This is a genomic window from Flavobacterium notoginsengisoli, assembly GCF_014207905.1.
GTDB lineage: Bacteria > Bacteroidota > Bacteroidia > Flavobacteriales > Flavobacteriaceae > Flavobacterium > Flavobacterium notoginsengisoli_A.
The window spans coordinates 230686-288356 of record NZ_JACHLB010000002.1 but is presented as its reverse complement, the minus strand read 5'-3'; the positions used below and the strand labels follow the sequence as shown (position 1 = coordinate 288356).

The following is a 57671-nucleotide window of genomic DNA, read 5'->3' as shown; positions in this document are numbered from 1 at the left end:
TTTACTTAAAAACCACCTATATTCGTTTGTATAAATATTTTTTATACGAAATTCAAGCTGATACGCATTTCCGTTTTCAACACTGTAATACCAAAATTCCTTAACCAAATCCACATCATTCGGATGCACGACAGGAACCCAACTAGAATCGCCAAATATATCTTCGTTTAAACCGGTATATTCGTACCAACGGCTATTATAATAATCTATAAAACCATCCGGTCTTGCTGTCCAAATAATTTGAGGAACAAGATCTGCGAGCTGACGAAATTTCTCCTCACTTTCTTTAATTACTTCTTGAAGTTCTTTTTGCGAAGTAATATCACTTGCTGTACCAAACCATTCTACTATTTTATCATTTTCATCTAAAATCGGAACTACTCTCGAAAAAACCCAACCGATAGAACCATCTGGATTTGTTACTCTATGTTCCATCTCAAAGATGCTTTTATCAATTATAGATTGAGAAATAAGATTAACCGCTCTTTGCAAGTCGTTAGCATGGATAAATTTATCTAGCCAATTGACAACTGGTTCTTTGGAGTTAGATAGCGCTCCCGCTCCTTCCAAATCATGCATAATCATCCAATCAGAATCCATACGGTAAACCAAATCAGAAGATGCATTTACCAAAGCTCTGAAACGGTTTTCACTTTCTTCCATTTTTTGGCGTGCAACAACTTGTTCTGTAACTTCAACAGCTACCTGAATCATTCCTGTTATCTGTCCTTCTTCAAGAAGCGGACGATATGCCAAATTATAATAGTAGTTTTTTAATTCTCCTGTACGATTGTGCGGAACCAAAACTTCGCTTTGATCAAACGGAATTCCTTTATTGTAGACGTTGAGAACTTGTTCCCAAACATATTGCCCTTCTAATTCTGGCAGTACATCAATTAATCGCATACCGATAATTTCTTCTCCGCGGCCAATCATCTGTAGCATATGATTGTTAATCTGTTCAATAACTAAATCATCACCTTTAAGAATTAAAGTTGGCGCTGGAGTCTGATGAATCATTTTACGAAAACGGCTTTCGCTTAATTGCAATTTCCCTTCGGCTTGTTTGATCTCCGTTATGTCTCGTGTTGTTCCTGCAATAGCTTCAACATCTCCTTTTTCGTTAAAAACAGGCGCAAAAATATAATCGTAAATACGGCGCCCTAATTCTGCATGCGGAAAAGATACCGTTCCTCTAATTGATTTTTTGGTAGAAACCACTTCGTCAATTTCTCTTTCGTGCATTTCGGCGTGCCATTCTTCATAACCATTTTCTCTTAACCCTTTGCCAATTGCATCTTCTGCAGATTTACCCCACATGTTTAATAACGCTTTATTGGCATAAGTAAAAATATAATCGAGATCAAATACATACACCAAATCTGGAGTTGTATTTATAATAGAATCATAAAGTCTTTTTTGTTTTTCGGCAACTGTCAGGGCATTATTCAAAGCCGTTTCAGCTTGTTTTTTTTCTGTGATGTCTTCTGTTGTAAGTACCAGCAAATCATCTTGTTTGACAGCAGTATAGAGAAACCACTTTTTTGTTTCATCAATTTCATGCCATTGTTCATAATGGAAAGAAGTGCCTGTTTCTACGGTTTCAATAAGTTTCTCCAAAATATCTTTTTTGATCCATGGAAAAACTTCGCTGTATTTTTTGTTTTTATAATTAGCATCTTTAACCCAACTAATCATAGCGGAGTTTAGCAGTAATATAGAAAAATCTTGTATGCTGTTTTTACTATTGTATAAAGGCTTTAAAACTGCAATACCATTAGGTGCAGCATTAAAGACAGTTTCAAAAAGATTTAGATTATTTAGTAGCTCCATTGGTATTTCAACATATAAGAAAAGCTGTTTTACTTTTTAAAATTTTAATTATTAATTACTTGTATGCGAAGAATACATTCAATTAAAACAAAAACAATTTTTAATGCTGTCCAAAATATTTAATATCAAAAAATATTAGAATGTTAAATAGCTTACTCAAATATAGAGAAAAAGCCTTTCAATTGTTTTTTTATTTTATGGAATCTCGTAATTGCTTTTCGTTTATAGAATTAAAAAAGCCAAATCTAATTAGATTTAGCTTTTTTCAATTTTTATAATTCTTTAAAATTACTTCTTATTTACAGCATCTTTCTTGACCTCGATTGTGTCAATTGCTACTTCGTCGATAGTGTCCCCCATAAGTGTATCTACTTCTGGTCCAACTGTATCAATTGTATTTTGAATAGAATCATATGTAGAATCAGCTGGTTTATTTTCGTTTTTTTTACAAGAAAATGCTAATCCAGCTAAAAGAAATAAGAATATAATCTTAGTATTTAATAGCCTTTTCATAAATATTTATTTTTAATTGATATTTGTTATTAATATTCATAAAAATAAAACATCATGAGATAATTCAATTACAGAATTTTGACTGGCATTTATAGAAATCAAACCTTATAAATTGCTTTTAAAATACTATTTATGTCCTATTTATTCTTTTTCGGCACTTTTTGTTCTGGTCTCAAACTATCTTTTTGAACACCTGTAGAAGTGGTATAAGTTGCACCGTCTTGCGAACTTTCTCCGGGTCCGCTTCCAGTTCCTGCCGAGCTTTCGGAACCGTTTTTTTGTGTGGTTTCAATATTGGTAGAAATATGTTCTTCGCTTTTTAAACTATCTGTTTTTTCTTCAGCTTTATTTAATTTGCTATCCATAGGTGAGATAACTGTCTCTATTTCGTCACTATATCCGTCCTGATTGTTTTTACAGGAGAAAAATAATCCTGAAAGAAAAATTAAAATCAGAATTAGGATTCCTTTTATTGCCTTCATAATAATTCGTTTTTCGATTACTAAAATTTATTTGAATTTCATTTAAGCTAAGTAACTATTTATAAAACGGTTAGGCTTATAGCTTTTTTACTATTTCTTACATAAAACAATACTGGCAATCCTATAAAAATTAGGAATAAAAACTATAAAGCCGTTTCAAATCAAGTTGTTATAATAAAAAAGGGAAGATTCCGTAGAATCTTCCCTTTTAAGATTATTATTCTGTGTAAAATTTAGAATTAAAAAGTAACCAGTTTTACTCCTAAAGTAAACCATCTTGAAGGCAATGGCACTGCTCCAACTTCATAATAAGTCGCATTAAATATATTTTGAGCATCTAAAAAGATCGTAAATTTATGAATGTTCTGACTTACTCTAAAATCATTTACCCAATAAGAAGGTCCCGTAATTCTTTCGTTAAAACGTGTTGCAAATAAGATAGAAAAGTCTTTAAACTGATAATCGATCGTATTTGTAATCTGATGTTTTAGAGAAGAAATGGCATATTTTGAATAGATTTCTGTACGAGCGCTTTTAAATTCTGAATCTAAATAAGTGTATCCTAAAAGAATATTCAATCTTGAATCTTTAGAGAAATCGAATCTATAAGTTCCTCGTAAATTAAATCCGTTTGTATTTAAATCTCCTGTGTTCTGACTTTGCCAAGGCACCGTTGTCGCGTTACGCATCCAGTCGATATAATTGTCAATTTTTCTGTAGAAATAATTAGCATTTAAGCTCAAAGCTTTTTTATTGTATTTAAATCCAATTTCGCTTTGGAAAGCATTTTCTGAATCTAAATCAGCATTTCCGATGTTTCCTGTTTGTTTCAAATACAAATCTGTAAACGATGGAATTCTTTGGCTTGTTCCAACATTTCCTATAATTTTAAAGGCATCTGTAATAGCATAACTTGCATCAATTCCTGGGTAAACCTGCCATTTATAATCAGAATTATAGTTCAGATAAGTTCCTAAATTAATGTCTAATTTTTCGAAGAAACTTGTTCTGTATTCTGCATATACACCAACATTATCGCGGTCATGATCTCCAATATTCGAAGAATGGATATTTTCATTTCTAAATTCAGCTCCAAAACCAATTTCACCTTTAGACAATTTTACAGTTGAATTTAATTCTGCTGCAATTGAATTGGTATAATGCTGACTTCTTCCAACTGCCAAATTAGAATTTCCAAGGTAACGATAATCATCGTAATTATATCTATAAGTCACTCTCGGCATAATTTTCCAACTATCTGTAATCGAATGTTTCGATTGAATATTAGCGAAAGTAGTTTGCACAATTTCAGTAGAATTTCTATCGCCAGGCGCTGCATAAAATCCGTTCGCACCAAATCCGTTATTGATGTAACCAGCAGAACCTAAAATTTCGTTAGAATCATTGATTTGTACATTTCCTTGATAGAAAATTTTATTGTTTTCGAATGCTGTATTGTAACGGTATCCGTTGCTTTTATCGTGTGAAGCAAAAATCAAATGCTGTTGTTTTTCTTTACCCAAAACAGCTCCTGCCTGAACGCCCATTCCATAAAAGGTATCGCCAGTATCTTGCGTATCTTTTTCAAAATTAGAACCTGCATAAGTGCTAACTAAAAATCCAGAATCAGTTGGTTTTTTGGTGATAATATTAATTGCTCCAGTCAAACTGTTAATTCCGTAGATTCTTGCAGCCGGTCCACGTACGATTTCAATTCTTTCAATAACTTCAACCGGAAGAGGCAAATTCAACATATTATGCGCTGTTTGAGAATCGATTACTTTTGCGCCGTTTAAAAGAACAACAGTTTGCTCAAAACTTCCTCCATCGACACTAATATCCGCTTGAGTTCCAAACGGACCTCTTTGTCTAATATCTACTCCATTTGCATATTGTAAAACTTCTTGAAGCGTTCTTCCTGGCAGTTTTTTTATGGTTTCGCTAGAAATAACATATACATTTCTATTTTGTTTTGAAATTGGCGTATTAAAACGACCTTCATTAATTACAACCTCGTCCATTTGGTTTATGGAATCCTTTTTGGTTTGTGCGTAAAAATTGGTACAAATTACTGTAAAGACAGCAAAATAGATTTTTTTCATTTTGGTTTACTATTTTTTTTGGCAAAAGTACTACCTTGCCGTACTAACAAAGTATACCAGTTTTATAATTATGGATAGTCCGGTTGAAATTCCTTTTAGAAGTTTTATTCATTTAAAACCAGAACAAAATACCGCAATTTATCTGCAGATTGTTTTTGAGTTTATAAAAGCCATCCAAACAGGATTTCTTCCAGAAGGAACAAAGCTTCCTGGTACACGAATATTGTGCAAAGTTTTAGATGTTAATCGAAATACGCTAATTAAAGCATTTCAGGATTTAGAAGCCCAAGGTTGGATTGAAACGCTTCCTAATAAAGGAACTTTTATTTTATCGCAACAAAAAAGCAAAGCAGATTTTCCGCTTTCCAAAGAGCAAAATACATCCCAAATTAATACTGGTTTTACCTTTCAAAAATCTACTATTCTAGAAAATCCAATCGAAACTAGCAATTTGCCCTATCAATTTAATGATGGAATGCCCGATTGGAGATTGGTTCAGACCGATGTTTTGGCAAGATTATATGTTTCGAAACTTAAAAGAAGAAAAAGTTCTAAAACCTACGAACAGATTCAGCTTCGTTCGCATTCGAATTTTAAAACTCATTTTTCTAATTATCTGAATCTGACCCGCGGAATTCGTATTTCGACTTCAAATTTACTCACAACCAGCAGTCACGAAATAAGTTTATATCTGGCTACAAAAGTGCTTATTAATCCAGGTGATAAAGTTGCTGTAGCTTCTCCGGGTTATTATATGTCAAATATGACTTTAACCAATACGGGAGCACAAATTATTCCTATTCAAGCACATGAAGATGGAATTGATACCAAACAGCTGAAAGAAATCTGCGAAACTTCAGAAATCAGAGTGTTGTATCTTACTTCCAATTATCATTATCCAACAACCAATTCGCTTAGCGCTAAAAAAAGAATGGAGGTTCTAGAATTAGCCAATCAATTCGGATTTATTATTCTGGAAGATGATTACGATTTTGATTTTCATTATGATAACAATCCCGTTTTGCCATTAGCCGCTTTTGATTCGAATCAGAAAGTGGTTTATATCGGATCTTTTGGGAAATCGCTTCCGTCGGGATTCAGTTATGGTTTTGTAGCCGCTCCATCTGAATTTATCAAAGAATTAGAAAAACATCAAAACATACTCGAACCTAGTATTGATGTCTTAAAAGAACAAGTTTTAACCGAATGGATTACAGAAGGCGAAGTGCATCGTCTTTCTAAAAAAAATAAAAAAATCTACAAAGAACGCCGCGATTACTTTGCCTCGCTTTTGAATGAAAAATTAAAAGACAAAATTAAATTTAAAACACCTCCTCGCGGATTAGCAATTTGGGTAGAATGGCTGGATAATTTCAATCTTATTCAATTTCAGAAAGAATGTGCTGCACATGATTTATTTCTGCCAAAAACCATTTTGTATCAAACCAAAAATCTAACTGCAACACGTCTAGGTTTTGGACATTTAGAAAAAGAAGAAATGGAAAAAGCCGTTGACATTTTAAGTAAATGTTTAGAAATCATTACGCTAAATCATTAATAAAACAGATAAAAATTGCATTTTTAATAAAGAGAGATATTGGGCAACAAATTATACACAAAATCTTAACTTTCTTATAATTCTATAACTAAAAAATATTTAATTATAAGTATTATATTACATTTTTATAGTAACTTTGATAGGATTAAAAATATTTTGTAATGGACCCATATCTAGTAGTACAATTAGTTTTAATTTCAATAGGAGCAACATCGGCTATGACTTGGTTTAGTTATTTTGTCTCCAAAAAATTTCTAAAATTATACAAAGAGCCCGTTCTTTTGTGTACTGTGTTTACAGAATTAGAAGTCGATCTCTCACCAGGTTCTAAACGGAAACTGGGATGGCTGTTTCATTATCTAATTGGATTCTTGTTTGTTGTAGGATATCATGTAGTATGGGTAAGGAATATACTATCAATTTCACTGCTAAGTGCTCTCATTTTGGGAATTATCAGCGGTGTAATAGGTATAATCAGCTGGATGTTTCTATTTAAAATAACCCATTATCAGACCCCAATTGATTATTTGGGTTTTTATATTCAGTTATTCTTTGCCCATATTATTTTTGCTCTTGTAGCAACTCTACTTTATTTTATTACGATGCTTCTTGTAATTATCACAAAAGAGTATATCACCTAACAAAAAAGCAGGGATAATTTCCCTGCTTTTTTTATATAGAATAATCAAATTTTACCAGCCTTTAACTGCTCCGCCCTTAAACTCGCGGATAGCAGCTTGCTCAACCTCTGGAGATTGAAACGCTTGCAGAAATTGTTTTACTTTTTCTTCATTTTTATTGTCTTCTCGGCTCACAACCAAATTCACATAAGGAGATTCTTTATCTTCAACAAATAAAGCGTCACGAGAAGGCACTAATCCAGCCTGAGAAGCAAATGTATTATTGATAATCGCGATCGAAACATTTTGATCATCTAAAGCTCTCGGTAACTGAGGCGCTTCTAATTCTAATATTTTTAAGTTTTTAGGATTACTCACTATATCCGTTACTTTTGGCAATAAACCTACTCCATTTTTCAATTTCAATAAACCATTTTTCTGTAAAAGCAATAGAGAACGTCCTCCGTTTGTTGGATCATTTGGAATAATAATCGTGCTTTCGTTTTTCAATTCAGAAAGGTTTTTTATTTTTTTAGAATAAGCAGCAATTGGGTAAACAAATGTTTTTCCGATAATTGCCAATTTATAGCCTCGCTGTTTCGATTGTTCCTCCATGTAAGGTTTGTGCTGAAAAGCATTTGCATCGATATCACCTTGACTTAAAGCTTCGTTCGGAATTACATAATCGTTGAATGATACCAATTCTACTTCTAATCCGAATTTTTCTTTAGCCACTTTTTTAGCTGCTTCTGCTACTTTTAATTCTGGACCAGCAGCCACTCCAACTTTAATAAAATGTGGATCATTTTTTTTATCATTTCCACAGTTTGATAAAACAAGTGCCAAAGCCAAAACTCCAGCAGTTTTTAAAATATTTCGTTTCATTTTTGTAATTGTAAATTGTTAATTATAAATTGTTAATTGATGATTATCTATGATCGAATCGTTTTGATAATTTGTCACCTGCGAATTGAATCAGGAATACCAAAACAACCAGTAAACCTAAAACAGAATTCATCGTAACGGCATCATAACCAATATATCCGTATTGATAACCTACTTGCCCTAATCCGCCAGCTCCAACGGCACCGCCCATTGCAGAATAACCTACAAGCGTAATTAAAGTAATCGAAGCCGCATTTATTAAAGAAGGCAACGCTTCTGGAAGCAAAACTTTATACACAATCTGAAAAGGAGTTGCGCCCAAAGCTCTCGCTGCTTCTATTAAACCCGATGGAAGGCTTAATAAACTATTTTCTACCAAACGAGCAATAAAAGGCGCTGCACCAATACTTAACGGTACTAAAGCCGCACTAACGCCAATTGAAGTTCCAACTAGAGCACGAGTAAACGGAATCATCCAAACGATTAAAATAATGAATGGAATAGAACGAAAAACGTTTACCAAAACCGATAAAATTCGGTTTAAAACTGGCTGTTCTAAAATTTGATTTTTACGAGTCAGAAAAAGTAAAATTCCTGTTGGCAAGCCTAGTAAAAAACCAAAAAAGCCCGATACAAAAGTCATCACAATGGTTTCCCATGTTCCTTTTAACAATAAATCTATAAGAGAATCAGACATAACCTATAATTTCTGTTTTAATATGTTTTGAATTAAAATATTGAATTGCAGCATCATAATTTTCGCGTTTTCCCGAAAGTTCAATCAGCATTACACCAAAATTTACTTCGCCCGCCTGATCCATTTGTGCACTTACAATTTTGAAATCAGTATCAAAAAGTCTAGAAACTTCTGAAATAACAGGTTCGTTAACCGATTTCCCAGTCATTTCCAATTTCAATAATGGATTCAGATTTCCATTATCATTGTTCTGTAATCTTTCTTGATAAACAGACGGAATTTCAATGTGTAAAGAAGAAGAAATAAATTCTCTCGTCAATTCTTGTTTCGGATCTGCGAAAATGTCGCCAACACTTCCCTGTTCAATCAATTTTCCGTGGCTGATAACAGCAACTTCATCACAAATCGATTTTACGACTTCCATTTGGTGCGTTATCAATAAAACAGTGATATTTAATCGCTTGTTAATGTCTTTCAGTAAATTCAAAATCGAACGTGTAGTTGCTGGATCTAAAGCGCTTGTCGCTTCATCACACAATAAAACTTTCGGATTATTTGCCAAAGTTCTCGCAATTGCCACTCTTTGTTTTTGACCTCCAGAAAGACTTGCTGGATAATCGTTTGCTTTTTCAGCCAAACCAACCAATTGCAATAATTCTAAAACTCTCGTTTTAATTTCAGCTTTTGGAGTTCCAGCCAATTCTAAAGGAAAAGCAACATTTTCGAATACCGTTCTCGAAGAAAGTAAATTGAAATGCTGAAAAATCATCCCGATTTGTCTTCTTTCTATCGCCAATTCTGCATTTGATAATTGCATCAAGGCTTTTCCATCTACAATAATTTCTCCTGAAGTTGGTCTTTCCAACAAATTCACACAGCGGATTAAAGTACTTTTTCCTGCACCCGAAGTTCCGATTACACCAAAAACTTTTCCTTGCGGAACTCGCAGCGAGACATCAGACAAAGCCGTAACAATTCTGTCTTTCTGATGAAAAGTTTTGGTTACATTTTTTAATTCAATCATTTCGTAATCAAGATTAAAACAAAAAGCCTTTCAAATATTCATGAAAGGCTTTTTGAGATAAATAATATAGTTTTATATAGAAGCCAGATCAATGAATTGCATTACAACAACACAGCACATTATAGCGCTGTTATAATAATTCTTCATATTCTGGTCGTTTTTCCTCATTGCGGTTGCAAATTTAAGCAGTTATTTTCAATTTTAATGCAAAAATCATTAAAACTTTTATTTTCCTATCAATCTAATAGACTACTATATCGTTTGCAACTTAATTTAATCATTCTTAGCATCCAATAAAATAGCTAATTGAATGCAAGGCAAATCAGAACGATTACTCCATGCGTGGTTTGTCCCACGCTGAATTACAATGTCTCCAGCTTTCAACAAAGTTTCTTCTTCATCAACAATCAGATAAATTTCTCCAGAAATAATAATGATATAATCCAAAGTATCAGTCTGATGCATTAAAGGATGCAGCTGTCCTTCTGTCGCGACAATTCCTAAATCTTTATCTGGTGGAATTTGTACATAACGGAAATAACTTCCATTTTTTGGCGTGTTTGGAAAAGCAGTATTTTCTATTCTATTTTCTTCGAATTTTGCGGGCGTACTATCTGTTGACCAAATATCTGAAATAATCAATCCTGGGAAATGCTCTGAAACATTGCTTACTATTGCATCTTGTTCTATAATTGATTTTCCATTTTTAATTCCTGTAACTATTCTTCTAGGTATTGTTTTCATTCTTTATTAATCTGCATAATTAATTTTTTCCCATACGTTTTATTTTCACGCAATAACCAAAGCGCTTTAACGACCGTTCTTGTATTTAATTCTCCAATTATCGAAACATTAGGTGGCGTAATGATTTTACTTTCTAATAAATGTCCTAACTCGGTTAAGCCATTTTTATAATAATCATATCGTTTTTCAAGACCATAAGCATAATTGGAAATGTTGTGTATGGTAGCACCTCGCGAAAAAAGAATATTTCGCGATTCTGGAGTCGAAAAATTCGTTACGTCTATGTATGTTCCGTTTATTTTTAAAAGTTTAGCAGCAACTTCCGCAATTTTATTTCCGACTAAATCTACTGCAATGTCAAATTTTTTATTTCCATTTAATGAAAGTGCAGCTTCGTATATTTCTTCTTTTTTATAATTAATGATTTGTTGCGGTTTTACGCCAAGATTAATTAAAGAAGCTATACTTTCCTCATTTCCAGCAGTGACTAAAAAGTTTAAAAATCCTTTACTGATCAAGAGTTTTACAAAAAAATTTCCAACTCCACCAGCTGCTCCAGTTATCAATATCGAATCTGTTAGAGAAGCTTTCATTCGTTTAAATGATTGCAGAGCCGTTAATCCAGCGGATGGAATTGCGGCGGCTTCTTCAAAAGAAATGTTTTTTGGTTTCTTTACCACAATTTCTTCTGGAATACATATATATTCGGCATAAGTTCCGTTAGATCCCATACTTCCTGAACCACAAAAAACTGCATCGCCAATTTTAAAATCTCTCACATTTACTCCAATTTTTGTAATAATGCCTGAAAATTCTCTTCCTAAAATAGGCGAATGCAAAAGCTTTCTTTCTGAACCATTTTCTGTCATTTGATAATCAATTGGATTAAAACCAGAAGCTACAATCTGAACCTGAACTTGATTTGGTTCTGGTTGTGGAGTTGCAATTGTTTCCATCTGAAATTGACGGTTTTCCTGTAATAGAATTGCTTTCATTTTTAAATATAAGTTTCTTAATCCAACTCAAACCATTCGTTTACTTCTCTTTCGATAGTATCTTTAATTCTCGGATTTTCAAATTCATTTGTTGCTGGATTGTATTCGTAATCTTTTTGCCATTTTTTATAATGCAAAGCCACTTGCTGAATGGCATTACAAATAAATAAAAGCTCTTCGTCTGTTGTAATCGGATGAAGCGACAAACGAACCCAACCCGGTTTATTGGTTTGATTTTTCTCTAATAATTCATTCGTAATAGCTTTAGAACGCTTTTCATCAATATTGAACAAATAATGAGCATAGGTACTTGCGCAAGACCAGCCACCGCGAGTCTGAATTCCGAAACGATCATTTAAAAGTCTTACGATTAGATTGTAATGAATATCTTCGATTACAAAAGAAACACAGCCAATTCGCTTACTTTTTAAATCTCCCAAAATAGACAATCCTTGTATTTTTTGAAGTTTAGAAAAGCAAAGATCCAAAAGCTCTTTTTCTCTTTTAGCAATCTGCTCCACTCCCATTTTTTCTTTTAATTCTAAAGCCAAAGCAGTTCGAATTACTTGCAAAAATCCTGGTGTTCCTCCATCCTCTCTCACTTCTATAACATCGCTGTAACAATAATTCCCTAGTGGATTAGTCCATTTTACATTTCCTCCGCCAGGATTATCGGGAAAATCAGATTGGTATAATTTTTCGTTGAAAACCAAAACACCACAAGTTCCGGGTCCGCCCAAAAATTTATGCGGAGAAAAGAAAATGGCGTCTAGTTGTTGTTCTGGATCTTCTGGATGCATATCAATTTTGACATAAGGTGCTGAAGCCGCAAAATCTACAAAACACAATCCGCCATTTTGATGCATAATTTTAGCCAATTCGTGATAAGGCGTAATAATTCCAGTTACGTTCGAACACGCGGTAAAAGAACCAATTTTTAGGTTTCTATTACCGTATTTTTTTATTTCTTTGGCAAGAGATTTTGGGTCTACTAAATTATCTTCATCAGGTTGAAGAATAACTACATCTGCGTTAGTTTCGTACCAAGGAACTTGATTCGAATGGTGTTCCATATGTGTGATGAAAACTACTGGTCTGTCGTTTTCATTTTCGTATGTTTTTCTTAAACCAATAATACGCTGTAACTTAGATAAAGCGGCAGTCATTCCGCTTCCAGTTGTTACCAGAACATCTGATTCATTGGCATTAACCGACTTTTTAATACTATCTCTGGCGTATTGATATGCGTATGTAGAAGTTTTTCCAGTCTGACTAGAAAGTGAATGCGTATTGGCAATCATCGGACCTATTTTATTTAGCATAATATCTTCAATCGGCGTGTATAATCTTCCGCTTGCAACCCAATCTGCGTAAATCAAATTTTGTTCTCCATAAACCGATTCGAAAATATGATCTATTCCTACTGTGTTTTCTCTAAATTTAGAAAAGTAACACTCAGATTCTGTTGTTTTTGTTGTTGGCTCAATAGCATTCATTTCCCTAGCATTTTTTAAATTAACGAATTGTATTATTGGTTGAATTCTTTAAAAATTCAAAACTTTGAACTTAGTTGTTGCTTACTTTTTTATCCAAAAGTGATTTAAGTGTTGCTTGCAATTCTTCTCCATGCAGATTTCTTGCCACAATTATTCCTTTAGAATCTACCAGATAATTGGCAGGAATTGCTCTTACGCCATATAATTTTGCAACGGCGCTATTCCAGAAAAGCAGATCTGAAACGTGTGTCCAAGTCAAATGATCATCTTGAATTCCTTTGATCCAGTTTTCTTTCTTTTTGTCTAAAGAAATAGCGATTATGTTAAATCCTTTATCGTGAAATTCTTTGTAAGCTGCCACAATATTCGGATTCTCTCTTCGGCACGGACCGCACCAAGAAGCCCAGAAATCTACTAAAGTGTAGCCTTTTAAATTTTCGTAAAAACGAATTGCTTTTCCTTCAGGATCATTTGCGGTAAAATCGGGAGCTTTTTTTCCAACCGCTAGTCCGTCTAGAACAATTGCTAAGTCTTTTAATTCTTTCACGTAAGTGGTACTTTGAAGGCTTTTATCCAATAAAGCTATATTTTGCGTAATCTGTTCTGGAGTTAAACGATAAGACCAGTTTCTGTATAAAACATAAGCAGATACAATAGATTTTGGGTTTTCTGTAATGAATTTACTGATTTCTACGTCTTTTGTCTTTTTGTATGTTTCAAACAAATCTTGTGTTGCAGAACCTTCAACAACAGAATTGGTGTAATACTTTTTTGGACTTAATTTGACTGTAATCGGTCCTTTTTCAAGGAAAATATACAATGGAGAATCTGCGGTGTTTACGCTCAATCCGTATAATTCTGGAGTTTTGACTTTGGTTTTAAAACTAAAACTTCCGTCTTTTACTTTTACCGAATCAATTGTGGTAAACATTTTATTGTGAAACTTTTGCAGGTAAACATATTGTGCAACGGTGTCAACAACAGTTCCTTTTAATTGTAAATTATTTTCTTGCGCCTGCGTTTGACTTACAGCAAGAAACAAAGCTAAACCGAATAGTATTTTTTTCATTTTATTTTTAGTTTTAAGATTATGTAAAAGAATATCTGGCCAATGTCTGAACCATCAGCTAATAGTGATTAAAAAGGAATTTTAAGAGAGGAATTAATGCTTTCGCATTCGGAAAACAGCAAGACTATTTTCTTCAAACATCAAATTCAAAAGCTCATAACCAGCGTATAAAATAGATTCTGTTTTCATTTTAAAAAAATAAAGATTTTTAATATTGACAACTTATTCAGATTTTGAGCAAATCTTTTTCTTATCTGTCCCGTAAAGCGGGAAGGATTTAGCACCTTATTCGGCAACAGGTTGCTAAGACTTCATTGGGCCTATTCCCTCAGTCTTTCTGGATAAGTATCATTTTATAATTTTTCTGCATTACAAATATATACTAATTCTACCAAATTAGTCAAGTTTAGATTGCTTTTTTTTATTATTATTTTTAAAAAATCTTTAAAACAAATTATAAACCTTTAAAAACAAGATGTTTAAAACAAAAAAAAGGTTGCTTTTAAACTAAGCTTAAAGTCTCAATTTTAGACAAATCATTATTGAATTTCACGAAAGAAGCAGGAAATCCTTGTTTAATTTTTCCGATTTTATCTTGCAGCCCGATAGCTGCAGCTACTCTTGTTGTTGCCATTTTGATAGCTTCATCTGCTGGAACATGAAGATTATTAAAAGCATTCTGAACCGCTTCTTCCATAGATATTGTTGCACCTGCAAGATTGCCGTCTTCATTTCTGTAGAAACCATTTTCTAGATGCGCATCAAAATTATCCCATTTAAAATTGGCAACTTTTCTGCCTAGAAATGTCGCATCGCTAATTAGAAAGAATTTATCTTGTTTTAATTTGTAAGCCACTTTTGCCGCAGCATAATCGCAATGAACGCCATCTAAAATAACGGGAGCGTAAACTTCGTCATTTTCAAAAACAGCCCCCACTAGACCGGGTTCACGATGACCAAATTGTGTCATTGCATTAAACAAATGCGTTACTAGATTTATTCCTTTAGAAAAATAAAATTGTGCTTCTTTATGTGTTATGGTCGAATGTCCGATTGAAATTGTTATTCCGCTATTGATCAGCATTTGCAATTGTTCTTCTGTAAAACATTCTGGAGCAATTGTAATGACTTTAATAACATCTTTTCCTTTACTGATAATTTCTTCAAGCTCGTCATTTGTTGGCTTTCTAACCTGATCGATACTATGCGCGCCACGTCTCGCCGGATTTAAAAATGGTCCTTCTAAATGCATTCCGATTACACCATTATTGTGTTTTTTCATGTAATTGCGAACGGCTTCGATTCCTTCTAAAATGGTTTCTTTTGAAGACGAAATCAAACATGGCAAAACGTGTGTTGTACCATATTTCATACTGGCATCGTAAATATCCTGAATTGTTTCTTCGTTTGGAGTTTGGCTGAAATAGTACTTTTCTCCCCCATTTATCTGAATATCTATAAATCCAGCTGATAGATGATTTCCTTCCAAATCTATTGTTTCAATATCGTTTGGAATTTCCTTTTGAACTGAAATAATGGTTCCGTTTTCAACAATTACAACTCCGTTTTCAATTATTTCTTCTCCTGTATGTATGACTGCATTTACAATTGCTTGTTTCATGTTTTTTATATCTATTTCTTTTTTCAAATTTAAAAAGAAGTTGCATTAATTTCTAAATAAAAAAAGCTTCAGAAAATTTCTGAAGCTTTTTTAAAATTAAATTCTGAAAATTAATATAGTACAGTCATCGCAAACTGCATATTTTAGGTCTTAATCTGGATTTGCCAAGATTTTATACAATTCGGCATTTGAAAGATAAAATTGATTTTCTAAGCTGATTTGAGACAATTTTGCACTTACCAAATTATTCTCTCTAGAATTGATTAAGAAAATAGAACTTTCGCCAAAAGAGAATAGTTTTTCTTCTGAATTCAGCATCGTCATATAATCTTTTACCAAATTATCAATTACCACTTTTTGTCTTCTTAAAGAGGCAATTTCAGTCTGCTGCGCTTTGATTTTGTTTTTCAATTCTAATCTTTGCTGACCAATATCAAACTGCATATCTTGAATTTTCAATTTAGCCATTTTCAAGTTTCCGCGTTCTTTTCTCAAGAAAATCGGAAAACTAAAATCGATATTGAACTTATAATCATCTGAATTAAAAGTATTCCAATAATTAGGGTCTGAAATGTAATTATAACCGACATTCACTTTTGGCAACAATGAATTAGCTTTCAGCTGACGATTTACTTCCAAAATAGACAATTTGGTTTCCATAGATTGAATTTTCGGATGCGCATCTAAAGACTCGACATCAACCATCATAGCGTCTGTACGCAAAGTTTCTTCGATTGTCTGACCTAAATTCTGCTCTGGTTTTACTAATTCGCCCAATTCTACAGGAACATTTTCAATCCATAAAAAATTAGCTAGTTTAAGCTTTGCTTTAGCCAATTTTAGATTTCCATTTTCAACATTCAATTCTCTATTTCTAACGGTAATTTTAGCCTCTACACTATCAATGGCTGGAGCATCTCCCGATTCGATTAGTTTTTTAACACCAAGAAAACGAGTACTCGCAAATCCTAGATAATTTTTATACAATTCTGCTTCGTTGTAGCTTTTTCTCCATTCAAAATAAGCTTCACTAGCTTGATACAAAACTTCTATAGCTCTTAACTTACGCTGCGCATCACTTAGTTTCACATTAAGCTTTCCTTCTCTTACATCGGCCATTCGCTGATTAATAAACATTCCCTGCCCTAGTGCCACACTAATTCCAAGAGAAGCTAAACCTGCTTCTGGCGTACGATTTTGTGGGTTATAATATTGTCCGTCAGTATCGTCAAAACCAGCTTTTACCTCAATTCCGTACCAAGTCGGAATTTTAAAACTGCTGTTTAATAACGAATAATATTCTGTGCCTTTAAATTCTTTCTTATTGTAATCTACTTCAATTTTAGGATCAAATCCGCCACGCGCTGCCATTAACTTGGCTTGTGCATTGGTCACTTCAAGATTTGCTTGTTTTACCAGCGGATGATATTTTTTTACATATCCCAAATACTCGATAAAAGTTAACTCTTCTTCACTGAAGTTTTGACTTTGCATCGTAGAAAAGCAGAGTAGCATTAAGAAAGAAAGCAATTTTACAAGATTTCTCATTTTACTTTTTCTCCTTTCCTTTTGCTTCTTTTTCTCCTGAGTTATAATAATTTGGAGGGAAACCATTTAAGTTTCGCCAAATCTCGTACCATACCGAAACGGTTTCTAGCAAGGCAATACTTTGCGCTCCTGCACCAATGCTCAATTCTTTTGGCCAATGACGATCTTCTCCGTCAGGCGAAACCAAAATTCTGTATTTTCCGTTCGGACTTATAAAGTTTTCTATCGCTACCACTTTTCCTCCGTAAGTTCCGTAAGACAAACCAGGCCATCCAGAAAATACAATTCTAGGCCATCCGTCAAACCAAACACGAACTTTTGCACCGCGATGTACCAATGGTAAATCTATTGGATCTACATAAGTTTCTACCGCAATATCATATTTAGAAGGCATAATGCTCACAACCGAAGTTCCTTCTTTAATAGTTTCTCCAATACCTGCCAATAAAGCACGGTTGATGTAACCGCTTTGTGGCGCTGTAATGTAATACAAACCATTTCTAAGTCTGTAATTCGTATACTGATTTTCTAGTTTATTAACCTGAGCTTCAGTATCATATTGTGTACTTAAAGCGGTGAATTTATCACTTCTAGATTTTGAAATTTTCTCTGTGTATTCAGCCGTAATTCTATTGATTTCAACTTTTGCGTTAATCAACTCATTTCTGCTGCTCAATAATTTATTTTCTTGTGTGATGATATATGCTTCAGATTCTTGCAGTTTTAATCTCTTCTGCTCAACATCTGTCATCGGTTTTAATCCTTCTTTATTTAAAGCTGTAGAACGATCAAATTGTGTTTTTGCAATTCGCAATTGTGTTCTAACGGCAACCAAATCCATACTATCGCTTTTTATTTTCAGTTGAGCTTGACGAATTTTATTTTGTGCCTGCTGTAATTTCAACTGTCTTTCTGTATTCAAAGATTGCGCTTGAACATCAAGAGAATTTACTTTATCGCTATACGATTCTGCCGCCATTTTTTTAGCATCAACCTGTTGTTTGGTGTTTCCAACCAAATTAGGATCTAAGTAATCTTCTTTAATCTCTGAAATAAAAAGAATTGTATCTCCTTTATTTACATAATCTCCCTCTTTTACAAACCATTTTTCTATTCGACCTGCAATAGCATTATGAACAGTTTGAGGTCTTTGATCGGGCTTTAAAGTTGTTACAGAACCACTTCCTGAGATATTTTGTGTCCACGGCAGAAAAAGACAGCAAACACAGAAAATCAGAAATCCGATTATAACTTTATTTAAAATTCTATAATGGGGTCTTCGAGCAACACTTGTAATCGATTTGTATTTGCCCGGAGTTATAAGTACGTTATTATCTTTAGATATATTGAGCATGATTAAATCTTTATGTCGTTAATAATTTTTCCGTCATCAATCGTGATCATACGGCTGCATTTGCTTTTCCAAATATCATTTTTAGAAGTAACAATTACAGTCCAGTCATTCTCTTCGGAAAGTAAAAAATCAACAATTTTATTCGAAGTCAATTCATCCATTTTATCAACAGGATCTTCTAAGAATAAAATATTTGGTTTGCCCACAATACTTCTTGCCAAAAGAATTTTCTGTACATCAGAAGCAGAAAGTTCACGTCCTCCCGGATGAATCTGATTTTCCAATCCATTCTCGAAAGTTTTAATGTATGGTGTAAGACCAACATTATCTAAAGCCCATTTTAAATCGTCGCTATTTAGTTCTTCATTTCCAAAAACAATATTCTCACGAATTGTTCCCGCAAACAAGGTATCGCCTTGCAGATAAGTTCCAGACTGCGCTCTGTATGTATCTTCGCTCAAACGATTCATATAGTTGTCCGTCACATACATCGCACCGCTTTCTGGTTCTAAAACTCCTGAAAGCAATCTCAATAATGTACTTTTTCCAGCACCGTTTGTTCCTGTAAGAATGATTTTTTCGCCTTGAGAAATTTTCAAGTTAATATTCTTAAGCGATTTTTTATTGTGTTCTGGATAATTGTAATTGATGCTTTCTGTTTCAATATTGATTCCTTTTTCTGTTTTGTCTGAAGTTTCAGGAATACATGAAATTTCCATGTCTGTAACTTGTCCAATTTTTTCAACAGAAGTCAAAACGTCGTAGAAAGATTCTAATCCGAAAATGATTTTTTCTACCGAGTTGATCAATAATACAATTACGATTTCAGCTGCTACGAACTGCCCTATGTTCATTTGGTGGTGAATTACCAGAAAACCACCGATCGATAATAAGGCAGCAGTAACAATTACTTTAAAAATAGTAAGCTGAATATATTGTTTTTTCATTACCTGAAAGTGTTTTTCACGGTAATTTACGTACTTGCTAACATAGCCGTCATTTCTGTCTAAAGCATATTCAAAAGCTCCTTTTCTACGGAAACTTTCTCTGTTTCTTGCAATTTCCTGAAGCCATGCTGCTACTTTATATTTAAATTTCGATTCATTAAGACTGGTTTCTAAACCGTCTTTGTATGAAAATTTAAAAATAACCCATAGAATAACAATGAAAAGTAGTCCGATAACCATAAAGAAAGAATGGTATAAGACTAATAAAATAATACCCAAACCAACTTGAAGAAATGCTGTACAGAAATCCAAAAGCAATTTTGCTGTTCCTTTCTGTACCATCAAAGTATCAAAAAAGCGGTTTGCTTTTTCTGGAGCGTATTCAGAATACATTTCTTTAAATTTAATTAAAGGCATTCTGTAAGCAAATTCAAAGGAAGAACGAACGAAAATTCTCTGTTGTAGATTTTCTACAATTCGTAGCTGTAAAATCGTCAACACGCCGCCAAAACCAACTCCAACTGTAACCAAAATTACCAGAATGATCCAAGAAACGCTTAGCTGTCCACTTTGAATGAAATTAATAATAGCCTGAATTCCTAAAGGCAGTGATAGGTTTACTAAACCCGCAAATGCAGCGTAGAAGATAATTTGATATACATCGCGCTTATCGAGCTGCAGTAAGTTATAAAAACGTTTGAATGGTGTCATGAATTTAAGTATAAATACAAGATTATTACATAGAATAAATATACGGCAAAAACCGCATTTAGGATAAAGAATTTTGTTCTAATCCTTAAAAAACAAGTATTTATGAAATTGCCCGAGGAGGCGGTATATCTATCTTACCATGAAAACCAAATGAAAAGATTGTATTATCAATATATTTTTTACCTTCAGATTCTATTAAAAAATAAAAACTAGGCAGTAATGATTCTGATGAAATCAAATATTCCATTAAGGGAATTCCTTTTGCTAATTTGGCTGTTTTGGTGTCTTTGGTTTTGTAGTCATCCAGTTCTTCTGGAATTCCATCACATTTGAAGATTTTTTTTAGAAAATTACAAGTAATCCCTTTTACAGTATAGGTTTCGGCATTATCGCTAATAATTCGAGCCATACTATTTGATATATTAAGACTGCTGATTAGAAAATAGCCAACTAGCAACACCTGAAGGCATTTACAAAAAAAGCTATTTTTAATTCGATTCAACATACTCTAAAAGGCGAAAATTTAAATAAAACCACTGAAATTCAATTTAAAACTCCAGTGATTTAGGGCAATTATCTTGATTTTTCTAAGCGCGCAATTTAGACCTAAATATTTTCTCGAACATTAGAATAACATTAGAATTTGGGTATTTGCAAAACTTTAAAAATAAATTAACAAGGTATTCTTACACTTCCTTTTTATCGTAATTATGTAACGACAACACGAAAATTCTATAACTATCTCACCGATTTACATTCTACTTTTGAATTCGATAATTATAAGCATAAAAACAATAAAAGTGTTACTAGAAGTATTACCAATACAAGAAACTCCATTTATAAACGAATTAATACAAAATCAAGATATGACTTACGCACAGAATGATTTGACCCGATTTTTGGATGCTCAGAATAAATTGTATTTAACTGCTTTTTCTGAAATTAAAAAAGGTAAAAAAGAAACGCATTGGATGTGGTTTATATTTCCGCAAATTAAAGGTTTAGGAAAAAGTACGCTTTCTGATTATTATGCTGTTGCCGATTTGAAAGAAGCGACGGAGTTTTTAAATCATCCTATTTTATCGAAACATTTAATTGAAATTTCGAAATTGATGCTGACTCTAAACAAAAAATCTGCTGAAGGAATTTTAGGAGAATTAGGCGCTAAAAAACTACATTCTTCTATGAGTTTATTTGTTCAGGTAGAAAATGCACATCCTGTTTTTCAGCAAGTTTTAGATACTTTTTTCTTCGGACATTTGGATCAAATGACTTTAAACTTTACTCAAAAAAATACTGTAAATCTGCCAGTTGCAGTACTTTCTTAATATTCTTAGGGCTCTAAAAAAAGCGGTTATTTCAAAAATGAAATAACCGCTTTTTATTTTTATATATTTTCTGCAATCATTCCGTAGGATTTTTTGATGTAACAAATGCCAAAATGATTTAAAATCAAACGTTCCTCTGGAACGTTGAATAATCACAATAATCTTTTTTTTCTACCGACGAAATGTTCCTATGGAACATAAATAAATGCGGAATAAAAACTTTTATATTAAACAAATAAACGCTTTTTTACTTCTATACATTTTCCGCAATCATTCCGTAGGAATGTTTGGTCGGTAGAAAAAAATAACGGCCAATCGCATGACGTTCCATAGGAACGTTTGATATAACGAATGTCAAAATGATTATAATCAAACGTTCCTACGGAACGTTGAATAATCACAATAATCTTTTTTTTTCTACCGACGAAATGTTCCTATGGAGCATAAATTTGAATAAAAAAGGCTGTCTCAAAATTTGAAACAGCCTTTCCATCAACAATAATAAATATAAAATAAAGGTAAAAACTCTAATTATGAACTTTTTTCAAAATTGGAAACTCCTTTTTGAAGCCAATTCAAATATTCTTTAATATCAGGATTATAAGCCGACGTTTCGTTCAATGTTTCTCCATTATGATTAACCAAAACGTAAAAAGGCTGCGCATTGGTTTTATATGTTATCGTTTGAAATTCACTCCATTTTTGACCAATGTATTTTAGTTTTTTTCCTGTCAATTTTGATGTAATTTGTTCTTTTGGATTCAATTCTCTTTTATCGTCTACATAAAGTGAAATTAAAACCAAATCGCCTTTTAATATCTTCTGAATTTTTTCGTCTGACCAGACATTGTCTTCCATTTTTCGGCAATTCACGCAGGCGTGACCTGTAAAATCGATCATAACAGGTTTTCCTATTTTCTTAGCATATTGCATTCCTAAATCGTAATCTGTAAAAGCCATAATATTATGCGGTCCGAGTTCTGCGCCTTCTGGAAGATTTTGCGCCATTTCTTTAGAAGAAGAATTATTTAAACCATTTGGAAGTTCGCTATAATGCATTGGCGGCGGAAAACCACTAATCATTTTCAACGGCGCGCCCCAAATTCCTGGAATCAGATAAATGGTAAAAGCTAGAACTACAACGCCAAGTCCTAATCTTGGAACACTAATATTCGAAACTGGACTATCATGCGGTAATTGAATTTTTCCAAATAAATAAAAAGTCAGCGTTCCGAAAATGGCAATCCAAATGGCAAGAAATGCTTCTCTTTCGAGCCAATGCAATTGTAAAACCAAATCGGCATTCGATAGAAATTTAAAAGCCAAAGCCATTTCTAAAAATCCTAAAAACACTTTAACCGAATTGAGCCAACCTCCCGATTTTGGCAACGAATTAAGCCAGCCCGGAAAAGCTGCAAACAAAGTAAATGGCAAAGCCAATGCTAGTGAAAAACCAAACATTCCGACAAAAGGCGCAATTCCTCCGCGAGAAGCGGCTTCGACTAATAACGTTCCAACAATTGGTCCCGTACACGAGAACGATACAATTGCAAGCGCCAAAGCCATAAATAATATTCCTACAATTCCGCCTTTATCTGCCTGAGAATCGACTTTGTTTGCCCATGCATTTGGAAGCATAATTTCGAAAGCTCCTAAAAACGAAAAAGCAAAAATCATTAGTAAAACAAAAAAGATCAAGTTAAACCAAACATTTGTAGAAAGCGCATTTAGAGAATCTGCTCCAAAAGCCCAAGTTACAATTGCACCCAGAAAAATATAAATGGCAATAATGGCAATTCCGTAAAAAATGGCTTTTCTAATTCCTTGCGATTTGCTTTTGCTTTGTTTGGTAAAAAAACTCACCGTCATCGGAATCATCGGAAAAACGCAAGGCGTTAACAAAGCTGCAAAACCTGAAAAAAAAGATAATAGAAAAATTGTCCATAAGCTTCTTGATTTCTCTTTAGGTACAACTTTTTTAATGTTTGGCTTTACAAATTTAGCTGTTGCTTCTTCTGACTTCGAAACAACTGAATCTGATTTTTCTTCGACAACTAAATCTGGAACCGCTTCACTTTTATGCTCGTTTTGCACTTTGTTTTTTTCTTCAGAAGCAAAAGGTTTTACGGTAAATTCCAGTTCGTCAAAAGTTGGTGGCAAGCAATTTTCATCATTGCAAACCATATATTCCACTTCGGCTTTTATTTTAAAAAGTTTTAGAGAACTAATTTTAATTCGCTGTTTAAAAGTGGTTTCTTTTTCAAAAAACTTGATTTGCATTTTGAAGACAGGATCGTTAACCATTTTGCCTTTCTCTTCTTTTACTGCTCCAAAAAACTCACATTCAGAACTTTTCACAAAAGAAAAACGAGTCGGAATTGGTCCGCCGTCGAGCACGCTCTGACTGTACAGATGCCAGCCAGGTTCTATAATGGCTTTTGCCTGCAATTCGTATTCATTTTCAGAAATATTCTCGACATGGGTTACCCATTTTATCGGATTGTAGATTTGAGCTTTAACGAATATGGAAAACAACAGGAAGAAGCCCAATAAAAATATATTTTTTTTCATGGGTCATAATTTTTAAAAGAGGGTTGAATAGCTGAAACAACCCTCTATGAAATCCGCTATACAAATTACATTGCTTACTAATTCAAAATATTATTTGATAGGGAAATACAAATTAAACTCTAATAAAAATGGGTTAGATTATTTCTTCGGTTTGAAGACAATTTCATAAGTTTCTGCTTTGCTTAAGAATAAGTTTGCAAAATCTTGAATGTCTTTTGCCGTAACAGATTTTACAATGTCTTCATAATTTTTAGGATCGTCCATATTATAATTTTCCTTAATGTATCTGTTAAGTAACTCAATAGAATATCTATTGAAGTTTTTTCTATCAGCTTTTGATTTGAAATAGTTCGTTCTGGTTTTTTCTATATCTTCTGAAACAATTTCACCCTTTTTAATTTTATCCATTTCCTGATAAAGAACCGGAAGTAATTGATCTACGCGATTTGCATCACAATCAAATGAAATTTCAAGTCTAAATGCTGGAATAGGCTCTTTTGCCGCTAAAGCACTTACAAATGCACCATAAGTTCCCCCTTCCTTTTCACGAAGGCTTTCTGTATATCTCAATTTTAAAATATCGTTCAAAAAGTAAATTAAAATCTTATTTCTCTGAGAATAGGCAATCTCTTTTGAATAGTAGCTCACTTTTACAGTACTTTTTGGCGTTTCCATTTCAATAAAAATCTCTTTTTTGATTTTATTCGAAACTCGTTTAGGTTCTTTATATTTAGAACTTTCTTTACGTTTAACACCTTCTATGCTAGCAATATATTTTTCAAGTAAAGGTTTTAAAATCTCAGGCGTTACATCTCCAACTATTTCAAATTCAAAATTCGAAATATCAGAAAATCGATCCTCGTAGATTGCCTTCATTTTATCAGGAGACAATTCTTCAATATATTTTGGTGAAAGTGAATGTATTTGCGGATTGTCTTTTCCATAAACAGCTACAGATAAACTATCCATCATTTTAAAATTGATATCTTTTTCTCTATTTTTTAAAGAGTTTAGATATCCCTGTTTCATCAATAAAAATTGCTCTTTGTCAAATCTCGGATGCTTAAAATTTAAATAAACCAATTGCATCATCGTTTCAATATCTTTTACATTGCCAGAAGCAACTAAAAATTCGGTCTTAGATGAAATTCCTGTGTTACAGCTAACTAATTTTCCTTTCAAAATTTTATTTAAATCAGTTTGCGTAAATGATCCAAGACCTGACTTCATAGCAAATTCTGTACAACGCTGAGCAGAAGGTATATCTTGTTTATTATACAAAGAAGTACCGCCATCACTTTCGGCCTGAAGATTTACTGTCTTTTTATTTTTATCGGCAAATTTATAATGCACTTTTGCGCCATTACTTAAGATATATGTAGTCGCACCAATTTCTTTTATCTCCTTTTCAGAAACAATTTTACCTGGTTTTAAATTTACGCCGTCCATAAGCGATTTGGTCACAAAAGTATCTACGTAAGGCTGCAATGAAGCATCGTTTTCTGCTTTTTGAATAATATCAAAAGCTTTTTCTTGCGTTAAATTTTCTTCGCTTTCGACACCCGTTACTGCAACAACACGATTTTGCTGCGAATACAATTTGCTAATTTGCTCTTGAAGAATTGCAGTATCAATATTCTTTAAAATACTTTTTGCCATTTCAAATTCTGCCGCAGGGTCTGCTATTATTTCATGGTTCAAATAATCAGATTTTACCATTCCTATTACTTGTTGATGCGAAATTTCATTTACTTTATCTAAATAATTCTCATATCTCGAAGTAGTTTCAGTCACGGCTCTTTCAATTTCTCCTTTAGAAAAACCAAATTTATACGCTCGAACCCATTCATTCATTACCAAAGCAAAAGCTTCGGCTTGTTTTTCTGGTTTTGGAGAAACATTTAAAATCCAAATATCATTTAAACGAGAATAACTTTGATAACCGATTTGTGCTCCTTTAAATGGACATTCTTGTTTCTGCGTCAATTCAGCCAAACGATTATTCAAAATAGAAAACGCAATACTTCTTTGAGTAGATTTTTCTAATTCTGCAAAGGTATTGGTTACTTTTTCAGCATTATGGCGAATCATAAAACTGATATTTGAACTTGAAATTTCTTTATCTAAAGCCAATTTAAAAGTTGGTTCCGTTCTTTCTGGAATCGCAATTTCAAAACGCTTTTTCGGATTTACTGGCGTCGGAATATCTGCAAAAAGTTTTTTGATTTTCGCTTCAATTTCATCAGCATTAATATCTCCAACAATCGCGATTGCCTGCAAATCTGGACGGTACCAATCTTTATAAAAATCCTTTAAAACCTGATATTTGAAATTCTTAACGATTTCCATATCGCCAATTGGCATACGCTCTGCATACAGCGAATTGTTGTAATAATAAGGCGCCAACTGATTGTAAATTCTAGCTCCAGAATTCTGTCTCGTACGCCATTCTTCGGTGATTACGCCACGTTCTGCGTCAATTTCTTCATTCGTAAGAGATAAAAAATTAGACCAATCGTGCAAAACCAACAAACAAGTATCGACAACTCCGCCATCTTTTGACGGAATATTGTCTAAGTTGTAAACTGTTTCGTCTGTGCTTGTGTATGCATTGATATTTTTTCCGAAAACGGCTCCTTGTTTTTGAAGCGTATTCAAGATTCCTTTTCCTTCAAAATGTTTGGTTCCGTTAAAAGCCATGTGTTCCAGAAAATGAGCCAAACCTTTCTGCTGATCATTTTCAAGAATAGAACCTACATTCTGAATGATGTAATAACTGGCTGTATTTTTATTTACCTCGGTCGGATAAATATAATACGTCATTCCGTTTGGCAAAACTCCTTTTTTTACTTTCTGATTAATTGCGATTGGGTCAGTTGCTTTAAAGTTTTGCGCTTTCGCGGATGAAAAACACCCAACGACAAACAGTAAGATTGCTATTTTTTTGCTGTATTTCATAAAGCTAATTATTAACTTTTTAATAGTTTATCCAACTGAACTCTCAACTCAGGATTTGACGGACGAAGGGCATCAGCATTGATAATGTTTCCTTTTGGATCAAATAACAAAAATCTTGGAATAGCATTTACTTCATAATTTTTAGCCACATCAGAACCAAAATCTTTATCAGCCATTAACTGAATTCCTTTTAATTGTTCTTTCGTAACATAATCTTTCCATTTTTGAGCATCTTTTGCTTTATCCAATGAAAGGCTTACAAACACAATATTTTTTCCGTGGTAATCTTCTTCGATCTTTTTCATGTGAGGAATCTCAGCTTTACAAGGGCCACACCATGTTGCCCATAAGTCGATGTAAACAAATTTTCCTTTAAAATCTGAAAACGAAACTGGTTTATCGTTAATATCTTTATAAGTAAAATCTAAACCTTTCTGTCCTACACTTTTGTGCAATACTTTTTCATATTCTAACAAAAATGCTTTACTAGCATCTGAAATCATAAACGGTTTTATGCTTGGCGCGATTTTCTCATATTCTTCAATTTTCATTCTTGAATTAGCAACTGCGTCGCGCAGGTAAACATCTTTTAAAGCAGGGTCTGTAATATGATCTAGTGATTCAACAATATCAATACGTTTTACAGGAGAGCTACTGTTCATGCTAAGGTAAAAGAAATAGTTTGACATTAAAGAAACCCCGTTTTGCAGTTTTAACAAATCTGGGTTAGTAAACTTTTTATCTTTTATCCACGTATTTATAACAGCTGGACGGTCATCTTTATCAGGAAATGCACTTCTAGGCATTCTAAAAAAAGTATAAGTCAATTCTTCAACATCTGTCGCAACTGCCAATTTTAACAATTCATTGAATGCCACATCTTTTGTTTTAATTGATTTTGAAAATTCTTCTGCTTTTGCAATTCCTTTGTCAATAAATGGATAAAACTCTACGTAAGTTACATTTTCGCCAATACGGGCAAAAGGTGCAAATTCGTTGTAGATTTCATTTGCTTTCTGAACTAAAGCATTTTGTCCAATATTTTTTCCGCTTAAAACATAATTGTTTTGATTGATTACCAAACTGATATCCAATTTAGGCTCTAAATACAAACGGATTAATTGTTTTTTATTTTTAAATTGTCCGTAATCGACATAATAAAAGCCAGCAGCTGAAACTGGTGTCAAAAAGCCAAACTCCCCCAGAGAATTAACTTTTGCGGTAGCCGCAACGACTGGCTTTCCTTCGTCAACATTGTAAAGCGTGACCTCTTTAGCCTTGAAGTCAGGAATTGAAATTATTCCTTTAATTACCGTATAATCTGAGAGATTTACAGCATAACTCATTTGAACCATAATGAAGGTCATAATGAAATAAAAAGCGTTCTTTTTCATATTTTTTTGTTTTTTAAGTTGCTATTTTTAAATTGAAATTCGCATGGATTGATCGCCTTGTTCGATGATAAAATCTTTGCTTTCTTTAGATTCTTTAAGCTTTTTTAGATTTTCTGGTTTCAATAAATCTTTGGCTTCAAAATCATTTATCTGAGTGACTTTTGCACCAGATTTTACTTTCTTTAAATCCTCATTTTTTTGATCTATAATTCTTTTTACTAATAAATTCTGATTGTCATCAAAATCTAAATCCATTCCGCCCAAGTAAAAAGAAGAAGCTTTTTTGAAATTCTTATTCGGTTCCAAATAAACCGTTTTGTGCAAAAGATCGATTGTAAAATTGAAACGTTTAATCAAATCGATTCCCAGAGATCCATCGGCGAAAGTGGCCCAGTTTTTATTAGCTTCATCATATTCCTGAATTGCTATGGTTACGTTTGGAAAATTATTTCCGTTAATCGCAACATTCGGAATGGCGCCACCAACAATTTTGGTTTGTTTTCCTAAACTGTAATTCGTAGAAGTATATTCTGTTTTTAAAATTGATTCCAGATTATTTTTATGATTGAAAGGTCCGTAGGCAATTAAATCGTAACCTGCTCCAGTATCAAAAGTAAAACTGCCTTCGACTGTTTTTTTATCCTCAAAAGTCAGATCCATTTTTACGACCGGAAGTCCCGATTTATAATCAAAAATGAAAGGTTTTGCTTTTCCCCAATAATTGAAATTTCCAAAATTGTACAAGTCAATTGTCATCGTATCAAAATTGACTGAGGTTATGAAATTACGCAGTAAATTAGCTCCAAACAATCCGTCGTAAACGCCATGTTTTGGAAAAATAACTAAGGCTTGATTTTTCAAAACCTGATCGCCGATATAAATCGTATTATCAGCCGAATATTTTACTTCCTGACTGCCACCAACCACAGAAGCCGATTTAGTTTTTGTTATCACAACTCCCGCTTTGTAGGCGCTGTCTGGGTTTAAGGCCATTCCGTCTGCGCCAGTATCAAAAAGCATTAGAAATTCGCGATCGGCTTTGTTTAGTTTTATTTTAATAGCGATTCCGTTTTCGATAATTTGAAAAGGAATGCTTGCCACTTGCTTTACTTTTGCATGTCTATCAACTTTATACAAACCGTCAAAAAAAGTTACATACAAGATTTTTTTATCTGAATTGAAAACAAACTGAGATGGCTTTTTTTCTTTTCCTTTAAAACAAAAATCTGCCAAAACATAGGTTTCGTTTTTCATTTCCACTTTTTTTCCAATCTGAATGGAATCTAGAACTGAAAATGCGTTAAAAATTCCGTTTAAATAATATTCATTCGAAGAAACATCTCCAACACCAACCGTAAATTCTGGTGCCAAAAGATTCTTCATACTATTATAATCTTTATTTTGAAATGCTTTTTCGAAAATTTCAATAGATTTCTGAATGCTATTTTGAGCATTTACAGAACAGCCAAAAATCAATATTGAAAACAAGAATAACTTTTTCATTTTGGCTTATTTTTGCGAAGTAGACGGATTAACTACCACTTTTTCTACTCCAAAATCTTTCAATAAAATACTAGAATATTTATCGAATTCCTCTGGCGTATAAAGCTCTTTAGAATCATTTACTAATTCTGTAAAACCTTTTAAATCCTTCTTTTTTTCGTATTCTTTTTTCTTACGCTGTAAAATAGAAAATACATGAGTAGTCACATTCCATCTTCCGTAATCTTTCGCCAATTTTTTACTGTTTAGCAGAAAGGCATCATCGTATTGTTTGCCGACTCTTAATCCGGTAATTATTACAAAAGAAATTTCATCAGCAACATCTTTAGATTTTAAATAAGCATCAATGACTTCAAAAGGCACATTTCTTTTTCCGTCTAAATATGCTTGCTTGTAAAAATCTGGATAGTCTTTTTCCTGAATTTCAGGACTATACTTTTTGAAATTTCCTTTTTTAGCCGCTTCTTTAGCATTTTGAAGCAAAGCCAAAAATTGCTCTACATTATGAAAACCGCCAGCAATGTCAATTACTTTACCGTCGGCATTCATCAATAAAAATGTTGGAAAACCAGTTACGCCATATTTCATGCATAACTTTTTACCAATTTCTTCTTTCAAAATATCCGATTTGAAAGTGACAAAATCAGCATTTAAAACAGCAGTTACTTTCGGATCTGGAAATACCTCTTTGTCCATTTGTGCACACGGCATACAGCCTGTGAAATACAAATCGACAAAGATTAATTTTTTCTCCGTTTGTGCTTGTTTTTTTGCTTGTATCCAGCTTTCTTCGGTTGATTGTGTCTGTGCTTTTAAGGCAATAAAAGGACAGGCAAGCAGCAAAACTGCGCTTGCGATTTTAAAAAATCGTTTCATAAATGTGGGTTTTAAAGAAACCGAATGAAGAATGAATTCTGTTCTTCATTCGGTTTTGTTTTTTGGGTTATTAATTATCTTGCACGGAATGCTACATCAACAATTTTACTTAATCCGGTGTAGGTATTTAACAGAATCAAATCTCCGTTTACAGGTGGTACAGAAAACAATTCAAGTTTTCCAACTTTACCATCATAACTTCCTACTACTAAATTTTTTGCATAACTCTTCGATCTTGCGTGGAACTCTATATAAGTGATTTCTTCAGAGCCTTTGTCTAGCATTAATTTTGCAGATTGTGTACCATTATCATATTCGTACAATTTGCCTCCCACTACATAAAATAAATATCCAGCGTCTGGGCTTACAGCAAATTTGGTTGCTTTGTCGAAATCTGGTGCATTAATGATTTCTTTAAAATAATTCTGCGCTAATGCTCTTGAGAAACGCAATAAATGATATTTTCCAGTTGATATATTTCTTAAGACCGCAAAATTTTCGGCAGAGTTAAACGCAGAAGTTGTCATATAAACCAAATCAGAATTGGTATTGCTCCAATCTAAAACTGTAGCAGAACCTGTTACAGGAGGCATTGTTGAACAAACACTTGTTGATACATTGTAACGCAGAAAACGACGATTATCTTTATCATAAAAAATCGGTGATCCTAAACCTCCTCCGTTTTCAGCAATAAAAGGAGATGCATAGAAATTCTTCGTTTCCGTATTTACTTTATTTTGAGGCAAACCATATTTAACTTGGTACACTCTGTAATATGAAAAAATATCTCCTTTACTGTAGATTAAATTTTCTCCCGCAGATGCAGATTTCATAAAATCGACGCCAAAGTTTGTTTCAAAAGCTCCTCCTACAGTTTCATACGCCAAGTTTTGTGACTGAACCCAAGAGAATGAATCAGGGTCAATTCTTGCCGTTCCAGATTCAGAAGCTGTTACATAAATTCCGTAAGTAGTTCCTACTGCTTGTATAACGCAATCTACATCTACAGCCTTACCACTTAATTTAAGAGCAGATCCCGAAGCATCCAAAACATCTGTAATAACACGCGACGGCGCATTTGGAATATATGAAATCATATCTAAACGTGCCTTACCATTTACATCGCCGAGCACAAGCCATCCTTCATAAATAGAAGACACTACATTTAGTGTAAATGTGGGCTGTTGCCAGTTTACTCCCGTTACTTTATCTTTAATAAAATAATAAACCGTGTATTTTGCCGGTGGAAGTTTTAGTATTCCGTCCAAATCTTTTGTTGTTGAAATAATAGTTCTGGAATCGATTGGTAATTTGGCCGGATTTACAGCGACCCAGCTATATTCATATCGATTAGGGTCACTGCCATCATCCAAAGTCGGATTTAAATTTGGTGCTATCTTAAAATAATCTCCCGTATAAACCGTATATTCTTTTTCTATACCGGTTACATTGAACTCGTTTATCTCATTGTAGTCATAATTACCTTCGTCGCTGACACAACCGTAAGTAAAAACAATAACCATCAATAAGGTTATTTGTACTTTTATATTTTTAAACATCGTTTCTGTGTTTTTTGAGTTAAAAAGAATTATTTTCTAAGGAAATATCATTTCTGTTCCGTTATCTTCATAAATAGTATTTCCAGAAGCTTTTTGGTCTGCCAGATAACGTTTCATAAAACTTTGATAATACTGAACATCTGGAACAGTAAGACCAACACCTCCCGTTTGCTGATTAAACATCATCGGATCAAGATCCATCAATTCACACATTAAAAAGAATTTCTTTGCCGAAAACGTTCCAAAAAATCCAACTACCCAACCTTTTGGCTGCGTTAACTGATCTGTAAAACTCAGTTCAAAATTGATGAAACTCAATGTTTTCCCTGTTAAAACATTTACTACTCTAGATTTCATATTGGTAGTAAAAGATTCATTTTCTTCAAGATTTAATACTAAAGTCAATGATTTATTTTTTAAATCTGCCGTTCTGTAAACGGTAATTGGGATAGTATCTACTGCTCTTCCAGCACGCATTACAATATTTTCGGGTAAAGAAAAATTCGTTCCTGCGACCGCTGTACTCGCAGGATCTACGGTTAATTTTATCTTTCTATCAACATCGCTTACTTTTCCTTGAACTCTTACAGGAAGAAGATATACTCTTTCTTTAATCGTTGCCGGATCTAAACTAAAACTAAATCCGGTGCTGTCAATAAGTGTTCCGTTGGTTATTAAAGGGTAAACAGATGGGGAGAAATAAATGTTATCTGTACTGCTATACGCTTCAATTTCTTCCTTTTCACAAGATGTTATTCCTAAAAGAGAAAGAAAAGTGATTCCTAAAATCAATATTTTTTTCATGATTACTTTTTTAAATTATTGAAAATTAATCTCAGCATCCGGCAGTGGCACAACGTATTGAAGTGCTGTCATACTCACATTTCCAGAAGCAGCAGATCCATTCGGAATTGTTGTAGAATTGATTCTTTTGTAATAAAAGAACAATTGTCCTTCGCCTATAAATTCTTTTCTGTATTCTTTGGTAATTTCTGTTGCTAATACTGCGGTCGCCGCAACATTTGTTAAGCCTCTATTAAATCTTAGTGTATTTAAAAAAGTAAAACTTTCTGCTGGAGTCGCTGCTGTTTCTGTAGCGATTAGATACATTTCTGAAAGCTTAAACATTGGAATCTGAAAACGAAACAGTTTAGTTTTATCCGGCACATCTTCATATTTATAGAATAATTTCTGTGTTTTTCCTCCCGTTGATGGAATTTTCCAAGTTGGTAAACTTCTGTAATCATTATCATTAGATTCAAAAACTGCATTTATTCTGCTTAATAAAGGAGAATAAATCTCAAATTCAGATATACTGGCATCAAACAAAGCTCTTTGTTTTAAATACAAAGTGAAATCGCTTAAAGAGAAGAAATTTTCTGAAGAAAAAATTCGATCTGGATTAGCCGAATTTGTAGCATCTAAATTAGAAGTCCAGCCAAATGAAGGAACCGTTTTAGCGGCATTAATTACTTCATTGGCAACTGCAGAAGCTCCAGTTTTATCTCCCGCATACAAAAGAACTCTTGCCTTAAGACATTTTGCAGCCAATAAATTCATTCTTTGTCCACGATTTGCAGCATAATACGGATTGCCGTCAAATGCTGTAGAAGCGGCATATCTTCCATTCGTAAGAATTGGATCATTTTGCAAAAGAACAATTGCATTATCAAGGTCTTTAACTACTTTTAGTATCACTTCAGTTGCCGGCAAAAGCTTATTATTGCTTGTTACAGCTGCATCATAATAAGGAATTGAAGGATCTGCAGGAGCAACTTTATAAATTGGTCCGTACATGCGTAACATGTCAAAATGCAACATAGCACGAATTGCAATAGCTTCTCCTTTTAATAAATTAGCTTTTTCAATAGATATTACTCCTGAATGCTCTTCAATACTTTCTAAAAATTTATTTACAGATAAAATCGTGGTGAAAGCGCTTTCCCAAATATTCGAAAAAGTACCCTTCGGAACCGATTCAGCGTACGCATAATTTGCAATTCTATTTTTTACGTGAGATCCACCCATATTATATTGTTGTCCTAAAATCTCAACAGCATCCATAGAAAGATGGCCACCGTAAAGATTATCTCCAGATAACTGAAGATAAATCCCGTTGTGAACATTTTGCACTCCGGCTTCAGAACTATAAGTCTGATCTTCTAAAATTTTGTCCTGGGGTACTACATCCAAAAAATCACTACAGCTTATTGCCGTAAGAGATACAAGAAAAACGAATGTAATTTTATATAAATACTTGTTCATAGTCTCTTTTTTAAAATGATACATTTAAAGTAAGTGAATAGATTCTCGAGAAAGGATAGTCTATACCACGTTCTGCTTTTATAGTCGAAACACGGAAAAACTCATTTGCCAAAGCATTAAATCCTAAAGCCGTTAAACCGTTTCTTTTTAGCCATGCTCTGTCTGTAATTCTATATCCTAAACGAATAGATTCTCCTGAGATATAATCGTCTTTTTGGATAAAACGAGACGAAATTGGTGTAGAGTTGGTCATACTTATAGCTTTAAATTGAGCCATTTGTCCAGGTGTTGTCCATCTGTCTGTAAAAGCTCTTACATCCTGATTGTCGAAAACTGTCGATCTAGTAATATTTTCAACCTTATTATATAATGCACTATTAAATCTATCAGCACCAAAACTGTAACGAACAAATAATCCGAAACTGAACCCTTTGTAAGTTAAATTGGTATTTATAACTCCTGTTACTGTTTCTCTGGCATTACCCATTACTACTTCATCCTTTTTGTCAAGAATAAAAGTGGTTTGTCCGTTCTTCTTTAAAAAAACTTCTCTTCCCGTTGCAGGGTCAATTCCTAATGAAGGTACAGCCCAAAGATCGTTGCTGCTTGCTCCATCATAATATCTTGTCATACTTGTTGATTTTTGCGCAGCGTCATTTAAAGAAGATAATGCGTTACCAAAACCACCTAATTCATTATCTCCCGTAGCGCCCATAATTCCAACTCCCCAGATAAAATTTTTCTGTAAATCGTAGATAAAATTGTAATTCAATTTAAATTCAAATCCTTCAGTAGTTAGATATCCAACGTTTAAAGGATACGCATTTACTCCTGTAGAAGCTGCCAAATCTATAGATACAATTTGTGGAGATGTTTTACGTTTGTAAGCTCCTAAAGTCATTGTTAGTCTATTTCTGAACATTGCTAAATCTAGTCCCAGCGATAAATCCTTAGTTCTTTGCGCTTCTAAATTTGGATTTGCCAATTGCGAAATCGCTAATCCTGCACCAAATACATTCGTATTAGGATCATAAGTATATACATCATAAGAAGCAAAACCCACTAAGTTTTGGTTTCCGGTCTGACCAATATTGGCACGCACTTTAAAAATGTTGACAATATCTTCATTCATTTTAAACTCATTGTTTAAATTCCATCCAAAACCAATTCCCCAGTAAGGCGAATATTTTTTATTAGTTCCAAAATTTGTTGCTCCAGAAATTGTTTGCGTAAAATCGAATAAAAATCTACGGTCGTAAGCATAGTTAATTTGGTTGGTCAAATCGACACTTCTAATTAACTCTGTAAATATTTCTGGTTTTCCATTTGGTTCATATCCAAAAGCAAATGAAGGATTGCCAGGAACTCCACTAGGAAAACCTGTTAAAAATGATTGATAAGAATTATTTTTTGTTTCTAAAGCCGATGCTCTAATCGTATAATTAAAAGAGTGAACATTTTTAAAAACATTAGAATAAGTTGCTCCAAGATTAGCATTCCACTTGTCTGAAAGGGCTTCATATCTACTGTAAGTTCCTTTTTCTGTTGTAATATTATTTATAAAACGAGTGTCTTCTGGAGAAACAAAAACTGTACTGTAGCTATTTAATCTTGAAACAGATAATGCTCCGGTTGCTTTAATATGCGGACTTACATCATAGTTGATGGCAAAATTGTTTGTAAAATTAAAATCGCTTCCTTTATTGTAACTTGGTAAAAACACATTGTACAATGGATTGGTCGGACGATTTACCACAACCGCTTCATTAATAGGTGTCGGAATCGAACTTCCGTCTAAGTATCTCGCTATTTCTCCATTTTGATTGTACTTTTCATAATACGGACTTGTTTTTGCCCACGTTTCAAATGATCCGTATGGAGATTCCTGATTATTCCCTCCAGATACAAAAAACTGATTATTAAGACTTAATCTGCTTTTTCTGTATGTTATTGTTGCATTATATCCCCAAGTATCATGTTCAGAACCTTTCATTGTTCCAGTAAGGGTTTTATAATTTCCTGCAATATTAAAACGGAACTCATCAGAACCTCCGCCAAAATTTAAACTGTGTCCAGATGTAATTCCCATCTGAATTGGTTCGTTTAACCAGTATGTATCAACACCACGCTGAACGGCTGCCAAACGTTTGTTATATTCCTGATCCCATTTATATTGTGTTGCAGCAAGTGCTCCGTCTCCAGCATAATACGCATTGGAAAGTCTTTCAAACTCCAGCTTTTGTGCAGCATTCATTAAATTGTAAACACTTAAATCTGCTAATTCATAAGAAGAATTATAAACATAAGAAAATTGTAATTTTCCAGGAATTGGCTTATTGGTTTCGATAACTACAACTCCATTTGCAGAACGAGAACCGTATAATGCTGTAGAAGCAGCATCTTTCAATAAAGTGATACTCGCAATTCTATTGATATCTAAATCGACAACTTGCTGTAATGTTGTTGGAAATCCGTCCAAAATAAACAAAGGCTGATTTGGATCATCTCTAAACTGACTACCAACTTGATTTGCAGTTAAACTCGTCTGCCCTCTCACCTCAATTGTTGGCAGAATATTAGGGTTTGAACCTGTTATATTGTTATTTACAACAATAAAAGATGGATCTAAAGATTTTAAAGCCTGAACAGCATTTTGAGTAGAAACCTGTCTTAATTCCTCACCTCTAAAAACAGTTACTGCACCCGTAATTAATTCTTTCTTACGAACGGTAACCCCAGTATTAATTGTAACTCCAACAAGTTCTTTAGTTTCCTGAACCAAAGACACATTGATTACTCTTCTTTTGTTTACTTCAATAATCTGTGCTCTGTGTCCGATGTAAGTAAACAAAAGCTGACCATCTTCGGGAGCATTAATACTATATTTTCCGTCAAAATCGGTTTGGGTCGCTACGGCACTTCCTCTTACCTTTAAGTTTACTCCAGGCAGCGGTTCTCCCTTATCATTGGTAACGGTTCCTTTAATTTCAATTATTTTAGACTGAGTAACAACCACAGTTTCTGGTTTCTTTTCTCTAACTAAAATGGTATTTCCGTTTGATAAACTAAAGTCGAAATCTTTACTGGAAAAAGCCGTTTTCAAAAGTTCGTTTACTCTAATTGTCCCCTTTTTTAAATGTACTTTAGGTAATTTTTTAAATAAATCTTCCTGATAAATAAAAGTATAATTTGTCTGCTGCTTGATAATATCAAAAACTTCATCGACAGATACCGTTTTATCAGCCGCAATTACAACTTTTGAGTTCTGTGAAAATAGATTTACGGGAGAAAAACCAAAAATTGTAGTACAAAACAAGAAGATAAAAGTTCTCATAATGTTAATAATTAGCCTCTTTCTTAAATAGAAATAGGCGCTGGTTAATTTAAATTTCATAAATTTACATGTTAATTGGTTGGTTGGTTAATAACTGACTTACTGGTTAATACACAGAAAGGGATAAAGCGCAGTACGGTGAGAGGTCTAAACTTTAATCCCTTTTCTTTTTTTATTTGATTATAATCTTATCATCTTTTTTCTCATAGGCATTAATAAAATTGATGTTTTTGATCGTTGTTAATATGTCTTCTAATTTTTGATTTTTGTTTAAAACTCCATTAAACTTAACATTCCCAAGAGCTGGATCTGCAAATACAATATCTACATCATACCATCTTGACAATACTCTTGCGATGTCTTTTAGAGGCATTCCTTTAAAGACAAACAAACCTTTTCTCCAAGAAATTTCGTTGTAAACATCGACTTCAGAAACAGTAATATTTCCGTTATATTCTGAAATTCTAGATTGCTCATTCGGAACCAGTGTTTGTCTTTTACTTCCATTACTGACAGCGACAACTCCTTCTACCAAAGTGGTATAAATAGTCGATTCGTCTCGATAAGCTTTAATGTTGAATTGAGTTCCAATAACTTCGACGTTTTGGTTTTCTGTTTTCACTTTAAATCTTGAACCTTTATGTTTGGTGCTTGGCGAAACTTCAAAATAAGCTTCTCCATAAACCAATTCAACTTGTCGTGTTTCTCCATCAACAAAAGCTACTGGATATTTTAATTGCGATTCTGAGTTTAGCCAAACTCTAGTGCTGTCTGCCAATTGAACAAAAAACTGTCCTCCTCTCGGAATTGTCAAAAGATTATTGGCAATGGTCGCTGTTCCATTTTTTGAATTGTAAACTAACTTTTCTCCATTGCTTGACGCGTTTCCTTTTGTATAAGATTTTCCTTTTTCTAGAGCGATAACAGAACCGTCTTCTAAAGTCAAAGTTGCTTTGTCACTTCCAATTAGAATTTCTTTGTGTGCCACTTGCGGAGTTTCAATCTTAAGCGGATTTGTCTTATTGATAATTAATGAAATTGAAATCAGTAATAACAATGACGCCGCCATTGCAATCAGTTTAAATCTGTTTGTGGCATAAAAAGGCTTAAGACGAATAACTTCTTTTTCTTCAGATTGAATGGCATTTTGAAGACGCATTCTCATTTTATGTTCCATTTCTTCTTTAGAACCAAGCGCGTCATTCCAGTCTTCACCTGTTTGAAAACTCTCGTAAAAATTCAATAGTTTGCTATTCTCCTCGAGATTGGTATCACCGGAAAGATATCTATTTAGTAAAACTAAAAAATCCTCTTTTTTCATTTTTTTTTGTATTATTCGGGGAGTATATTAAGTAAGTATCCAAAAAGAAACATACCCCCTAGTCGAAATTGTATTTTTTTTGATTTTTTTTTAAAACGACGAAAAAAAGAAGAAAACTCACACCACATTAACCCAAATCCTGCATTTTGTTTTTAATTAAAAGATGTTTTTTGTAAGCCATAAAATCATTGCCATACTCATACTTTCTCCCATAGAAGATCGAATGGTATGCAACGCTTTTGTAATATGATTTTCGACTGTTTTTGTAGAAATATTAAGTCGTTCGGCAATTTCTTTATGACTAAGCTGTTCTTCTCTGCTTAGTTTATAAACTGCCTGACATTTTTCTGGAAGAGATTCAATAATTAAATTCAATTGCTGCACTAATTCTTCGTGCATTAACTGAGTTTCTGGCGTAGAAGATAAAAAGCGTTTTTCTAGATCGTCGAAAAGTTCAACGTGAATCTTGTCTTTATTTTTTCTTAAATGATTAAAAACCTGATATCTGGCGCAGGCATACATATAACCTTTTAAAGAAATATGAATTTCAATTTTCTCGCGATTGTGCCAGATATTCATGAAAATATCCTGAATAATATCTTCGCACAATTCCTTGTCTTTGATAACATTATAAGCAGACATAAAAAGTGCCTGCCAAAATTTATTATACAATTCTGTCAATGCCGATTCGTCGCCGTCGCGAAGACGATCAATTAGAATTTGATCTTGATTTAAGAGGACATTCGACAATGATTGTGGTTTTTATGGAAATTGAATAATTCGCAACAAACATAATAAATTTGCTGATTAATCCTAATTTGTTCTCGACAACACAACTTTATAATCGACACAATTCTTAATTTTAATATCGAAAAAAAATTAAAAAATTAACAATTATAACTCTTAAAAAAATTAATATTTTCAATTTACACAAACTGTTTTCTCAAAATAAAATGAATTTTACAAATTATACTTCACAAAATCCTGTTAAGTTAAAATTGTGTTTTTATTAAATTTTATAAAATTACCGTAGCCAATTTCTTTAAATCTGAAATTAAAAAGAAACTTTCGTTTTTCTCTAAGCTAAAGAAAAAACAAAAAATAGTTACAGCCTTTTTTCTTACCTTAAGTCAAGGCCATAACTTTTTCATACCCATTACATTTGAGCATTATAAATCAAAAAAACTTAAATGTATTTTTTATGAAATCATCAATCTACCTTAAAATTTTACTTTTTATTGTCGGTCTAATCGGCTTTTCAATTGGCATTGCCCTTTTATTTTTTCCTGTTGAGTTTGAAGGTTCTGCCCATATTTATCTGAATCGAAATGATTTTAGCTTATTAAGCGAAATCAGAAGTTCGGGCGGAACATTAATTGTTTTTGGAGCTATAATTGTATTGGGAGCTTTTAGATCTTCTTTGACCAAAATCTCTTTACAAACTGCAATTCTACTCTATTTTGCGTACGGATTTTCTAGATTGTATTCGATAATTGTAGATGGAATACCGAGTTCGACCATTTTTAACGCGGCAATTGCTGAAATCGCAATTGGAATTATTTGCACTATTTTTTATCTAAAGCATAAAGAATGAAAATCATTTCTGTACAATTCTTTTTCTAATTCTACTCAACGATTCTGGCGTAACATTCAGATAGCTCGAAATATGAACCAGCGGTATTCGATTTAAAAAATTAGAATGCAATTTCATGAATTTTAGATAACGTTCTTCGGGATTGTAATTGTTTAGTAAAGCAATATAACGTTCTGCTTTTCTAAAATCCGACATCATAATTAAAGCCGTTAATTGTTCTAAAATCGGGCTTTTTAACTGCATCTCTAATTCTTTTTCACGAGTGCCGCTTACTAAAATGGTATCTTCCAGACATTGAATAGAAAATTCAGAAGGTTTTCCGTCTAAATAACTTGAATAAATTACCATTGGCATTTCTTCGATAAAAAATCCAGACGTTTTCTCGGTTTCGTCAACAATTTTAAATTGCCTCAAACAACCTTTTAAAACCAAATAACATTTATCACTGATTTGGCCTTCTACAACAACCAATTCTCCTTTTTTAAAGGTTTCGATTGTCGTATTTTCTATAATCAAATCAATATCTGCAGCTTTAAATCTGTTGAATTGTTCTAAAAATTTTCGAAGCAGATCGTTCATAAAATCACTTTAATGGATTTGCTTTTACGCCTTCATTTGTCAACACAACAGGTTTAATCAAACCATTTTCATCAAAAAACATTTCTTCTATGCAAGTTTCTCTAGAATGCATTATCGTTTCTGTCAAAGGTCTTCTGTGGTACACAATATAATATTGCTCTTTATTTGGCACTTTTATAATAGAATGATGTCCTGCAGCGCGTGCAATCTTAGGATCAGATTCTAGCACTTTCCCGATTCTTTTAAAAGGTCCCATTGGCGAATCTGCAATTCCGTATGCTACACAATAATCTGGTCCGCCCCAATCGCCTTCAGACCACATAAAATAATATTTATTGTTTTTAATGAACATGAAAGGCCCTTCGGTATAGTTGTCTGGCGTCATTTCTTTGAAAATCGTTTTATCTTCAAAAGGAATAAATCCTGTAAAATCTGGTTTCAACTTGGCAATATTGCAGTGTCTCCAACCACCATAAATTAAATAATGCTGACCATCTTTATCTTTAAAAACAAATTGATCAATGGGTTGCGCTCCATTAATGATTTTACCAACAAGAGGTTTTCCTAAATAATCTTTATACGGTCCTTCTGGTTTTGAAGCTACAGCCACTCCAATTCCGCCAGTTTCGCCTTCGTGAATATCATTCGCACCAAAAAACAGAAAATATTTATTCTTATTTTTAATAATCGATGGCGCCCACATGGCCCGTTTTGCCCATTTTACGGCAGTTGTATCTAAAATTCTAGAATGTTTTGTCCAGTGCACCAAATCTGGCGAAGAAAAAGCATCGAAGAAAACTTGCTCATCAAACGGTGCTGAATAAGTTGGATACACCCAATATGTTTTATCAAAAATAATTCCTTCGGGATCTGCATACCAGCCTTTAAAAATCGGATTATTTTGTGCAAAAGTGTGCAGCGAAGTAATCATCAGAAAACCGAAGAAAATCTTTTTCATAGTTTATTTTTTTATTTTAAAAGTAATAAAACATTTCAATGTATTGAATTTGAGTTTCAAACTTTTCTTAAAATGTATTTTCAATCTATTTTTCATTTTATAATTATCGTATTTTTGGACTAGCAAATTCATTCTATTTACAAATAAAAAACAGTCCAGATGCTTCGCCCTTGGCCATTAGAAATTCTGCTTGATAAAAAATCAGACAAAGCAATTTATCTGCAAATTGCCGACGCTGTAATTGATGCTATAAAAACAGGAAAATTAGTGAGTGGCAATGCACTTCCAGGAAGCAGACAATTGGCACAATTATTAAAAGTGAACCGCAATACAGTTGTAGAAGCTTTGGATGTCTTGACCGCAGAAGGATGGCTTGAAACTTTTGATCGAAAAGGAACTTTTGTAACAAACGCGCTTCCTAAAATCGATCATTCGTTAGAAAATAAAAAAGAGGCAAAAACTATAATTGAAGAGCAGAAAAGCTATTTAGTTTTTGATGACGGACTTCCCGATAGCCGACTGGCGCCAATGAACGATTTGGCAAGAGCGTATCGCGAATTGTTTAGTCGAAAATCGCGTTGGCAGATTATGGGCTACAGCAGCGAATTGGGAAATTTGGAATTTAGAAAATCTATTACTCAAATGCTCAATTTCAAACGTGGTATGAGCATTTCGCATGAACAGATTTGCATTACGCGAGGAAGTCAAATGGCGATGTATTTGGCTTCGCATTGTATTCTTGAATCTGGAGATTTTGTTTTGGTCGAAAATCCTGGCTATAAACCTGCTTGGGAAACTTTCGAAAATTCTGGAGCGAATTTACTCCCAATCGATGTTGAATCTGACGGATTAAATGTGGATCAAGTCGAAGAATATCTTCAAAAGCATCAAAATATAAAAGCCATTTATGTTACACCTCATCATCAATTTCCAACGACGGTAACATTGTCTTTAAAAAAGAGATTGAAATTAATCGAACTTTCAAATCAATATAATTTTACGATTATAGAAGATGATTACGATAATGAGTTTCATTTTGGCCAACGCCCTATTCTTCCTATTTCAAGTTATTCGGCGCTAAAGAATTATATTTATATTGGCTCTTTTAGTAAAATTGTGGCGCCCGCACTTCGCATTGGTTATTTGGCCAGTTCTAATGAGAATATTCAGAAAATTGGAAAACATCGAAAAATAATTGATGTTCAAGGCGATAACATTATGGAAGAAGCGATTTTAAACCTCATCAACGATGGAAAAATAAAGCGCCATCTTAAAAAAGCTAATCTGATTTATAAAAATAAAAGAGATTATTTTGAAAGTATTCTAAATCAGTATTTAAAGGAAAAAATCATCTTCACAAAACCCGAAGGCGGACTTGCTTTTTGGATTGTACCAAAATCTGAAATAAATGTTTTGGATGTTTTTGAAAAACTAAATTCGCAAGGTATTCAAATTATGAGTCCAGATCGATTTAGTTTTAATAAAACAATTAAAGGTTTTCGTTTAGGTTACGCTTCACTTTCTGAAAAACAGATCGAAGAAGGGATTAAAGCGCTTGCTAAACTTTTATAGAAAGATTTTTGCATCTAAATTTAGACACAGATTTTACGGATTTGCTATCGCAAAGACACGGAAAAAAACTGATTTTTTAAAATCTGTGTTCATCAGCGTTTTCGCGATAGCGAATCTGTTTTATCTGCGTTCAATTAATTTAATTACAGTTTTCCATTTCAATAATAGAAAAACCATTTGCCCGAACTTGATTTTCAACTTCAATTGGCGCTTTATCAATGTGACAGAAACGGCATTCTTTAGAAGATAAAGCTTGTCCTTCCTGATTGACACTTTTCAGGTATAATTTACCATATTCATAAACTTGTTCTGCATCATTCACATTTTCATCTACCAAAATATCAAAGTGCATAATTTTTCCGTCTTTGCGGGTTACATAAGTATCCCAAACTGCTATTTTCATTTTTTCTTTTTTAAGGTTCTAAGCTGCTAAGCAACTAAGGTTCTGAGGTTTTTACTTTGCAAATTTATATTGGTTTTTAAAATGCAAAATCATCCAGTTTTTTCATTTTTTGAAATATACTGGTCCAGTATGATCTCTTCGTTTAGATTTAATTTTGCGATATGAAAAACGATATTATTTTTAATCTAATAAAAGTGCATCAGCGTATTGAAGACGCTTGCAAAACGGCTGGGAGAAATCCTAAAGAAGTGCAACTTTTATTGGCAACTAAAACCGTTCCTGCAGAAAATATACGCATTGCAATTGAAGCCGGAGAAACTTTAATGGGCGAAAATAAAATGCAGGAATTACGAGATAAGGATAATGAATTGAAACATCTTCCTGTAGAACGCCATTTTATTGGACATCTTCAGACCAATAAAGTGAAAGATGTTTTAAAATATGTGACTTGTATTCAATCTTTAGATCGATTAAGTCTGGCTGATGAATTGCACAAACAGCTTCAAAATCAAAATAGAAAATTAGACGTTTTTATTCAAGTGAATACATCGTACGAAGAAAGCAAATTCGGATTGGCGCCTGAAGAAGTTTTATCATTCATTAAAAAAATAAAAACTTACGATACTTTGCAGATTAAAGGTTTAATGACAATCGGACTTTTAGATGTTGAAAAAGAAAAAATGATTCCGTCGCTAAGGCTTTTGAAAACAATTCGAGATGAAATTTATAATGAAAAAATCGAAGGTTTGTCTGATTTAAAACTTTCTATGGGAATGTCTCAAGATTTGGAACTTGCTATTGCTGAAGGTTCTAATATAGTAAGAATTGGCACATCGATCTTTGGAAATCGTTTTTTAGGAAAAGAAATCTGGAACGAAAACATTGCAGAATAAAACTTAATTTTGCACCAAATAAAATGCAGATGAACTTGAATGAACTTACTGTAATTGATACTGAAAAAATAGCTTTAGACGATTTGTTTTTTAGCGAAGAAAACAAAACTGCTTTACTTCAGATTATTAAAGAACATCAATATATTGAAGAGTTAAAAAAGTACAATCTAAAAGTAGACAACAAAATTTTATTGCACGGAAGTTCTGGTTGCGGTAAAACGACTACAGCAAAGGCGATTGCTCATACTCTGAACAAAAAAATAATTATCATTAACCTCAGCACTGTTATTGATTCTCGAATTGGTGAAACTTCTAAAAATTTAAAAGCCATTTTTGATAAAGCGATTCGCGAAAGATCTGTTTTATTTTTAGATGAATTTGATCAGATTGGAAAAAGCCGCGACAGCGACGATAAAGATGTTGGCGAAATGAGACGTTTGGTGAATACAATTATCCAACTTTTTGATTATTTCCCTTCAGATAGCTTATTGATTTGCGCTACAAATCATTACGAAATTATCGACAGCGCTTTACTGAGAAGATTTCAGCTCCGTTTGAAATATGAAATGCCTTCTGAAAGTCTATTGGATATTTATTACGATAAAATTTTAAGCCAATTTCCAGAACAATTTCAAAACATTGAAAGACGTTATGCGATTTCCTACGCCGAAGCTTTAGATTATATTCACACATCAATGAAAAAGCAAATTATCGATTCAATAGAAAATATTCCGTTAGGAATATCTGATCGGTAGAATAAATTTTGCGTCTAGGTTAGCACATTCCGTAGGAACGTTTGATTAGAGAAATTGATAAATTAATATGCATAAATATCAAGTGTCCCTACAGGACACATGCCAATCGGTATCATTTTTTTTACCGACGAGATATTCCTATGGAATATTTTAAATGTTATAAATCAAAAAAACCGTTGCAAATGCAACGGTTTTTTCTTTACGGAGTTTTATATAATAGAATGAATAGTGTACAAATTTACAATCCTCTTGTCAACCATCCTTTTTTGCTAGCGGTTGCAATTGCATAAGGCGCAATCCAGAACAAACTGAAAGTGTAGAAAACACTATAAGAGTAAGCCCAGAAAGACTCAGACAAGTTGTATCTTTTTGCATAAAAGATCATAGAAAAACTTGAGAAAATTAAAATCCCTAAAAATGTTGAACTTAAAAACAATATTGGGTGAACTGCAATAAAATAAAACATAAATAAGATAAATGGATATGTCATTGCGATTTTAAAGAACTGGTTTAAGAATAACATTCTTGCACCAAATTTTGACTCTTTTCTAAAATCTGTGAAAACATATTTCGCCATCATCAAGTTCTCACGAACATTACTTCTCGCCCATCTGATGAACATTTTGTATAAACCTTTATATTCTTCAGGAACATTTGTTAATACAACTGCATTTCTTTGGAATCTAACTTCAAAACCTTGTTTTAAAATCATATTGGTCAAAGCACGATCTTCTCCAATGTCAGATGGCTGCCCCATAAAAGTTTGGTTGATCCATTCTGGAAGACAGTTGAATACAGCATCTCTTTTGTAAGCTGCCAAAGCTCCAGGCGTACATAATACAGAACCTAACTGACTTTCTACAGAACGTTGAAATTCGAAACTCATTACAAAACTTACATTCAGCATTTTTGGCAAAATAGCCGATTTGTTGTTTAAAACTTGAACGTTTCCTGCAACTGCACCACATTTTTCGTTTACTACAAACGGACTAACTAAGTTTCTTAAAGTATCTTTTTTCACAATAGAATCACTATCTACGGTTACAAAGATCTCACCAGTTCCCAGTTTAAATCCTCTATACAAAGCTTGACGTTTTCCTTGATTTTTTGGCTGTTGGAAAATCGTAACTCTATCTCCCAATTTTGCTTTTGCTTCTTGCATCCAGTACCAAGTATCATCTTTACTTCCATCATCAATAGCTAAAAGCTGTAATTTTTCTGCTGGATAATTGCTGTCTGCAAGGCTTAATAAAGTATCCCAAACTAGTTTTCCTTCATTATAAGCTGGAACGATAATCGTACAAGTTGGCAATAAATCGTCTGAAACCGATTCAACTGGTTTATATTTTAAGTATAAATAAGAACTGTACAAGAAAACTCCTGTCTGATAAAAAAACAAAAGTGTAGTGATGATTAAAAATGGTAATCCCCAAGTTGATGCTATTCTTTCAAAGTGAAATTGCTCAAAATCATCTTGAAGTAAAAATACCGAACAAACACCACCTATCATTAATAAAAATGTAGCAACAATAACTGCTAATCCTATCGAACTTTTTGGTCTTTCTACGTGTATTTTTTGTGTTTTTTCTTTAGTGCCGAAAAAAGTGCTATTTAGTGCTTGTTCACTAATTACCGAACTACTGTTCGTGTAAAATTGTTTTGAGATAATTGTTTCGCTTTCCATGCTTATACTCCTTTTTAATTTCTTATAATTTGGCTTTTAGTAAAATCTTCTTTCTTAATATTTAATTTGAAACTCGTATGGGGGAGAAAAAATTAAAAAACAGATTTATCAAAGATTTTGACATAAACACAATTTACAAGCGTCGTGCCAATACGGTTCTAAGCTGTTCTAAAGGCTTTTAGAAAAAAGAGCATAAAAAATAGTGTATAATTATTTCACACTTTATGGATACGGTATACACAAAAACTAAAAAAATTAAGATTGTAAAGCGTGATTTTTAAAGGGATTTTCGGCATTACATTTTGCGGAAAAATAAAAATCAGAAGAATTATGAAGAAGAAAATCTTTCGTAATTTTTAATAACGCTAAACTTTAAATTAAATTGTTTGAAAATGCAAAAAACGCTTTTACCGTATTTTTTTTCATATTATTCAAAAAACATCTTTATAAAAAAGAGGAAATCTTGCATAAAAAAGTTAAATTTATCAAAGTATAATTAATAGTAAATTTTAGGAGACTAAAAAATGGTTTTAAAGCACTACAAACTTTTATTAGCGGATGACGACGAAGATGATTGCGATTTCTTTAAAGAAGCGCTAGACGAAACGGCAATCAAAGCAGAACTTTTTATGGTGCACGATGGAGTATAATTGATGAATTATCTAGAAAATAGCGATTTAGAGATTTTTCCCGATGTCATTTTTCTTGATTTGAATATGCCTCGTAAAAATGGTATAGAATGTTTAATCGAAATTAAAGAAAATGAAAAGCTGAAACATCTTCCTGTCATTATTTTTTCTACCTCTCTTGATAGCGAAATTGTAAACAATCTCTATCAAAAAGGCGCTTCTTATTACATTCGCAAACCTGGAGAATTTTCTAAACTCAAAACCGTTATTGAAAAAGCATTAACAATAGCATCTGAAAATAATTTCAAACAGCCCGAAAGAGCCAATTTTATCCTGCAACCCTAAATCTTCTTTGGATGAACCGCAATAAAAAGGAACATTATTTTCTGTCCGAAGGAGGAGAAATGGGCAGTTTAATTCGTTCCGCAGACTGGAGCAAAAGCCCATTGGGCGATCCTGAAAAATGGCCTCAAAGCCTGAAAACTATGACGGCTATGATGCTCGCAAACCCTTTTGGGATGTATATTGCTTGGGGAAAAAGTTATACGCAATTGTACAACGACGCTTTTCGTCCAATTTTAGGAGCTACAAAACATCCAGAAGCTCTCGGTGGAAGTTCTCAGAAAACATTTGGTGAAATTTGGGATCAGATTGGCCCAATGTTCGCCGACGTAATGAAAGGAAAATCAGTTAGTTTTCCTGATTTTAAAGTGCCGCTTCATCGCAATGGTTACACGGAAGATTGTTATTTCGATTTTTCATACAGTCCGATAAAAATTGAGGATGGCTCGGTTGGCGGTATTTTAGTAACCGTAATTGAAACCACAGAAAAGAAAATTGTTGCCGATGCCTTGCAAGAAAGCAATGCAAGATTTGTCAATAATATTATGCAAGCTCCCGTAGCGATGTGTATTTTTAGAGGCGAAAATCATATTGTAGAAATCGCCAACGAACAAATGATGCAGCTTTGGGAAACAAAAGCAGAAAACATCATCAATCAGCCAATATTTAAGGTTTTGCCAGAACTTAAAAAACAAGGTCTTGGCGAAATTCTTCAGAATATTTATACCGACGGAAAAAAAATTACGACAGACGAGACGTTTGTTCAATTGAACCGAAACGGAAAAACTGAAAACACTTACATCAATTTTGTTTACGAAGCCTTAAGAGAATCTGACGGAACTATTTCTGGCGTTGCTGCGATTGCTACTGAAGTTACGGCACAAGTTTTGGCACGCTCAAAAGTTGAAGAAAGTGAGCAAAAAATAAGACAATTGGTAGAAAACGCTCCTTTTCCAATCGCAGTTTATGTGGGAAAAGAAATGCGTATTGAACTCGCCAATGAATCTATAATCAAGGTTTGGGGAAAAGGTCCAGATGTAATCGGAAAAACCTACACAGAAATTCTTCCCGAACTAAAAGATGAACCGATTTTTAAACAAGTTGAAACGGTTTATAAAACAGGACAATCTTTTCATTCTAAAAATACTAGAATTGATATTCTTGTCGACAATGTATTAAAGACCTCCTATTTCAATTATAGTTTTACACCTCTTTACGATACAAATGGTAAGATTTACGCTGTAATGAATACCGCAGTAGAAATAACCGATTTATTTTTAGCCAAACAGAAAATTGAAGAAAGCGACAAACGTTTCCGAGATACCGTTCGCCAAGCACCAGTAGGAATTACAATTCTTCGTGGTTCTGATTATGTTGTGGAAATGGCAAATGAAGCTTATCTTAAAATTGTCGATCGTGAAGAAAAAACTTTTGTCGGAAGACCTTTGTATGATTCACTTCCAGAAGTAAAAGAAACTGTCAGTGGATTACTTGATGGCGTTCTAACTACCGGAATTCCGTTTCATGGAATTGAAGTTCCCGTTCCATTAAATCGATATGGAAAAATAGAAACTTCTTATTTTGACTTTCTATATCATCCTTTAAAAGAAGAAAATGGAACCATTTCTGGTATTTTGGTAACTGTTACAGAAGTTAGCGAAAAAGTAGAAGCTCGTAAAAAAATCGAACTTAACGAAGATCGTCTTAAAATTGTAGTCGAAGCCAGTGAATTAGGAACTTGGGAACTGAATGTAAAAACTAGAGCTCCAATATATTCGCAAAGATATCTTGAAATTGTTGGTGGCTACACAGAAAATATTATGTTAACGCATGAAGATTTATTAGGACATCTTCATCCTGATGACATGCATATTCGCAATAAAGCTTTTAAAGATGCTATAAAATCTGGTTTTCTAAACTATGAAGCACGAGTAATCTGGAAAGATAAATCGATTCATTGGGTTGAAGGAAAAGGCAAAGTTTTTTATGATGAAAATAACGAACCAGAAAAACTTATTGGAACGGTTAGAGATATCACAAAAGAAAAAAGATACCAACAAAATATTGAGGAAAGTGAGAAAAAATTGCGAAACCTCATCATGCAATCTCCTGTTCCTAAAGTTATTTTAAGAGGAGATGATTTTGTTATTGAAATGGCCAATTATGTTCTTTTAGATAATATCTGGAAAAAACAGCGAACAGATGTTGAAGGAAAAAATCTTTTAAAAATCTTTCCAGAACTTAAAAAACAGAAATACGGCAAATTACTAGAAAAAGTATACGAATCTGGCGAAGTTTATGCAGAGTCCGAGTCTTTACTTTTGATTGAAAATGAAAACGGCAATGATCAATTTTATGTTGATTTTGAATTTGCTCCACTCCGCGAAAGCGATAATTCTATTTCAGGAATCAGAATGACGCTTATTGACGTTACGGAAAAAGTTGAAGCCAGAAAAAAAATCGAAGAAAGCGAAACACGTTTTCGTACCTTGACAGAAAGTATTCCGCAATTAATCTGGGAAACTGATGCTGAAGGAAATTCTTTATTTACATCGAGAAAATGGTTTGAATATACTGGAATTGAGCCCGGACTTGAAGGTTCTTGGCAAGCCATGATACATCCTGACGATTTTGATGAAAATGTAAAAGTTTGGCAGCATGCACTGGCAACTGGAGAAATTTACAGATGCGATGTAAGAATGCACCGAGCAGACGGCTCATATAGATGGCATGCCGTTATTGGCGAACCTGTTTATGGACCTGATAATAAAATTATAAAATGGGTTGGTGCTTTTTCTGATATTCATACCGAAAAGGCTTTTACGCATGAACTAGAACAGCAAGTTACGGCAAGAACTAGAGAATTAATCCAGATGAACGAATCCCTTCGAAAAAGTGAAGAACGTTATCATTTGATGGTTGAAGAAGTTCAGGAATATGCCATTTTATACCTGAATGCACACGGAATTATTGAAAATTGGAACGTAGGTGCTGAAAAAATAAAAGGCTATAATGCAGATGAAATTGTCGGTAAATATTTTGCAATTTTTTATACTGAAGAAGACAAAAGAAATAAACTTCCAGAGAAACTCTTACAACTTGCTATAGAAAATGGAAAAGTGGTTCATGAGGGCTGGCGAGTACGAAAAGACGGAAGTAAATTTTGGGCTAGTGTTGTCATTACTGCCGTACACAACAAGCAAGATGAAATTATCGGTTTCTCAAAAGTGACGCATGATTTAACTGAAAGAAAAAAAGCGGATGACACACTAAAAATGAATGCGCAAGAATTGGAGCAGAAAAACAACGAACTGGAAGAAATGAATAAAGAACTGCAGTCGTTTGCTTATATTTCTAGTCATGACTTGCAAGAACCGCTTAGAAAAATACAGACTTTTGCTTCTCAAATTATTGATAAAGAATCAGAAAGTTTGTCTGAAAATGCAAAAGATAAATTTAAAAGAATGCAGAATGCGGCTCAGCGAATGCAAACTTTAATTAATGATCTTTTAGCTTATTCGAGAACAAATAGCCAAGAACGTATTTTTGTAAAAACGGATCTTTCGCAAATCATAAACGAAGTTCAAGATGATTTGTCTGAAGAATTAGAGCAAAAAAATGCTGTTATTGAGATAGAAAAAACTTCTACCGTCGATATTATCCCGTTTCAATTCAAACAGTTATTATATAATTTAATTAGTAATTCACTAAAATTTTCTAATCTTGAGATTCCAATTGTAATTAAAATTAAAAGTGAAATAGGTTTGGCTGAAGAATTCGATAACGAAAAACTTATTCCGAATAAAAAATACTGTCATATTCAGGTTTCAGATAACGGAATTGGTTTTGAACCTCAATACAATAAAAAAATATTTGAAGTTTTCCAGCGTTTACACGGAAGAGATCGCTACAACGGAACAGGAATCGGACTAGCAATTGTAAAAAAGATTGTAGAAAACCACAACGGAATTATAGCCGCTTCGGGAATTCTAAATGAAGGTGCTACTTTTGACATTTATATTCCTGTGAGTTAAACTTCGCTTTTTAAAACTAAAAAAAACGGAAACTGCATTAGAGCTGTTTCCGTTTTTCCATTTCAAAGCACATTGAAATTATCTCAAAACAATTTTTCTTATCGACTGTAAACTGTAATCATACCAGTTGTTTTGTCTTTTAATTTTAATTCTTTGTTTGTTAGATTCATAATATCGCTAGTTGTAGTAACTCCGCCAATAGTAAGAGTTAAATCATTATGAGATCTCACGTAAGTTCCTGTAGTTTCAACTAAAGCACAGTTGCTACCATTATAATCTCCGTAAACTGCTGCATTACTTAATCTAAGATCTAAGTAATCTGTAGAACAGCCGGCTTGATTTGCAGCTGCATCGACTAATACTTCTTGTCCTCCAACAATTGATCCTGTTTGTCTAAGGTTATATTTACCTTGTAACGGAATAATTGTTTCCCCTTCATTATCATCACTGCTGCAAGATGTTGCAAAAAAACCGATGCTTAATAGTCCTAATAATATTGCTTTATTTTTCATGGTAGATTTTTTGTTTGATTTTATATTAATTTTAATACTGCTAAATTAAATGTATAATCTTACAATAAATTCCATGATTTTAGGATTATTTTACATAAATCGCATTTTAACTTTATTTTAATGATTTTTTGTCAATAAAAATCAAACTACACTAATTATGTTAAAAAGAATCTCAAAAACAGGCAATCCGCTCGCATTTTTATATTTAATCATTTGATAATAATCACTTTACAATAATTTCACATTAGTTTTATTAATTTGATTAAAAACTAATCGTTATGAAATTATTCAACCTAAATTTTCTAGTATCATTCAAAGAGTGGCTTTTTTTAAGAGCAATGCAATCTTCTTTCCTACACTAATAACTCGTTTAAAATAAAGGAAGGTACAGATTGAATGAATAAAATTGAAAGCTCATTTTTGAACAAAAACCAATTTGGTGAAGATTTCTTGTGGGGTGTCTCAACCGCCGCTTTCCAAATTGAAGGTGCACATGATTCTGACGGAAAAGGTTCTTCTATTTGGGATGTTTTTACTTCTCAAAAAGGGAAAATAAAAAACGGTCATCATGCCTTGACTGCCTGCGATTTCTACAATAATTATCAGGACGATATCAATCTAATAAACGAATTAAACATTCCGAATTTTAGATTCTCTATCAGCTGGCCTCGAATTATGCCAACTGGAATTCATCCTATAAATCAGGCAGGAATAGATTACTACAACAAAATTATAGATTCGCTACTCGCATCTGGAATCGAACCTTGGATTACTTTATATCATTGGGATCTCCCACACGCTCTCGAAGTCAAAGGAGGTTGGACCAATCGTGAATCAGTTTCTTGGTTTTCAGACTATGTAGAGGTTTGCGTGCAATATTTTGGTGATCGTGTAAAAAACTGGATGGTAATTAACGAACCTTCTGTTTTTACAGGTGCTGGTTATTTCTTAGGAATTCATGCGCCAGGCCGAAGAGGAATCACTAATTATTTAAAAGCCATGCACCACGTAACTCTTGCAACTGCTGCTGGAGCCAAAATAATTCGGGAACGCATTCCTAATGCCAACATCGGAACTACATTTTCATGCACACATATTGAACCCGCAACAGAAAGTTCGAAAGATATTGAAGCCGCAAAACGTGTTGATACACTTTTAAACAGAACTTTTATCGAACCTATTTTAGGATTGGGTTATCCGCAGAAAGATCTTCCGGTTCTAAAAAAACTCAATAACTACATTGCGCCAGACGATTTGAATAATCTGGCTTTCGATTTCGACTTTATAGGTCTGCAATGTTACACTAGAGAAGTTGTAAAATCGTCAATTCTTACGCCTTATATTGGAGCCGAATTAGTTAGTGCAGAAAAACGAAACGTAATCTCAACCGAAATGGGCTGGGAAGTTTATCCGCCAGCGATGTATCATGTGCTGAAAAAGTTTAATGAATACAAAGGCATTAAAAAGATTATTATTACCGAAAATGGCGCAGCTTTTCCAGATGAAGTGAAAAATGGAAAAGTTCATGATATTAAACGAACTCACTTTATTCAAGATAACTTGGAACAGATTTTAAAAGCCAAAAATGATGGGGTAAATGTCGATGGTTATTTTGTTTGGAGTTTGACTGATAATTTTGAATGGGCTGAAGGTTATAACGCCAGATTCGGCTTAATTCACGTGGATTTTGAAACACAAAAAAGAACCATTAAAAATTCTGGATTATGGTTTAAAGATTTTCTTTCTTAAAACTATATTTAAAAATATAAAAAGGCTTTCATAATTCAATTGTGAAAGCCTTTTTTACTTGAAATACCAACCATTCTTACTGAAGCCTAAATTTATAAGGCTGTTTTAAAATTCCGATATGCACTTTACCATTGTTTTTTAAAAACGCCGTAACCAGAACATATCTTTCTTCTGGATAACTTATGGTATAACTAAAGGTCGTATCTTTCGTTTTAACCTCAAATAAATGCTTTCCTTCGTCTGAAACTGACAAACCTATGGTTTCGTAAGTTGGCAATGCATTTGTGGCTTTTAAATTAAGATCTTGAATTTTCTTTTTATCTAGAAATACTTCCAGCTTTAAATTATCTAATTTCATATTGGTTGGCTGTTCAAATGATACTACATATTTTTTACACCCAAAAGTGCATAATATAATTCCTAAAAGGAGAAGCTTTTTCATAAAAATACTTTTAAATGAGTCGTTATTAGAACCAAAAATCTCTTTTAAACTTTTATAAATATAGAGAATTTATAACAAAATAAAGCTGATAAAAAAGGGAAGTTTTATGCCACTTAAAACCAGCATTTTATAGACGAAAAAAAATCAAAAAAAAGATAAAAAAAGTAGCTAATTTATTGAAAAACATTAGGTTTATAGAATATTTTTTCTTATCTTTATAGTGTAAATAACAGTAAATATATGCCGAAAAACAAACTTTTTAAAAGCCAAAATTACACTTCAAAAAACTACTCTTTTAAGCATTTTTTTCAAAATGTTTTTCAATCAAATCTTTTTTCTGTACAAAATATAAATTGGCAGAAAATAGTTGGACAAATGCTCCAATTTCAATCTTAATTAATTTTTGAGGATTTATTTTCTGAACTCTTTTTAAGAAAATAATCCTTTTTAATCAAACGAAAGATTTCCTTTTCGGGAATTTCTTTTGATTCTTCATGTCTATTATTCACCAAAATCATTTTTATATGCCATTATTTTTTACTTCAGAAATTCATTCTTTACCCACAATTTCAATTTTTGGTTCAATTCTATATTTTTTAATGATTTGAAACCAACTTTTCACAGACTTTTTGCATCTATTAAAATAGAGATTAGTTTCAGCTTCAATAACATTTAACAACCAAAACAAGCTTTATAAATTAATTTTTCTGGGAATTCTTAGGAATCTCTGGGAAATGCAGGAATTCTGGGAATCCCTTATCAACAAAGGCCTCAAAGTGCCTTTCCTTTGCATCAGAAATTAGTTCAAGTTTTGTCTGCAGACTAAAACGATATGTGAAACTAGTTCTAATTAACCTTGTGAAAAACCGTAAGACCGAGTTTATTCGGGAAGTATAAATTACGTCTTACAGTTCTACACAACTACTTCCCTTAAAACAATTTGGTGTCGCCAAAAAAGCTCTGGACAAGTCCGGACAGCCACACCTATGTCTAATTTCTAAATTAAATTAAAATGAAAAAATTTACACTATTGTTCGCTTTTGCGATACTTTTTACTATATTTTCTTGTACTCCTGATGAGTACGAAACTCAGCCAACGAAAAAAATCGAAAAACCAATCGATAAATCTCGCGCTGATGGTGACGATGGACCTGGAGATACAAAACCACCTATCAAACCACCTACTGAATAAATATATTTTTAGTATGGAATTAATTACTATTTTCGGGGAAAGTAAATTTATATGTTACGGTCCCCGATTTTTTATTTTATAATAGTCCTTTTTATTTCTTCTTGTGAAGAAAAAAAGACTATAACCCCTGAGACCAAAGCTATACGAAAAGAGGCATTTTCACTAAGAGAAAAAGCAGATGAAAACTACCAAAAACAAAATTTCAACACTGCCTTTTACGAGTTTAGTAAATCTAAAGCAATTTTTGAATCATTAAAAGATAGTCCAACTTCTTCAAAAGATAGCGCCAATATTGGATATATACTCATTCAAATGGCATCAATACAACAAGTTAATGGTGATTATTATGGTAGCAAGGAAACAGTAACAGAAGCACTACCTTTCGTTAAAAACAACAAGAACTATATTAGCTGTATAAATAATCTATTAGGAATAGCAGATAAAGAACTTTCTCTTTATGATGATGCCATTTATTACTATAGAGAGTCTGTTAAATATTCTAAAGATCTTGCAGAAAAACAATACCCTTTAAGCAATATTGCTGCTCTTTACATTCAGCAAAAAAAATACAATAAAGCCATTTCAATTTTAGAATTTCTACTAGAATCTCCTTTAAGCAAAAAAATATTAATGGAGAAAACTAAAGTGAATACAAAAGCCACATACCAAGATAACTTAGGTTATGCCTATTTTAAGAATGGAAATGAAGAAAAAGGATTTGATTTAATGCAAGAAGGGCTTCGACTTAGAATTGAAAACGAAGACACTTACGGAAGCATTGAAAGCTACTTACATCTTGCTGATTATTACTCCAAAAAAGACCTTAAAAAATCAGATGAAAATGCTCTTAAAGCATATACCATTTCGACAAAACTAAATAGTGTTGATGAAAGATTAGAAGCGCTTCAAATTTTAATCTCAAACAACAACAGTCCGCAAGACACCAAATATGTTAAAAAATATTTTACGCTAAACGATAGCATTATTAAAGTTAGAAACAACTTTAAAAATAAGTTTGCTAAAAT

Annotated in this window: 46 protein-coding genes and 1 riboswitch (2 of these 47 only partly in view); of the genes, 13 read left to right on the top strand and 33 right to left on the bottom strand. The window is 33.1% G+C overall.

Annotated elements, in window-relative coordinates:
* From HNP35_RS08150 to HNP35_RS08135, 4 genes are all read right to left on the bottom strand, one after another.
* A protein-coding gene (locus tag HNP35_RS08150) for a PAS domain-containing sensor histidine kinase (RefSeq protein WP_184160197.1) crosses the window boundary here: on the bottom strand, nucleotides 1–1833 show its 5' portion. The gene continues 837 nt to the left of window position 1, outside the view; only the first 1833 of its 2670 coding nucleotides appear in the window; it begins with the start codon at nucleotides 1831–1833; its stop codon lies beyond the left edge, outside the window.
* Nucleotides 1834–2121: 288 nt separating this feature from the next.
* Nucleotides 2122–2346: a hypothetical protein gene (locus tag HNP35_RS08145; RefSeq protein WP_184160195.1), complete on the bottom strand. Its 225-nt coding sequence runs from the start codon at nucleotides 2344–2346 to the stop codon at nucleotides 2122–2124.
* 137 nt (nucleotides 2347–2483) lie between these two features.
* On the bottom strand, nucleotides 2484–2828 hold the full coding sequence (locus HNP35_RS08140; protein WP_184160193.1) for a hypothetical protein: 345 nt from the start codon (nucleotides 2826–2828) through the stop codon (nucleotides 2484–2486).
* A 239-nt stretch (nucleotides 2829–3067) separates the two neighbouring features.
* A complete protein-coding gene (locus HNP35_RS08135) occupies nucleotides 3068–4930 on the bottom strand; it encodes a TonB-dependent receptor plug domain-containing protein (RefSeq protein ID WP_184160191.1) in 1863 nt (620 codons plus the stop codon).
* Between the two features lie 70 nt (nucleotides 4931–5000).
* Between HNP35_RS08135 and HNP35_RS08130 the strand changes: the two genes are divergently transcribed.
* Together HNP35_RS08130 and HNP35_RS08125 are read left to right on the top strand one after the other, a co-directional pair.
* The gene (locus HNP35_RS08130; RefSeq protein ID WP_184160190.1) at nucleotides 5001–6488 is read left to right on the top strand and encodes a PLP-dependent aminotransferase family protein; all 1488 of its coding nucleotides are present in this window, start codon (nucleotides 5001–5003) and stop codon (nucleotides 6486–6488) included.
* A gap of 161 nt (nucleotides 6489–6649) precedes the next feature.
* Nucleotides 6650–7129: a hypothetical protein gene (locus HNP35_RS08125; RefSeq protein WP_184160188.1), complete on the top strand. Its 480-nt coding sequence runs from the start codon at nucleotides 6650–6652 to the stop codon at nucleotides 7127–7129.
* Nucleotides 7130–7180: 51 nt separating this feature from the next.
* Here HNP35_RS08125 and metQ read toward each other — a convergent pair whose 3' ends face one another.
* From metQ to HNP35_RS08065, 12 genes are all read right to left on the bottom strand, one after another.
* Nucleotides 7181–7993, bottom strand: coding sequence for a methionine ABC transporter substrate-binding lipoprotein MetQ (gene metQ, locus HNP35_RS08120; RefSeq protein ID WP_184160186.1), 813 nt, complete (start codon nucleotides 7991–7993; stop codon nucleotides 7181–7183).
* 43 nt (nucleotides 7994–8036) lie between these two features.
* Nucleotides 8037–8690 (bottom strand): methionine ABC transporter permease MetI, encoded by a 654-nt coding sequence (locus HNP35_RS08115; protein WP_184160184.1) that lies wholly within the window; start codon nucleotides 8688–8690, stop codon nucleotides 8037–8039.
* Entirely contained in the window at nucleotides 8683–9714 is a 1032-nt protein-coding gene (gene metN, locus HNP35_RS08110) for a methionine ABC transporter ATP-binding protein MetN (protein WP_184160183.1), read from the bottom strand. The genes HNP35_RS08115 and metN overlap by 8 nt, the downstream gene beginning before the upstream one ends.
* A 273-nt stretch (nucleotides 9715–9987) precedes the next feature.
* On the bottom strand, nucleotides 9988–10458 hold the full coding sequence (locus HNP35_RS08105; protein ID WP_184160181.1) for a cupin domain-containing protein: 471 nt from the start codon (nucleotides 10456–10458) through the stop codon (nucleotides 9988–9990).
* A complete protein-coding gene (locus HNP35_RS08100; RefSeq protein ID WP_184160179.1) occupies nucleotides 10455–11453 on the bottom strand; it encodes an NADP-dependent oxidoreductase in 999 nt (332 codons plus the stop codon). The genes HNP35_RS08105 and HNP35_RS08100 overlap by 4 nt, the downstream gene beginning before the upstream one ends.
* 17 nt (nucleotides 11454–11470) lie before the next feature.
* A complete protein-coding gene (locus HNP35_RS08095) occupies nucleotides 11471–12949 on the bottom strand; it encodes an aminotransferase class V-fold PLP-dependent enzyme (RefSeq protein ID WP_184160177.1) in 1479 nt (492 codons plus the stop codon).
* Between the two features lie 70 nt (nucleotides 12950–13019).
* The gene (locus HNP35_RS08090) at nucleotides 13020–14018 is read right to left on the bottom strand and encodes a TlpA disulfide reductase family protein (protein WP_184160175.1); all 999 of its coding nucleotides are present in this window, start codon (nucleotides 14016–14018) and stop codon (nucleotides 13020–13022) included.
* A 247-nt stretch (nucleotides 14019–14265) separates the two neighbouring features.
* A riboswitch (SAM riboswitch) is annotated at nucleotides 14266–14366 on the bottom strand.
* Between the two features lie 154 nt (nucleotides 14367–14520).
* Nucleotides 14521–15639: an N-acetylglucosamine-6-phosphate deacetylase gene (gene nagA / locus HNP35_RS08085; protein ID WP_184160173.1), complete on the bottom strand. Its 1119-nt coding sequence runs from the start codon at nucleotides 15637–15639 to the stop codon at nucleotides 14521–14523.
* 150 nt (nucleotides 15640–15789) lie between these two features.
* A complete protein-coding gene (locus tag HNP35_RS08080) occupies nucleotides 15790–17187 on the bottom strand; it encodes a TolC family protein (protein WP_184160171.1) in 1398 nt (465 codons plus the stop codon).
* 1 nt (nucleotide 17188) lies between these two features.
* Entirely contained in the window at nucleotides 17189–18541 is a 1353-nt protein-coding gene (locus HNP35_RS08075) for an HlyD family secretion protein (RefSeq protein WP_184160169.1), read from the bottom strand.
* Between the two features lie 2 nt (nucleotides 18542–18543).
* The gene (locus HNP35_RS08070) at nucleotides 18544–20199 is read right to left on the bottom strand and encodes a peptidase domain-containing ABC transporter (protein WP_184160167.1); all 1656 of its coding nucleotides are present in this window, start codon (nucleotides 20197–20199) and stop codon (nucleotides 18544–18546) included.
* 100 nt (nucleotides 20200–20299) lie between these two features.
* Entirely contained in the window at nucleotides 20300–20608 is a 309-nt protein-coding gene (locus HNP35_RS08065; RefSeq protein ID WP_246453398.1) for a hypothetical protein, read from the bottom strand.
* A 457-nt stretch (nucleotides 20609–21065) separates the two neighbouring features.
* On the opposite strand from HNP35_RS08065, the gene HNP35_RS08060 reads away from it, so the two are divergent.
* Nucleotides 21066–21527, top strand: a complete 462-nt coding sequence (locus HNP35_RS08060) for a DUF1810 domain-containing protein (protein ID WP_184161212.1) — start codon at nucleotides 21066–21068, stop codon at nucleotides 21525–21527.
* A 531-nt stretch (nucleotides 21528–22058) separates the two neighbouring features.
* On the opposite strand, the gene HNP35_RS08055 is transcribed toward HNP35_RS08060, so the two are convergent.
* The 11 genes from HNP35_RS08055 to HNP35_RS08005 all read right to left on the bottom strand — a co-directional run bounded on the left by HNP35_RS08055 (nucleotide 22059) and on the right by HNP35_RS08005 (nucleotide 40058).
* A complete protein-coding gene (locus HNP35_RS08055) occupies nucleotides 22059–24098 on the bottom strand; it encodes a protein-disulfide reductase DsbD family protein (RefSeq protein WP_184160163.1) in 2040 nt (679 codons plus the stop codon).
* 138 nt (nucleotides 24099–24236) lie between these two features.
* Nucleotides 24237–27056 carry a M16 family metallopeptidase gene (locus HNP35_RS08050; RefSeq protein ID WP_184160161.1) on the bottom strand — a complete coding sequence of 940 codons (2820 nt, stop codon included), beginning with the start codon at nucleotides 27054–27056 and terminating at the stop codon, nucleotides 24237–24239.
* Between the two features lie 11 nt (nucleotides 27057–27067).
* Entirely contained in the window at nucleotides 27068–28450 is a 1383-nt protein-coding gene (locus tag HNP35_RS23765; RefSeq protein WP_246453396.1) for a TlpA family protein disulfide reductase, read from the bottom strand.
* Between the two features lie 27 nt (nucleotides 28451–28477).
* Nucleotides 28478–29953, bottom strand: a complete 1476-nt coding sequence (locus tag HNP35_RS08040) for a retropepsin-like aspartic protease (RefSeq protein ID WP_184160159.1) — start codon at nucleotides 29951–29953, stop codon at nucleotides 28478–28480.
* A 6-nt stretch (nucleotides 29954–29959) separates the two neighbouring features.
* Nucleotides 29960–30829, bottom strand: a complete 870-nt coding sequence (locus tag HNP35_RS08035; RefSeq protein WP_184160157.1) for a thioredoxin family protein — start codon at nucleotides 30827–30829, stop codon at nucleotides 29960–29962.
* Nucleotides 30830–30903: 74 nt separating this feature from the next.
* Entirely contained in the window at nucleotides 30904–32388 is a 1485-nt protein-coding gene (locus HNP35_RS08030; RefSeq protein ID WP_184160155.1) for a PKD-like family lipoprotein, read from the bottom strand.
* A 36-nt stretch (nucleotides 32389–32424) separates the two neighbouring features.
* On the bottom strand, nucleotides 32425–33192 hold the full coding sequence (locus tag HNP35_RS08025; protein ID WP_184160153.1) for a DUF4843 domain-containing protein: 768 nt from the start codon (nucleotides 33190–33192) through the stop codon (nucleotides 32425–32427).
* Nucleotides 33193–33207: 15 nt separating this feature from the next.
* On the bottom strand, nucleotides 33208–34653 hold the full coding sequence (locus HNP35_RS08020) for a RagB/SusD family nutrient uptake outer membrane protein (protein WP_184160151.1): 1446 nt from the start codon (nucleotides 34651–34653) through the stop codon (nucleotides 33208–33210).
* Between the two features lie 10 nt (nucleotides 34654–34663).
* Nucleotides 34664–37987: a SusC/RagA family TonB-linked outer membrane protein gene (locus HNP35_RS08015; RefSeq protein WP_184160149.1), complete on the bottom strand. Its 3324-nt coding sequence runs from the start codon at nucleotides 37985–37987 to the stop codon at nucleotides 34664–34666.
* 172 nt (nucleotides 37988–38159) lie between these two features.
* Nucleotides 38160–39308 (bottom strand): FecR family protein, encoded by a 1149-nt coding sequence (locus HNP35_RS08010; protein WP_184160147.1) that lies wholly within the window; start codon nucleotides 39306–39308, stop codon nucleotides 38160–38162.
* 156 nt (nucleotides 39309–39464) lie between these two features.
* On the bottom strand, nucleotides 39465–40058 hold the full coding sequence (locus HNP35_RS08005; protein ID WP_184160145.1) for an RNA polymerase sigma factor: 594 nt from the start codon (nucleotides 40056–40058) through the stop codon (nucleotides 39465–39467).
* Between the two features lie 451 nt (nucleotides 40059–40509).
* Here HNP35_RS08005 and HNP35_RS08000 point away from each other — a divergent pair, with 451 nt between their 5' ends.
* On the top strand, nucleotides 40510–40902 hold the full coding sequence (locus tag HNP35_RS08000) for a DUF4345 domain-containing protein (RefSeq protein WP_184160143.1): 393 nt from the start codon (nucleotides 40510–40512) through the stop codon (nucleotides 40900–40902).
* 3 nt (nucleotides 40903–40905) lie between these two features.
* On the opposite strand, the gene HNP35_RS07995 is transcribed toward HNP35_RS08000, so the two are convergent.
* Entirely contained in the window at nucleotides 40906–41481 is a 576-nt protein-coding gene (locus tag HNP35_RS07995; RefSeq protein ID WP_184160141.1) for a Crp/Fnr family transcriptional regulator, read from the bottom strand.
* Between the two features lie 4 nt (nucleotides 41482–41485).
* A complete protein-coding gene (locus HNP35_RS07990; RefSeq protein WP_184160139.1) occupies nucleotides 41486–42439 on the bottom strand; it encodes a glycoside hydrolase family 43 protein in 954 nt (317 codons plus the stop codon).
* A gap of 159 nt (nucleotides 42440–42598) precedes the next feature.
* Between HNP35_RS07990 and HNP35_RS07985 the strand changes: the two genes are divergently transcribed.
* Nucleotides 42599–44011: a PLP-dependent aminotransferase family protein gene (locus tag HNP35_RS07985; protein WP_184160137.1), complete on the top strand. Its 1413-nt coding sequence runs from the start codon at nucleotides 42599–42601 to the stop codon at nucleotides 44009–44011.
* A 139-nt stretch (nucleotides 44012–44150) separates the two neighbouring features.
* Here HNP35_RS07985 and HNP35_RS07980 read toward each other — a convergent pair whose 3' ends face one another.
* A complete protein-coding gene (locus tag HNP35_RS07980) occupies nucleotides 44151–44414 on the bottom strand; it encodes a DUF2024 family protein (RefSeq protein ID WP_184160135.1) in 264 nt (87 codons plus the stop codon).
* Nucleotides 44415–44575: 161 nt separating this feature from the next.
* On the opposite strand from HNP35_RS07980, the gene HNP35_RS07975 reads away from it, so the two are divergent.
* Together HNP35_RS07975 and HNP35_RS07970 are read left to right on the top strand one after the other, a co-directional pair.
* Complete coding sequence (locus HNP35_RS07975) at nucleotides 44576–45307, top strand: YggS family pyridoxal phosphate-dependent enzyme (RefSeq protein ID WP_184160134.1); 732 nt, start codon at nucleotides 44576–44578, stop codon at nucleotides 45305–45307.
* 29 nt (nucleotides 45308–45336) lie between these two features.
* Nucleotides 45337–46062 (top strand): AAA family ATPase, encoded by a 726-nt coding sequence (locus tag HNP35_RS07970; protein WP_184160132.1) that lies wholly within the window; start codon nucleotides 45337–45339, stop codon nucleotides 46060–46062.
* A gap of 238 nt (nucleotides 46063–46300) precedes the next feature.
* Here HNP35_RS07970 and HNP35_RS07965 read toward each other — a convergent pair whose 3' ends face one another.
* Entirely contained in the window at nucleotides 46301–47746 is a 1446-nt protein-coding gene (locus HNP35_RS07965) for a glycosyltransferase (RefSeq protein ID WP_184160129.1), read from the bottom strand.
* 524 nt (nucleotides 47747–48270) lie between these two features.
* On the opposite strand from HNP35_RS07965, the gene HNP35_RS23875 reads away from it, so the two are divergent.
* The 3 genes from HNP35_RS23875 to HNP35_RS07955 are packed head-to-tail and all read left to right on the top strand — an operon-like array spanning nucleotide 48271 to nucleotide 52751.
* On the top strand, nucleotides 48271–48396 hold the full coding sequence (locus HNP35_RS23875) for a hypothetical protein (RefSeq protein WP_260402240.1): 126 nt from the start codon (nucleotides 48271–48273) through the stop codon (nucleotides 48394–48396).
* A 3-nt stretch (nucleotides 48397–48399) separates the two neighbouring features.
* Nucleotides 48400–48720, top strand: coding sequence for a response regulator (locus HNP35_RS07960; RefSeq protein WP_246453394.1), 321 nt, complete (start codon nucleotides 48400–48402; stop codon nucleotides 48718–48720).
* An 11-nt stretch (nucleotides 48721–48731) separates the two neighbouring features.
* The gene (locus tag HNP35_RS07955; RefSeq protein WP_184160127.1) at nucleotides 48732–52751 is read left to right on the top strand and encodes a PAS domain S-box protein; all 4020 of its coding nucleotides are present in this window, start codon (nucleotides 48732–48734) and stop codon (nucleotides 52749–52751) included.
* Nucleotides 52752–52849: 98 nt separating this feature from the next.
* Here the strand turns inward: HNP35_RS07955 and HNP35_RS07950 are convergent, their stop codons facing one another.
* A complete protein-coding gene (locus tag HNP35_RS07950) occupies nucleotides 52850–53263 on the bottom strand; it encodes a lipocalin family protein (RefSeq protein ID WP_184160126.1) in 414 nt (137 codons plus the stop codon).
* A gap of 396 nt (nucleotides 53264–53659) precedes the next feature.
* Between HNP35_RS07950 and HNP35_RS07945 the strand changes: the two genes are divergently transcribed.
* The gene (locus HNP35_RS07945) at nucleotides 53660–55012 is read left to right on the top strand and encodes a GH1 family beta-glucosidase (protein WP_184160124.1); all 1353 of its coding nucleotides are present in this window, start codon (nucleotides 53660–53662) and stop codon (nucleotides 55010–55012) included.
* Between the two features lie 76 nt (nucleotides 55013–55088).
* On the opposite strand, the gene HNP35_RS07940 is transcribed toward HNP35_RS07945, so the two are convergent.
* Nucleotides 55089–55454, bottom strand: a complete 366-nt coding sequence (locus HNP35_RS07940; RefSeq protein WP_184160122.1) for a hypothetical protein — start codon at nucleotides 55452–55454, stop codon at nucleotides 55089–55091.
* A 1012-nt stretch (nucleotides 55455–56466) separates the two neighbouring features.
* Between HNP35_RS07940 and HNP35_RS07935 the strand changes: the two genes are divergently transcribed.
* Together HNP35_RS07935 and HNP35_RS07930 are read left to right on the top strand one after the other, a co-directional pair.
* The gene (locus HNP35_RS07935) at nucleotides 56467–56646 is read left to right on the top strand and encodes a hypothetical protein (RefSeq protein WP_184160120.1); all 180 of its coding nucleotides are present in this window, start codon (nucleotides 56467–56469) and stop codon (nucleotides 56644–56646) included.
* Between the two features lie 51 nt (nucleotides 56647–56697).
* Nucleotides 56698–57671: the 5' portion of a tetratricopeptide repeat-containing sensor histidine kinase gene (locus tag HNP35_RS07930; protein ID WP_184160118.1), read on the top strand. It continues 787 nt past the right edge of the window; only the first 974 of its 1761 coding nucleotides appear in the window; it begins with the start codon at nucleotides 56698–56700; its stop codon lies beyond the right edge, outside the window.

Excerpts from the sequence above, each read along its gene's own strand:
- HNP35_RS08145 (WP_184160195.1), bottom strand. The coding sequence starts at position 2,346 with ATGAAAAGGCTATTAAATACTAAGATTATATTCTTATTTCTTTTAGCT.
- HNP35_RS08140 (WP_184160193.1), bottom strand. The coding sequence starts at position 2,828 with ATGAAGGCAATAAAAGGAATCCTAATTCTGATTTTAATTTTTCTTTCA.
- HNP35_RS08135 (WP_184160191.1), bottom strand. The coding sequence starts at position 4,930 with ATGAAAAAAATCTATTTTGCTGTCTTTACAGTAATTTGTACCAATTTT.
- HNP35_RS08130 (WP_184160190.1), top strand. The coding sequence starts at position 5,001 with ATGGATAGTCCGGTTGAAATTCCTTTTAGAAGTTTTATTCATTTAAAA.
- HNP35_RS08125 (WP_184160188.1), top strand. The coding sequence starts at position 6,650 with ATGGACCCATATCTAGTAGTACAATTAGTTTTAATTTCAATAGGAGCA.
- metQ (WP_184160186.1), bottom strand. The coding sequence starts at position 7,993 with ATGAAACGAAATATTTTAAAAACTGCTGGAGTTTTGGCTTTGGCACTT.
- HNP35_RS08115 (WP_184160184.1), bottom strand. The coding sequence starts at position 8,690 with ATGTCTGATTCTCTTATAGATTTATTGTTAAAAGGAACATGGGAAACC.
- metN (WP_184160183.1), bottom strand. The coding sequence starts at position 9,714 with ATGATTGAATTAAAAAATGTAACCAAAACTTTTCATCAGAAAGACAGA.
- HNP35_RS08105 (WP_184160181.1), bottom strand. The coding sequence starts at position 10,458 with ATGAAAACAATACCTAGAAGAATAGTTACAGGAATTAAAAATGGAAAA.
- HNP35_RS08100 (WP_184160179.1), bottom strand. The coding sequence starts at position 11,453 with ATGAAAGCAATTCTATTACAGGAAAACCGTCAATTTCAGATGGAAACA.
- HNP35_RS08095 (WP_184160177.1), bottom strand. The coding sequence starts at position 12,949 with ATGAATGCTATTGAGCCAACAACAAAAACAACAGAATCTGAGTGTTAC.
- HNP35_RS08090 (WP_184160175.1), bottom strand. The coding sequence starts at position 14,018 with ATGAAAAAAATACTATTCGGTTTAGCTTTGTTTCTTGCTGTAAGTCAA.
- nagA (WP_184160173.1), bottom strand. The coding sequence starts at position 15,639 with ATGAAACAAGCAATTGTAAATGCAGTCATACATACAGGAGAAGAAATA.
- HNP35_RS08080 (WP_184160171.1), bottom strand. The coding sequence starts at position 17,187 with ATGAGAAATCTTGTAAAATTGCTTTCTTTCTTAATGCTACTCTGCTTT.
- HNP35_RS08075 (WP_184160169.1), bottom strand. The coding sequence starts at position 18,541 with ATGCTCAATATATCTAAAGATAATAACGTACTTATAACTCCGGGCAAA.
- HNP35_RS08070 (WP_184160167.1), bottom strand. The coding sequence starts at position 20,199 with ATGACACCATTCAAACGTTTTTATAACTTACTGCAGCTCGATAAGCGC.
- HNP35_RS08065 (WP_246453398.1), bottom strand. The coding sequence starts at position 20,608 with ATGGCTCGAATTATTAGCGATAATGCCGAAACCTATACTGTAAAAGGG.
- HNP35_RS08060 (WP_184161212.1), top strand. The coding sequence starts at position 21,066 with ATGACTTACGCACAGAATGATTTGACCCGATTTTTGGATGCTCAGAAT.
- HNP35_RS08055 (WP_184160163.1), bottom strand. The coding sequence starts at position 24,098 with ATGAAAAAAAATATATTTTTATTGGGCTTCTTCCTGTTGTTTTCCATA.
- HNP35_RS08050 (WP_184160161.1), bottom strand. The coding sequence starts at position 27,056 with ATGAAATACAGCAAAAAAATAGCAATCTTACTGTTTGTCGTTGGGTGT.
- HNP35_RS23765 (WP_246453396.1), bottom strand. The coding sequence starts at position 28,450 with ATGAAAAAGAACGCTTTTTATTTCATTATGACCTTCATTATGGTTCAA.
- HNP35_RS08040 (WP_184160159.1), bottom strand. The coding sequence starts at position 29,953 with ATGAAAAAGTTATTCTTGTTTTCAATATTGATTTTTGGCTGTTCTGTA.
- HNP35_RS08035 (WP_184160157.1), bottom strand. The coding sequence starts at position 30,829 with ATGAAACGATTTTTTAAAATCGCAAGCGCAGTTTTGCTGCTTGCCTGT.
- HNP35_RS08030 (WP_184160155.1), bottom strand. The coding sequence starts at position 32,388 with ATGTTTAAAAATATAAAAGTACAAATAACCTTATTGATGGTTATTGTT.
- HNP35_RS08025 (WP_184160153.1), bottom strand. The coding sequence starts at position 33,192 with ATGAAAAAAATATTGATTTTAGGAATCACTTTTCTTTCTCTTTTAGGA.
- HNP35_RS08020 (WP_184160151.1), bottom strand. The coding sequence starts at position 34,653 with ATGAACAAGTATTTATATAAAATTACATTCGTTTTTCTTGTATCTCTT.
- HNP35_RS08015 (WP_184160149.1), bottom strand. The coding sequence starts at position 37,987 with ATGAGAACTTTTATCTTCTTGTTTTGTACTACAATTTTTGGTTTTTCT.
- HNP35_RS08010 (WP_184160147.1), bottom strand. The coding sequence starts at position 39,308 with ATGAAAAAAGAGGATTTTTTAGTTTTACTAAATAGATATCTTTCCGGT.
- HNP35_RS08000 (WP_184160143.1), top strand. The coding sequence starts at position 40,510 with ATGAAATCATCAATCTACCTTAAAATTTTACTTTTTATTGTCGGTCTA.
- HNP35_RS07995 (WP_184160141.1), bottom strand. The coding sequence starts at position 41,481 with ATGAACGATCTGCTTCGAAAATTTTTAGAACAATTCAACAGATTTAAA.
- HNP35_RS07990 (WP_184160139.1), bottom strand. The coding sequence starts at position 42,439 with ATGAAAAAGATTTTCTTCGGTTTTCTGATGATTACTTCGCTGCACACT.
- HNP35_RS07985 (WP_184160137.1), top strand. The coding sequence starts at position 42,599 with ATGCTTCGCCCTTGGCCATTAGAAATTCTGCTTGATAAAAAATCAGAC.
- HNP35_RS07980 (WP_184160135.1), bottom strand. The coding sequence starts at position 44,414 with ATGAAAATAGCAGTTTGGGATACTTATGTAACCCGCAAAGACGGAAAA.
- HNP35_RS07975 (WP_184160134.1), top strand. The coding sequence starts at position 44,576 with ATGAAAAACGATATTATTTTTAATCTAATAAAAGTGCATCAGCGTATT.
- HNP35_RS07970 (WP_184160132.1), top strand. The coding sequence starts at position 45,337 with ATGAACTTGAATGAACTTACTGTAATTGATACTGAAAAAATAGCTTTA.
- HNP35_RS07965 (WP_184160129.1), bottom strand. The coding sequence starts at position 47,746 with ATGGAAAGCGAAACAATTATCTCAAAACAATTTTACACGAACAGTAGT.
- HNP35_RS23875 (WP_260402240.1), top strand. The coding sequence starts at position 48,271 with ATGGTTTTAAAGCACTACAAACTTTTATTAGCGGATGACGACGAAGAT.
- HNP35_RS07960 (WP_246453394.1), top strand. The coding sequence starts at position 48,400 with ATGAATTATCTAGAAAATAGCGATTTAGAGATTTTTCCCGATGTCATT.
- HNP35_RS07955 (WP_184160127.1), top strand. The coding sequence starts at position 48,732 with ATGAACCGCAATAAAAAGGAACATTATTTTCTGTCCGAAGGAGGAGAA.
- HNP35_RS07950 (WP_184160126.1), bottom strand. The coding sequence starts at position 53,263 with ATGAAAAATAAAGCAATATTATTAGGACTATTAAGCATCGGTTTTTTT.
- HNP35_RS07945 (WP_184160124.1), top strand. The coding sequence starts at position 53,660 with ATGAATAAAATTGAAAGCTCATTTTTGAACAAAAACCAATTTGGTGAA.
- HNP35_RS07940 (WP_184160122.1), bottom strand. The coding sequence starts at position 55,454 with ATGAAAAAGCTTCTCCTTTTAGGAATTATATTATGCACTTTTGGGTGT.
- HNP35_RS07935 (WP_184160120.1), top strand. The coding sequence starts at position 56,467 with ATGAAAAAATTTACACTATTGTTCGCTTTTGCGATACTTTTTACTATA.